This is a genomic window from Archangium lipolyticum, assembly GCF_024623785.1.
Lineage (GTDB): Bacteria > Myxococcota > Myxococcia > Myxococcales > Myxococcaceae > Archangium > Archangium lipolyticum.
On record NZ_JANKBZ010000024.1, the window covers coordinates 115,210 to 170,523 of the forward strand.

Genomic DNA, 55,314 nt, shown 5'->3' on the forward strand with positions numbered 1-55,314 from the left:
CATGCGGATCCTGCGGCTTGAGCCCGGCGACAGTGCCTTCGCCGAACTCGACGCCAACCAGACAGACCAGAGCCCCGTCACACTTAGCGATGGCCCCGTCGAGGGATTCCTGGACCAGGATTTCAAGACCCTTCCCGCGATGACGAGAATTTATGGCCAGATCTGGACCGGTGGACCCAACGTCGTCGTTCGGTACTACGAGGCGCGGCCACCAGGGGGCGACCGCATTCCAATCTGCGCTGTCGCCCGCTCGGATCGTGGAGGCCTGAAAAAGCAACCAGGCTCACGCCCAGGCGTTGCCGTTCTCCAACTCTCGCGTGCCGTGCTCTGGATCGTCGACGACTTCCGCTGAAGACGAGCAGGTCGCGTCGCAAGGGTACACCGTGGCGCGCCCTTTCACCTCATTCTGTAGGAGGAAGGGGCCATGTGGCTGCGAATAGGGGAGCAAGGACGTGGCTTTCCAGTTCGTCAGCACGAGTAATGCCCAGCAATGGCACCGCAATGCTGAGCAAAGCTCCTTCCACCATGAGTTCCTCAAAACGCTTGGTATCACTTGTATCCCAACCCGGACCACCCAATGAGGTTCGGTCGATCCGCCGCACCTGCTCGTCCGGAAGCGCATTCCGACTCCAAAGTTGTGCCAGGGCCAGCCAGTACACGTCATCCGACGTTTCACGCACAACCATCCGTGATCCGATGCAAAGAGGCGTATTGAAGTCAGGATCCTGCGGATTCCATAGGACAACTCCGACCGTCAATATTTCTTTGCGCGTTGGCTCCTGAGGCACAGGGTGATACTGGCGAATGAAATAGTAGGGCAGCCACTCCTGTGGGCTGTCCACCTTGAAAATCTTCTTCGGATAGCTGGCACTCCAATTCGTTGGATAGGGAATATGCTTACGATCGCTCAAAAGAGCATCTGCGGATAACAGCAATCTTGAAACGTTGCGGAACACCTCCTGTACGTAACGGAAGCCCTCCACCATTTGACGGCCTTCATTCATGTGCCTTCACCTTCCTCTTCATCAAAATGCCACGAGGCCGCAGTCCGCGGGGTTGGCCACGCCCATCCGAAAGCCCAGGCTGGCTCCATTTGCGTCCCTCGACCTGGCCATTTCCATATCTCCTGGAAGCGAAAAGGACGCGAGCGTGAGACGTCGACTGGCCAAACAGGCCAAGCCTGCAATTGCACTGACGCCAGTCCCCATTTCGAAACGAGCAGATTCCGAACATCCTCAAGCATAGGAGAAAGAGAGCCTTCGCCCAAAACCTTCGTAAAGGCCCTCCACGACAGCCAGTAAAGCGGAGCGGGCTCGTGCCCTTTCTGACTCAACTCGGCCTGTGTCTCATCGAAGTCCTTCTGCGGAGGAGAGATGCCACGCACGAGATAGACAACAGCGAAGGGCACTGCTCCCGCCAAACAAGCCTTGCGTTTCAGATGCACCCAGTATTTTCCCAACTGGTCCGTTACCAGGGGTCCAGAACCAGCTCGCGAGGACTTACCGCTCCACAGCTTGGCTTCCACCAAGATCCATATTTCCGGCATGCCACGTGTTCTCAACTTCAACACCAGTTCCGGCTCACCCCCAGCGGCCTCAGCAGACACCACCGCCGTTTCATCATCTGAATCACCGAACCGAGGGTCCCAAAAACTGTAATCGACACCTTCGATCTCCTCCTCGACGGGGAGAGCGAGGACACATCCATCCAAGCTACGCGCTTGTCGAAGAAACGGCAACACCAAGTCCTTTGGTGGATGAAATCGGCAAACGTCAAAGACCAAGGATGTCAGCAAATCCTCTATTTCAACCGGAGAACGAGTGAACCAGCGATCCAGCTTGCTACGAAGAAGGGCAGAGAACATGTAATCCAACCCCAATCAAAGCCGAAGATAGAATCCAGAAAGAAAAGCATTGGCCGAGGTGAAATCCACAGCTCTATCTCTCGGAGTCTATGTTTGCGTGTGGTGTCCCCGCCACAGGCAGAGGGTGGAAGGAAACACCGTCCAATCCCAGACGGTGGCAGGCATCGACGAAGCGTTCGGTGCAGATGATCTCGGTCGAGAAATCCTCCAATCGAAACAGATCCAGGTGGCTGGGCAGGGTTGCGGCGTCCAACAGGCGGACCTCGGGCAAGGAAAGACCATCCCGTCCGCAGCGAGGACAGGGAGGCTGGCGATTCGGAGGCAGGCAGTCCGGGTGAAGACGGCCCACGGGGAGAATTTCCAGTTCGAGCAGCTCTGGTGCGGCACGTTGACGGAACCGGAGCTCGGTGCGACAGCCCTTGAGTCCCCGGAGACCTTCTGCCTGAAGCCTCTCCAATGCCTCGCGCTGCACCAACAGCCACCAGGGATAGGGGGATACGAGCGACCCGAAGCGGCCCTGTGCCCTGCCCACGAGCGGACCAAAGGTCCCCCCTGGCGCCAACACGGCACCAGCGGTCAGTAAAGGGCGTATCAGCTCACACAGCCGATCATACTCATCGACGGGCTCGGCCCGGGCCTTCTCGAAATCGGCCAGGGAAGCCACCGGGGTCAGGTCCACCGAGGGATATGCTTTGGAACCATCACTCCAGGTGGCCTTGCAGGTGGAACACATGATCCCCGGGAGCTTCCACCTATGCGCTGCGTCGACCTCACCTGTGTAGCCTGCGGCTCTGTCTTCCTCGATGTTGAAATAGCGCATGCCCACGTTCTCCGCGTGCCTCATTCGCAGTAGTAGGGAACAAGCGGACCATTCACTCCAAACCTCATCATGAGCTCGAACGCGAACCGCCACATATCCTCCGCGGTGGCGGTCTTGTAGTTCTTCCTCATGAACTGCCGCCAGGCCTCATTCCACTGGCCACCCTTGGGCCCACCACTGTGCAGCCAGGTGTGAAAGCTCTCGGGTAGACGAACGGTGAAGGCGTGAATGTCGATGTTCCTGCTCGCGAACCACTCGGCCAGTTCGCGCTCCTGCGGAAAGATATGGTGCTTCTCGTAGGGCTCGCGCGGGGTGACGATGCACGGGATGCGGAGCTCCCTTCGAGCGAACGGGTCGCGGGTGCTCCAGTTGTGCCAAGGGATTTCGAAGACGGGCTCCGCGTTGGCAGGTGCTGCGATGGAGCGGCCCCACCAGCGACTGGGACTGCCCACCACCAGGGGAGGACGCAAGACCCCGGGCCCGCGTGCCAGCACCACGGAGGAAGCTTCCTCTTCCACCAGGTCCACGCAGCGCCAGAGGGAGCAGGACTCCTGAGAGCACAACGGCACGACACAGCTCGGGTCCGCACGAGCCTCGTCCCACGAGGACACCGCCCCCAACGGCGCCTCGTCCTCACGCACGCCAGGCGTCGAAGTGGCACAGGCCACCAGCAGCATGCAAAGGAGCCCGAGCCCACGCCTGGAGGCCAATAAGCGCATACGGTCCATGCTATCGCCCTCGCACCACCCGGGAATGCCGGGCAGTGGGAAGTCGCGTACGGTTCTCCGCGCATCATTCCCCCGAGTCGGCTAGGACTGGGGACATGAGTGAGACGAAGCCTCCCTCGCGCAAGAAGAAGGGCGACCTGGAGGTGCGCGTGCGGCGCATCCACCGTCGCGACCTCAACCGGACCTGGGAGTTCCTCAAGCTCGTCTTCCGGGACGTCAACCGCGAGACGGTCGAGTACCAGCGGCCCCGCTCCAAGCGGCGCTTCCTCGAGGTGTACACCTCGGAGTGGATAGAGCAGCTCCTCTATGAGGTGAACGGGGAGATCGTCGGCTACTCCGAGTGCGCCTTCGAGGCCACCGGCGACGACAACTGGGTCAACCCCCGCTGGTTCGAGAAGCGTGGCATGCGGCCCCTCTTCGTCGAGGAGCTCGCCGTGCACCCGGACTACCAGGGCCGCGGCGTGGGCAGCTTCATCATGGAGCAGCTCCAGCACCTGGCACGCACCCGCGGCTGCACCCACCTGGTGCTCGAGGTCGCCGAGAACAACGAGTCCGCGCTCTCCTGGTACCGCACCCGCAACTTCTACAAGCTGGACGCCGCCATCTTCCTCGCCCAGAAGGTGCCCGGCGAGCCGGACCTGCTCCCCCCTCGCCGCATCAAGCCCCGCCCCGCACATCCGAGCGGCGGCGCCCCCACCACCGGCCTCATGCCCGAGGAGGTCAGCGGTCCCGCGCTCCTTGGCAAGAAGCCCCGGGCCCCGCGCGCGGCCTCGGGAGGCGGCCGGAAGAAGGCGTCCGCGCCCGCCGAGAAGGGACCCGCGCCGGAACCGGAGGAGTAGAGGGAAGGCATGGAGACCGGAACTGTCGCGCCCGTGGTGGAGCCCCGCCCCATGCGGGTGCTGGTGGTGGATGACGAGCGGAACATCCGCACCACGCTGCGCATGTGCCTGGAAGGGCTCGGCTGCGAGGTGCGCGAGGCCCCCACCGCCGAGGCCGCGCTCGCCGCGCTCGCCCAGGCACCGGCCGACCTGGCCTTCGTGGATCTGCGCCTGGGCACCGCCAGCGGGTTGGACCTGCTCCCCCGCCTGCTCGCCGAGTCCCCCACCCTGGATGTCGTCCTCATCACCGCGTACGCCACCTTCGACACCGCCGTGGAGGCGGTGAAGCGCGGAGCACGTGACTACCTGCCCAAGCCCTTCACCCCCGCGCAGATACGGCACCTCGTGGAGAAGGCGCGGGCCCACCGGGAGCTGAGCTCCCAGCTGGGAAACCTGGAGGGACAGCTCGCCCAGTCCGTGCCCGAGGCCACGCTGGAGACGGCCTCGCCCGCCATGCACGCGGCCCTCGCGCTCGTCACCCGGGCGGCGGCCTCGGACGCGGCGGTGCTGCTACGGGGGGAGAGCGGAACGGGCAAGGGGGTGCTCGCGCGGGCGCTGCACTCGATGAGCGCGCGGCGCCGCCGGCCCTTCGTCACCGTCAACTGCCCCACCCTCTCCGAGCAGCTCCTGTCGAGCGAGCTGTTCGGCCACGTGCGCGGGGCCTTCACGGGCGCGGTGAGGGACCAGCCGGGCCGGGTGGAGCAGGCCGAGGGGGGCACGCTCTTCCTCGACGAGGTGGCGGAGATGAGCCCCGCGCTGCAGGCCCAGCTCCTGCGCTTCCTCCAGGAGAAGCAGTTCGAGCGGCTGGGCGAGGGGCGCACGCGCCGGGCGGACGTGCGGGTGGTGGCGGCCACGAACCGGGATTTGGAGAAGGAAGTGGCCGCGGGCGGCTTCCGGGAGGACCTGCTCTACCGGCTCAACGTCATCGAGGTGAAGCTGCCGGCGCTGCGCGAGCGGCGCGAGGACATCCTCCCGCTGGCGAGGCGCTTCGTGGCCTTCTTCGCGCGGACGGCGCAGCGGCCTCCGCCGGAGCTGTCCCCGGCGACGGAGAAGATGCTGCTGGCGTACCCATGGCCGGGCAACGTGCGCGAGCTGCGCAATGCCCTGGAGCGGGCGATCATCGTCTGGCCGGCGGAGGTGCTGGAGCCGCAAGCCTTCCCGGAGCGCATCGCCGCGGCGACGGGCTCGGGGGTGGCGCTGGGCGGGCCGCACACGCTGGAAGAGGTGGAGCGCGAGCACATCCTCCGGGTGATGGCGAGCGTCCCGACGCTGGACGAGGCCGCGCACATCCTCGGCATCGACGCGTCCACGCTGTGGCGCAAGCGCAAGAAGTACGAGTCCGCCCAAGGGTGAGCCAGACAACAAGTAGCGCCCACTCGCTCACTCACGATGGCCGTGGTACCTCCACCCGTGGAAGCGTGAACCAGAAGGTGCTGCCAATTCCGGGCTGGCTCGACAGTCCCATCTCCCCACCGTGCGCCTGGACGATCTCCTGCGCGATGGACAGACCCAACCCCGCTCCTCCCGTAGTTCCCCCAGGCACCCGGTAGAACTTCTCGAAGACACGTTGCTGGTGCTCCGGCGAGATGCCCTCCCCCGTATCCGCCACCTCGAAGCGCACCCGCTCGCCATCGCGCCGCGCCCGCACCACCACCTCGCCTCCGTGCGACGTGTGCCGCACCGCATTGGCCACCAGGTTGGACAGCACCAGCTGCAATCGCTCCGGATCCGCCTCCACCCGCTCCAGCTCCGGCTCGTGCTCCGAGGCCAGTCGCACGCCCCGCTCGTCCGCCGCCCCCCGGTGTGGCGCGAGCGCCAACTCCAACACCTCCTCCGTGGAGACCTCTCGCACCTCCAGCACCAGCCGCCCCGCCTGCAGCCGCGACAAATCCAACAAGTCATCCACAATGCCTTGCAGCCGCTCACAGTCCTCGCGCGCCGCGGACAACAGGTCCGCCTGCTTCTCCGTGATGGGTCCCGCCACCTCCTCCAGGCACAGGTGGATGGCCATGCGCAGCGAGGTGAGTGGTGTGCGGAACTCGTGCGCCACCGTGGCCACCAGGTCGTTCTTCAGCTCATCGAAGCGCCTCAGCCGCGTCACGTCCTGAAGCAGCACCGTGGCCCCCACCACCCCACCGCCCTCGCCGTACACCGGGCTGCCGCGCGGCAGCAGCCACCGGTCTCCCTCCGGCCCCTCCACCCGCACCGCCTCCTCGTAGCCACGAGGCAGGTACGGCCCCTTGCCACCCAGCACGTGCACCCGCACCCGCTCCAGCACCGCGCGTACCTCCGGCGCCACCTGGCCCAGCGCGCCCCCTCCCACCTCCAATGACAGCCGCAGCACCTCCTCCGCCGCGCGGTTGACGTTGAGCACGCTCCCCTCCAGGCCGAACACCGCCACCGGGTCCGGAAGGCTGTCGATGGCGGCCTGGGAAGCCGACTGCGCCTGGAGCAGCTCTCCCAGCGAGCTCCGCCGGTAGCGCTGCAGCGCCTCCGCCATGGCATTGAAGTCCTGGGCCAGTTGGGAGATTTCGTCCCGTCCCTCCACCACCGCCCGGGTCGCCAGGTCCCCCTGCCCCAGCCGCCGCACCGCCTGGGACAGCACGGACACCGGCCGCAGCGCCCGCTGCGTCAGCGACGCCGAGGCCAGCAAGCCGCCCACCAGCGCCACCACCACCGCCGTCACCATGAGCGTATTCACCCGCCGGCTCTGCCTCCTCAGCGCATCGCTCTTGCGCACCATCGCGTCCTGGTTGAGCACCAGGATGTCCTGCGTGGCCTCACGGGCCGCCAGAAAGGCCGGTGCCAGGGACTCGAAGTAGGCTTGGCGCACCCGCTCCGGAGAATCCAGGGCGAGAAAGGCCTCATACCCGGTCCGATAGCGCGTCCAGGTCTCCCGCAGCCGCCGGGTGGCCTCGCCCTCCCCGGACTCGGTGAGGTTGCGCTCCTGTACCTCCAACTCCGCCTCGAGCGGTTGAAGCTGCGCCTCCGCCTGCTCCTGTCCTCGCCGCCGCTCACCCGCGACGATGAAGAGGGCGGCGCCGTCCATTCGCTCCAGGTGCTCGAGGCTGCGCTGCATGGCCAGCACACTGCGGTAGTTGTCCGCGAGGATGTCCTGTCCCGCGCGCCCCAGCCGGCCCAGCGTGTTGACGCCCAGCACTCCCAGCAACAGCAGCGCGAGCGCCAGCGGCGCCTGGGCCAGCAACAGCTTGCCACGCAGGTTCATGGCCGGCGCTCCTCGCGCGGCGCCTCGAAGGACACCACGTGGATGTCGAAACCCTCCCCCTCGCGCAGCAGCCGCACGTCCGACGCGAGCCCCATCACCCGCCTCCACCACGGCTGCCGCGAGCGGCCCACGATGATGTGGCCCACCCCGTGCGAGCGTGCGAAGTCCAGCAGCGCCGTCACCGGATCCTTCCCCTTGAGCCGCACCACCTCCGCGCCCAGCTCCTTCGCCATCTCGATGTTGGTCAGCAGGTGGCGCTGCGCCTCGGCGTCGATGAGGTGCGGGGCCTCGCCGGGCGTCTCCACGTAGACGACGAACCAGTCGGTGTTGAGCCGACCCGCCATGCGAGAACCACGCCGCAGCAGCGTGGCCGCATGCGGAGGGCTGCTGGAGAGCGCCACCATCAACCGGCCCCAGCCTCCGCCCATCTGCTGTGGCTCCGCGCCCGGACGGGCCCGGTTGCCCGTGGCCCGGTCCAGGCTCTCGGCCACCTCGCGCAGCGCCAGCTCGCGCAGCGTGGAGAGGTTCTCCTGTTGGAAGAAGCTCTCCAACGCGTGCTGCACCTTGTCCGGCGCATAGATTCTTCCCGCCTTCAGCCGCTCGTGCAGGTCCTCCACCGCCAGGTCCAGGTTCACCACCTGGTCCGCGCTCTTGAGGAAGCTGTCGGGAATCGTCTCGCGCACGCGGATGCCGGTGGCGCGCTCGACGAGGTCGTTGAGGCTCTCCAGGTGCTGCACGTTGAAGGCGCCGATGACGTTGATGCCCGCGGCGAGCAGCTCCTCCACGTCCTGGTAGCGCTTGCGGTTGCGGCACACGGGCACGTTGGTGTGGGCCAGCTCGTCCACCACCGCCACCTGCGGCTTGCGCGCCAGCACCGCGTCCAGGTCCATCTCCTCCACCGCCACGTCGCGGTAGGTGAAGACCTTGCGCGGCACCACCTCCAGGCCCTCCACCAACGCGGCCGTCTCGGAGCGGCCGTGCGTCTCGACGAAGCCGAGCACCACGTCCACCCCTCGCTTCCGCAGCGCGTGGGACTCCTCGAGCATGCGGTACGTCTTGCCCACGCCGGCGGCGAAGCCGATGTACAGCTTCAGCCGTCCGCGCCGGCCGCGCGCCACCAGCTCGAGGAAGTCCTCGGCACGCCTTCGTGTCACGGTGCCCCCGCCGTCGACGTGGGCCGCGTCGAAGGGAGCTCGCCGAACTGCCGGTCCAGCGCCAGGTTGAGGAGGAGCACGTTCACTCGAGGTTCCCCGAGAATACCCAAGGTGCGGCCCTCGAGGTGCTCCTCCACCACGGAGAGGATGCGCCCGGGTTCCACGCCCCGCGCGCGGGCCACGCGGGGCACCTGCCAGCGCACGGCCTCGGGAGACAGGTGCGGATCCAACCCCGAGCCGGACGCGGTGACCAGCTCGGCGGGCACCGGACCCCATGCCTCCGGGTTCTCCCGGCGCAGGCGCTCGGCCTCGGCCACGGCCCGCTCGCGCAGCTTCTGGGAGGTGGGGCCCAGGTTGCTGCCCGAGGAGGCGGTGGCGTCATGACCCGCGCCAGCCGCGGACGGGCGCGGCTGGAAGTAGCCGGGCTGGGAGAAGCCCTGGCCGATGAGCGCGCTGCCCACGACCTGGCCCTTCTCGCCGGTGACGAGCGAGCCATTGGCCTCCTCCGGGAAGAGGAGCTGGGACAGGCCGGTGACGGCCAGCGGGTAGAGCACACCGGTGAGCACCAGGGTGACGAGCGCGGCGCGCAGGGCGGTGACGAGTGCGGAGAGCATGATGCGTTCCTTTCAGACCAGGCCCACGGCGGTGAGCATCACGTCGATGACCTTGATGCCGGCGAAGGGGACGATGACCCCGCCCACGCCATAGATGAGGAGGCTGCGCCGCAGGAGCGCCGCCGCCCCGAGGGGCCGGTAGCGCACGCCCCGGAGCGCCAGGGGGATGAGGGCGATGATGATGAGGGCGTTGAAGATGACGGCGGAGAGGATGGCGCTGTAGGGCGACGACAGGCCCATGACGTTGAACCGCGCCATCTCCGGGAACACGCCCATGAAGAGCGCGGGGAGGATGGCGAAGTACTTGGCCACGTCGTTGGCGATGGAGAAGGTGGTGAGCGTGCCGCGCGTCATGAGGAGCTGCTTGCCCACCTCCACCACCTCCAGCAGCTTGGTGGGGTTGGAGTCCAGGTCCACCATGTTGCCGGCCTCCTTGGCGGCCTGGGTGCCGGTGTTCATCGCCACGCCCACGTCCGCCTGGGCGAGCGCGGGCGCGTCGTTGGTGCCATCGCCCGTCATGGCCACCAGCTTGCCCTTGGCCTGCTCGGCGCGGATGAGGGCCAGCTTGGCCTCGGGGGTGGCCTCGGCGAGGAAGTCGTCCACGCCAGCCTCACGGGCGATGGCCCCCGCCGTGCGCGGGTTGTCGCCCGTAATCATCACCGTGCGGATGCCCATGGCGCGGAAGCGCTCGAAGCGCTCCTTGATGCCGCCCTTCACTACGTCCTTGAGATGGATGATGCCCAGCGCGCGCGCGCCGTCGGCCACCGCCAGCGGCGTACCGCCCGCGTCACCGATGCGCGCCGCCGTCTCGCGCAGCTCGGGAGGAACAGCGCCCCCCTGCGACTCCACGTGCTTGATGACAGCGTCCACCGCGCCCTTGCGGATGCTGCGGGGCCCGGGGTCCACGAGGTCGCACCCGCTCATGCGCGTCTGCGCCGTGAAGGGCACGAAGGTGGCCTGGTGCGCCTGCAACTCGCGTGGCCGCATCTTGTAGGTGTCCTTCACCAGCACGACGATGGAGCGGCCCTCGGGCGTCTCGTCCGCGAGGCTCGCGAGCTGCGAGGCCTCGGCCAGGTCCTCCATCGGCACGCCCGGCAGGGGCAGCAGCTCCGTGGCCATGCGGTTGCCCAGGGTGATGGTGCCCGTCTTGTCCAGCAGCAGCGTGTCCACGTCGCCCGCCGCTTCCACCGCCCGGCCGCTCATGGCCAGCACGTTCTTGCGCAGCAGCCGGTCCATGCCCGCGATGCCGATGGCCGACAGCAGGCCGCCAATCGTCGTGGGAATCAGGCACACCAGCAGCGCCACCACCGCCGTGCCCGACAGCTTCACCCCCGAGTAGAGCGCCATCGGCACCAGCGTCACGCACGCCAGCAGGAAGACGATGGTGAGCCCCACCAGCAGGATGTGCAGGGCCACCTCGTTGGGCGTCTTCTGGCGCGCGGCCCCCTCCACCAGGCCGATCATCCGGTCCAGGAAGGACTCGCCCGGGTCGGCGGTGATGCGCACCACGATGCGGTCCGACAGCACCTTGGTGCCACCGGTGACGGAGGAGCGGTCGCCGCCGGACTCGCGGATGACGGGGGCGGACTCGCCGGTGATGGCGGACTCGTCCACGCTGGCGATGCCTTCCACCACCTCGCCGTCACCGGGGATGAGGTCGCCCGCCTCGCACACCACGAGGTCGTCCTTGCGCAGGTCGGGCGCCGCCACGCGCTCCTCCCTCCCGTCCACCAGACGCCGCGCGGTGGTGTCCTTGCGCATCTTGCGCAGCGCGCCGGCCTGGGCCTTGCCACGCCCCTCCGCCACCGCCTCGGCGAAGTTGGCGAAGAGCACGGTGAACCACAGCCACAGCGTCACCGCCACGGTGAACCACAGCGGCGTGGGCCTGGGCCCCGGCACGACGAGGTCCTTCACCACCAGCACCGTGGTGAGCACGCTGCCCGCCCACACCACGAACATCACCGGGTTGCGCGCCACCTCCCGGGGGTCCAGCTTGCGCAGGCTGTCCAGGGTGGCCTGCCCGAGGAGCGCCGGCTCGAAGAGCGACGACGGTTTCGACGAAGGGGAAGCCATGGTCAGAACACCTTTCCGGCCTCGCCGAGGGCGTGCTCGACGATGGGGCCGAGGGAGAGCGCGGGGAAGAAGGTGAGCGCGCCGACGATGACGATCACGCTCACCAGCAGGCCGGTGAAGAGGGCCCCCTGGGTGGGGAAGGTGCCCGGGCCAGGAGCCACCACCTTCTTGCCCACCATGGAGCCGGCGATGGCCAGCACGGGGACGATCATCAGGAAGCGTCCGGCGAGCATGGCCACGCCCAGGGAGATGTTCCAGAAGGGCGTGTTGGCGTTGAGGCCGGCGAAGGCACTGCCGTTGTTGCCCGTGCCGCTCGTGTACGCGTAGAGGATTTCGGACAGGCCGTGCGGCCCCGCGTTGTTGAGCGAGGACAGCCCCTGGGGAAGCACCACCGCCACCGCGCTCAGCCCGAGGATGACGAGCGGGAAGATGAGCACGTACAACATGGCGAGCGTCATCTCCCTCGCCTCGATCTTCTTGCCCAGGTACTCGGGCGTGCGGCCCACCATGAGGCCGGCGATGAAGACGGCGAGCACCGCCATGACGAGGATGCCGTAGAGGCCCGCGCCCACGCCGCCGAAGATGACCTCGCCGAGCTGGATGTTGACCAGGGGCACCAGCCCCCCGAGCGCGGTGAAGCTGTCGTGCATGGAATTGACCGCGCCGCACGAGGCCGCCGTGGTGACGGTGGCGAAGAGCGCCGAGGCCGCGACGCCGAAGCGCGTCTCCTTGCCCTCCAGGTTTCCCTCCTGCGCCACCCGGGCGGCGGCCACGGCGGGGTTGGCCTGGGACTCGGCGGCGTAGGCGGCCGTCACTCCCACGAGGAACAGGAGGCTCATGGCCGCGAAGAGGGCCCAGCCCTGCTTCGTGTCCCCCGCCATCTTCCCGTACGTGTACGTGAGGGCGGCGGGAATCGCGAAGATGGAGAGCAGCTGCACCAGGTTGGTGAGCGGCGTGGGGTTCTCGAAGGGGTGGGCGCTGTTGGCGTTGAAGAAACCACCGCCGTTGGTGCCCAGCATCTTGATGGCCTCCTGCGAGGCCACCGGGCCCATGGCCAGCGTCTGCTTCACGCCCTCCAGCGTGGTCAGCTCGCGATAGGGCGCGAGGTTCTGCAACACGCCCTGCGACACCAGGAAGAGCGCGTAGACGACACAGAGGGGCAGCAGCACGTAGAGGAGACCTCGGACGAGGTCCACCCAGAAGTTGCCCAGCGTCTTCTGCCCCTCGGGGCCCGGGCGCCGCGTGAAGCCGCGCGCGAGCGCCAGCGCCACGCCAAGGCCCGCCGCCGCGGAGATGAAGTTGTGCCAGGCCAGCCCCACCATCTGGCTGAGGTAGCTCAGCGTGGACTCGCCCGCGTAGGACTGCCAGTTGGTGTTGGTGGTGAAGCTGGCGGCCGTGTTGAAGGCCAGCTCTGGCCCCACCGCCGGGAAGCCCTGGGGGTTGAGCGGAAGCACGTGCTGCAGCCGCAGGATTCCGTAGGTGAGGAGCATGCTGAACAGGCTGAAGGCGAGCAGCGCCAGCGCGTACTGCCCCCACGTCTGCTCACGCAGCGCCTCCCTGCCGCCGCACGAGCGCAGCAGGAAGCGCTCCACGGGCCCGAGCACCTTCGGCAGGGGCCGCGTGGGCCCCTCGAAGACCTGGAAGAGGTATGCGCCCAGCGGCTTCGTCAGCGCGAGCACCAGCGCGAAGAAGAGGAGGATCTGCGACCAACCGATGAGTGTCATGGCAGACCCCTAGAAGCGCTCCGGACGGAGCAGGGCATGGACGAGGTAGACGAGGAGCAGCACCGCGAGCACGGCGCCGGAGACGTATTCGAAGGTCATGGGACGGAGGCCTCCCCGGCGGGCAGGGAGCCCTCGGGACTGGAGGACTCGACCCACCCCGATGGAGTGCTCGATGGGAAGGACGGCGGGCAGGGAAGCTCGAAAGGGGACATGGACACCTCGTCCCCTTCGCTAGAGCAGCCGCTGTACCAGGAACCGGTCCTGCTACTCCTCGTGATTCCGGGGGGTTACGCCTCCGGGAGCCCCCTCCGGATTGCAATCCGCACGATGACCCCCCGGGAGCCCTTGCCTCATGAAAGGCACTCGCGGGGAACGGTGCTCAGGGACTGCCGGCGTGCGAAGAGGCGTCGTGGCGGGCCTGGGCGGACAGATAGGCGTCCTCGGCTCGCACCAGGAGCGTGCGGATGGTGGCCGCGTCGGGCGCCTCCATCAACGCCTGCCGCAGGCGGCCATCCCGCAGCAGCGCCGCGACGCGCGCGAGCACCCCCAGGTGCGTACCCGGCGCGTTCGTCGGTGACGCGAGCGTCACGAAGAGCCGCACCGGCTTCCCATCCCGGGCGCCGAAGTCCACGCCCTCACGGTCCACGGCGATACAGGCGATGGTCTGCCGGAGCCGTTCGAACCGGCAGTGCGGGATGGCCACCCCCTCGCCAATGGCGGTACTGGAGATGCGCTCCCGGGAAGCAAGCTGCTCCTCGAGCTGCTCGCGCGGAGCCCGCGTCCTCGCCGCGAGCATTCCAGCCAGTTCGTGCAACACGCCCGCCTTGTCCGTGACCCGCAGGTCCGAACGGATGCAGCCTTCCGCCAGGAAATCGGTGAAGCGCATCTCACACCTCCCAGGAGCACGCGCCAATGGAGTCTTCCGGTGCTCGAGCCGACTCGGGCGACAGGTGCCGCGCCGGGCGCTCTCCCGCACATGCTCGGAATGGTGGGACGCATCGGCAACCCCCACCGTTCCCCGTGAACGTCCCGCCTCGCGTTGCGTTGTCCGGTGGAGCACCCGCATGGCCGCCCGCTCCCCGTCTCCGGCCCGTCCGGGCAAGGGGCCAGCCCTCACCCTCCGGGTGGCGGCTCCCCACCGTAGAAGCGCTTCAGCTCCTCGAAGAGCTCCGGCGTCTTGTCCCTCATCTGCCGCGGCTTCTCGAAGAAGGACTCGGTGGCCACGGCGAAGAACTCGGCCTCGTTGAGGCCGCCGTAGTCGTCCAGCACCTGACGCTCCAGGCGCCGGCCCTCGCGCAGCTTCAGGAAGTGCTCCCCCATCACCGAGGCCCACGCCCGGTAGTGGGAGTACCGGCGCAGCTGCGGCGTCCCATCGAAGGCCCCGTCCTCCCGGTCCAGCACGTGGGCGAACTCGTGCACGGCCGTGGAGTGGCCGTCATGCGGATCCCCCAGGCCCGCCAGCACCGCCCGCCACGACAGGATGACGGTGCCCCAGTTCTTCGCCTCGCCCAGCACCCCGCCCGTCCGGTCCGGAATCCGGAAGGTGTCCGGGTAGACGATGATCTCCCGCAGCCGGTCGTAATAGGAGAGGTCCAGGTACAGCACCAGGCGCACCGCCGTGGCCGACACCACCGCGCGCACCTCATCGGTGATGGAGAAGCCGCCCGCCCCGATGAACTCCTTCTCCCAGGCGAAGACCTTGAGCAGCTCCAGGAAGCGCGGGCGCGACTCCGGCGCGAGGTTCCTCCAGAAGGGCACGCGCCGCTCCAGGAAGTCGAGCCACTCGGGTGGGAAGGGGCGGCGCAGCAGGCGGCGCCGCCGGAGGGTGCGGAAGAGGCCAAGCATGGAGGGGCTCGGGGAGTTTCAGCGCACCAGCGCCAGCCGGGGCGCCGACACCCCGGGCGAGGGCGCCACGGGCCTCGACTCGGGCCGCTCGAGCAGCTCGCCGAGCTCCTCCACCACCCGGGCGAAGAGCTGATGATCCTGGATGCGCAACACCTGGCGCTCGCCCTCGGAGGTGCGCACCGTCAGCCAGTAGGTGTCCGCGGCCACCACCAGCCACACGATGGAGGCGAAGACGAGCGCCGTGGCCACCAGCAACGCGGCCGTCACCCGGAACGAGCCCGGTTGCAGCAGCAGCATCGGCACCATCAGCGCCGCTCCCGCGCCAATGAGCAGCGGCACCCGGAAGCCGGGGGCCTCGTGGCGCGTGCCGAAGCCACGCAGCTCCTCGAGCCGCCAGGAGCAGCCCCCCACCTCCAGCCGCTCGTTCGTCAGCCGGAGGCCGTCCGCCGCCACCAGGACCCGCTCACCCGAGGGGGTACACGGCTCCGGCGGTAGGGAAGGAACCAACCTCAGCACGGACCTGGGGCGCGGCTTCGCCACCGGCCAGGACTCACGCTCCATCATCGTGCCTCCCGCGTTCACCCTGCATACCCGCGACATCCGATCGCGCGCGGGGTGCTCGGCCCACCACGCTGCGCAGCAGCCCCTTCAACAGCTCCAGCGGCGTGCCCAGCGCGTAACAGCCACTGGCGCCCAGGCTGAGCGCCAGGCGCCGCAACCGCTCGTCCTCGAAGGGCAACATCACGAAGACAGGAGCGGCCCCCGCCTCATTCCCAGCCACCTTCAACACCTTGGACACGCTGTCCTCGCGGTGCACGAGCGCGAGCACCACGTCCGGCCGCACCGCGTCACCGGCGGCACACAGGGCGATGCCCATGTCGCCCAGCACGTCGCTCAACAGCGACCGCAGCGACTCATCCGCGTCTGGCGCGAGGATGACGCAGCACGGCAAGGGGTGGCGCATGGCGGCTCCTCATCCCCATGCACCAGCAAGCCACATGCCCGTGGCACTTCCCTCGGAGAGGGCTCCAACGCACCGCGGCGAACGTGGCACCGTGCAAGACCGCCCTGGCGGATTGCCACATCACGGCGAGGAGGGATGCGCCATGCGACCAGCCTGTCCCCAGGCGATCTGCAGAACGCCCCCCCGAGAGCGCCAACTCCACGACGCGAGTGAACCTGGGGCCTAGCGGATGGTCGCGTCCCGCGACGTGCTCAGGCCGCCACCGGACACCCCCACCGTCGCCGCCCCGGGCTGGGAAGCCCGGATGAAGAAGCTCGCCTCCGCCTGCGGGTTCGACAGGCTCAGGGAGCCGAGGCTCTCGGTGCAACCCGCGTCCTTGTAGAAGGTGACGCCCGAGGCCTCCTGGCCCGAGGCCGCCACGGTGAACGTCTCCGTCTCCGCCAGGGGCACGAGGTTGCCGTCCGCGTCCTGGCTCTGCACGGTGACCTTCCCGGAGCAGGCCCCTGCCGCGAGCTCCTGCGCCCAGGAGAGGAACACGAGCTTCGACGCCGGCTTCGTGGTGTACACGTCGATGGAGTACAGGTGCCGGGACGGATCCGGTTTGTAGCCCTCACCGGAGTAGAGGTTCGAGGTGATGATGTTGCCCGTGCCCGAGTCCGAGATGGCGGCCTGGTAGTACGGGTTGAGCACCGCGCCCCCGTGACTGACGTCGTTCCCAGCCACCCGGATGAGCGTCTTCGTCGTGGGCGGGTCGTAGTTCGAGCCCTCGTACTGGGAGAGGGAGATGCCGACGTCGTTGTCGGTGAGGCTGTTGCCCTCGATGGAGAGGCCGGTGACCAGCGCCTGGCGGTAGGAGCTGCCGCCACTGACCAGGATGCCCGCGCCGGTGGTGTTCCCCGTGTCCCCGACATAGGCATTCCCGGAGATGATGTTCCCCTCCAACCGCCCCCTGGCTCCATTGCTCACCTGGATGCCATTGCGTGCGATGTGCGCCACCGGCCCGCGGCCGTCCACGGTGTTGCGCGCGACGTTCACCTCCACGGCGCCAGTCACCAGGATGCCGAGCTTCTGGTAGCCCGAGACGCGGTTGCGCAGCACGTCCACCTTGAAGGGACCCCGGCTCGCGTCATCGTTGCGCACCTCGATGCCAACGCCCTCCTGACAGCCGCTCGAGTCCAGGCCCCTGTTCACGTCCCGCACCTCGCTGTCGACCACCTCGCCCATGGCCCCCGCGAGCTGGATGCCCCGGAGCCGCTCCGCCGCGTTGGTGGCGCAGGGGTTCGTCAGCCCGCGGGTGGTGACGGTCACGCCCCGGACTCGCGCCGTCCCACCCCGGTTGCGGATGACGGCGCCCGAGAAGCGGCCTCCCGTGGGATTCACCGCCGTGACGGTGTGGCCCTGGCCATCGAACGTGTAGCCGTCTGGCACGAACAGCGGGAAGTCCGTGGAGCAGTCGGCCGCCAGCGCGACCCGCTCGGCCTCCAGCGAGAAGGCGCACGGGGGCTGCGTGCAGATGGGACCCGTCCAGGTGACCGGGAAGGTTCGCGAGGTGCTCTGCCCCCGGGCGTCGGTGACCGTCAACGTCACCGTGGGCGTCACGTCGGCGGGCAGACAGGACAGGGCCGTCCAGACGACCTCGCTGCCATCGGCTCCCTCCACCGGCGTGCCCACGGCGCCCGCATTCGTGGTCCACGAGAAGGACAGCGGCCCACGGCTCCCGCTGGTGAGGGTGACACCCAGACGCAGGATGTCCGCGGGCCCCACCGATGTAGGCGTCTGGGACACCTGCTCAACGGAGGGAGGCGGCCCGCCCAGATCATAGGTGACTGGAAGGTCTCGCTCCTCGCGGCAACCCGCTACCAGCGCGAGTCCCCCGACGAGCAGCCACAGGCGTTTCACATCCGCTCGGCTCATATACAGCGACCCCCATTGCAGGCCCGGAACAAGTCAGCGTGACGATAACGACAGGCCTTCCCACCGCAAGCAAGGCCCCCTTCCTACCAGGGTCGAGTGACCAGCTCTGGACGCCCTGAGAGGATGCGGTTCCATGGACACCTCCTCCCGAGGCCGGTGGTTCACCTTCCCGCGTGTCATCTGGCTCTCGCTGCTGGCCGCGCTGGTGCTCACGCTGCCCACCATCACGGTAGGCCACATCAGCGACGACTACATCCACCTGCTCATCCTCGAAGGTTGGCCCGCGATGGGGACGCCCTCGAACCTGTTCCACTTCGCCGGTGGGGACGTCGAGAAGCTCAGGCGCATGGTGGACGAGGGGCCCTACCCCTGGTGGACGCTCCCCGAGCTCGAGCTCACCTTCTGGCGTCCGCTGTCGAGCGCGCTCGCCAGAGGCGACTACCAGCTCTTCGGCCGCAACCCCGTGGGCGGGCACCTGCACTCGCTGGCCTGGTACCTGGGAATGGTGGCCCTCTTCGGCGTGCTGCTGCGGCGCTTCCTGCCCACCGCGCTCGGGGCGCTCGCGTTGTTCCTCTTCGCCATCGACGGCGCGCACTTCCTGGTGGCGGGGTGGATCGCCAACCGCAACGCGCTGGTGGCCGCCGTGCCCGCGCTCTTCGGCCTGTGGATGCACCTGGAGTGGCGGGAGACGCGCCGGCCCTGGGCCCTGCCCCTGTCCCTGGCCGGGCTCGCCGTGGGACTGACAGGCGGAGAGACCGCGCTCGGGCTCTTCGCGTACGTGCTGGCCTATGAGCTCCTCGGCGCCAGGGGCGGCGTGAAGGAACGGGTGCGCGCCATCGCCCCGGCGGCGCTGCTCGGACTGGCCTACCTCGTGATGTACAAGCTGCGCGGCTTCGGCGCCTACGGCTCGGGCTCCTACGTGGACCCGGTGAGCGAGCCCGGGCGCTTCCTCCTCGCCGCCCTGGTGCGGGTGCCAGTGCTGCTCTCCGGGCTGGTGATGGAGGTGCCCGCGGACCTCTGGCTGGCGGCGGGCCTGCGCCCCGTGCTGGTGGGCGTGGGACTGCTCGGGCTCGGGCTGCTCGCCCTGCTGGTGCGCGCCGCGTGGCCCTCCTTCTCCGAGGATGAGCGCCGTCACTGCCGCTGGCTCTTCCTCGGCGCCGCGCTGTCCCTGCTGCCCGTGGTCGCCACCTTCCCGTCCAACCGCCTCCTGCTCGTCCCGAGCCTCGGTGGCTCGGTGGCGGTGGCCCTGGTGCTCGTGTCCGCGTGGCGCTCGCGGGCGCGCGGCTGGCGTCCCCGGGGCCTCGCGGCAGGGGCCGGCGTGCTCGCGCTCATGCACCTGGTGGTGGCGCCGCTGCTCTGGCCGGCGATGACCCTCGTCATCCGGCAGCTGGGCGCCCAGGTGGAGCCCATGCTCCAGCCGCTGCACCACGGGCACGGGCTGGACTGGAAGCGGCTCCCCCAGCAGCGGGTGGTCGTCCTCCCCATGCCCAACCCCACCGTCGGCCTCTACGTGCCCATGCTCATGGCCCTGCGCGGCATGCCGAAGCCGCTCTCCTGGTGGCAGCTCTCCCTGTCACCCGAGCCCCACGTGCTCACCCGCACGGGGCCGGCGTCGCTCGAGCTGTCGCTCACCCAGGGCCATTTCCTCACCAGCGAGTTCGAGGTGGTGTTCCGCGGCCCGAGCCACCCGCTCCCCCAAGGGGCCCGGGTGGAGCTGAAGGGCATGACGGTGACGGTGCTGGACGCGGACGCGGAGGGCCCCACGCGGATCGGCTTCGAGTTCGACACGCCGCTGGAGGACCCCTCCTTCGTCTTCCTGGGATGGAAGGACGGCGCGCTACAGCCCGTCCCCCCACCGCCCGTGGGAGGGCGCCTCACCTTCTGAGCACCCGGGGCTCAGGGCTGGAACTCGTTGGGCGTCCCGAGGCGCTCGCCGGGGTTGTCGATGTCCCCCTCGCCCAGGTCGCGCCGCACGCCCATGTCGCGGTGCTCTGGCAGACCGCTCTGCTCGCCGGACTGCTCGCTCGCGCCCTCGCGCTGCCCGCCCTGGGTCTGCTCCGAGCCCTGCCCCACCTTCTTGCTCTCGGATTCCTTCCGTGGATCCGCCATGGCTGACTCCTTCCTGCCGGGGCTCCTGTGTTGGAGCCGGGTCATCACAGGCAAAGGTCGGCTCCAGGGGAGGGATGGACAACCCGGGCGCCCCACCGCTCCCCCACCCGCCCGCTCCTCGCGCGTCCCGCGTCGTGGGGGGATGGCCCGCGCGGCGCGGAGGGTTGGAACAAGTCTGGCCCTCGTGATGGCCAGCAGGGAACGAGCATGAGCGCCAAGCTGAAACGACAGATCGAACAGGCCGCCGAGTGGCTCGCGGCCAGCCAGCACGCGGTGGCCTTCACCGGCGCGGGCATCAGCACCGACTCGGGCCTGCCCGACTTCCGCGGTCCCGACGGCGTCTGGACGCGCCGCGACGCCGGCCTGCCTCCGCCCAGATGGGGCAAGCCCGCCTCGCAGATCCGCCCCAACGTCGCGCACCACTCGCTCGTCGAGCTGGAGCGGATGGGAAAGATCCACTTCCTCATCTCGCAGAACGTGGACAACCTGCACCTGGAGTCCGGCTTCCCGGCGGACAAGCTCGCGGAGCTGCACGGCAACGGCAAGCTGATGCGCTGCCTGGGCTGCGACAGCCGCTTCAGCCTCGGCCAGGTGGGCTGGGACCGGCGGGTCTGGGGCGAGGGCTACCGCACGCAGCCTCCCATGAAGGGCCAGCCGCGCTGCCCCATGTGCAAGGGCCGCATCATCTCCTCGGTGGTGAACTTCGGGGACCCCCTGCCCGCGAAGGAGATCGAAAGGTCCTTCGCGGAGTCCGAGCAGTCCGACGTGTTCTTCGCGATCGGCTCGTCGCTGGTGGTGTCGCCGGCCAACGAGATGCCGCGCGTCGCGCTGGAGATGGGCGCCCGGCTCATCCTCCTCAACCGGGGCGAGACGCCCTTCGACGAGCTGGCCCACCTGCGCATCGAAGCGGGCATCGGCGAGGTGCTGCCCCCGGTCGTCGAGCGGGTGAAGCAACTGCTGGGCGAGGACACCCAGGCCTCCGGGAACGGCCGCCACTGAGGCGCCGGGCCGAGGCGGTCTGGCCCCGGCCCGGAGAAGCGCCCCGCTAGCGGCAGATGCCCCAGAGCATCTGCACACCGGTCCCGGTGAGGACGGCCACGTCCTTGAAACCGTCCTTGTCGAAGTCCGATGCGGTGAGCCCCTGGAGCCAACCGCCCTGCGGCTGCGGGTACAGACTTACCGGCGGCCACGCCAGGGAGCCGTCCGAGCGGCCCAGGTACAGACCCAACCTGTTGTCCCCGCCAAAGGCCACCAGCACGTCCTGAACGCCATCGCGGTTGATGTCCGCGAGGGTCATCCAGTTCGCCCCGTTTCCTACAGCAGGGCCGGGCCGCGTTTTGTTGTGGAAGGTGCCATCTCCCCTGCCGAGAAGCGCGCTCACCTCGCCGCCGAAGCCCCCTTCGGTGGTGACCACCAGGTCCGGGATGAGGTCGAGGTTGAGGTCCGTCACCTCGAGAGCGTGTGCAGGATAGTCTCCAACGGGGACGAAGAGCTGGTCCTGGAAGGTGCCATCGCCCTTGTTCAACAGCACGCCCACGGACTTGCAGACGTTCTCCGACCCGCAGTTGGCCGAGTGGGTGACGGCGATGTCCAGCTTGCCATCCCGGTTGAAGTCCGCGACCGCCGCCGACTTCGGACCCGTGGGCGCCGCGTATTCGGCTTTCGCCCCGAGTGTGGCGTCGCCATTCACCCCGTACACGGAGACCTTGTCGTAGGCGTTGTGGACGAGGGCGATGCCCTGGCCTGTCGCGGAGAAGGGTCCCACCACCATGTCGGTGATGTCCTGCCTGGCCGGGAAGGAGCCCATCCGCTGGAAGCCGCCCGCCCCATCGCCCCTGTACACCCAGAGGGAGGAGTCGCCATTGTTGGCGACGGCGAGGTCCAGCCGCTGATCCGCGTCGAGATCCGCGAGCGCCAGGGCCGAGGGAGTCTTGCCGGTCGTCATCACCGTGGGCGTCTGGAAGAAGCCATTCTGACGGTTGAGCAGGAGGGACACCGAGTCCGTCGTCCCGCTCGAGGTGACGAGGTCATCGTAGCCATCGCGGTTGATGTCACCGGGCGCGATGTTCTTCGGCCCGCTGCTGCTGGACAGGCGGTACGTCACCGGAGCCAGGAAGCCGCAGTTGCCCGCGCAGATGATGCCTCCATCCGAGCAGGCCCCCGCGCACGAGGTGGAACCCGCCTCACACGTGGGCTTGCCGTCGAGGAGTCCCCCATCGCTGAGCACCACGCCCCCATCCTTGAGCGGAGTGCCCCCATCCTTCTGATCGGCCTTCCCCGGCGGAAGGGGGTTGGAGGGGCCCACGTAGTCGTCGGGGAGCCTTCCGCCTTCCTCCTCGCAGCCACTGGCCAGCACGAGCACGGCGCTCAGCGCACAGAGAAGGCGAATGGAGGATCTGGCGGATGACCCTCGGGGAACAGCGGTTCTTACAGGGGACATGGTGCTTGCACCTCCGAGAGAAGGGAGGCGCGCAGTGTACCCACCGCACCGGGAGCTACGAGCCGTTTCCACTCCGCTCGCGCTCGCGGCGGTGGATGGTGGAGACGTCGATGCCGAGGATTTCCGCTGCCTTCGTCTTGTTGCCACCGCATTGCGCCACCACGTAGGCGATGTACTCCCCTTCGAGCTGCCGCAACGGCACGAGCCGGGCCTGGGCCCGTGACAGCGGATGGGTATCCGCCGTCACACCGGGCGCGTGGAGTTGGAGCGTGGGCAGGTCCACCAGCTCCTGCACCGTCACCACGGCGAGGCGCTCGACGAGGTTCTCCAGCTCGCGGACGTTGCCGGGCCACGGCGCGGTGGCGAGCGCGGCGAGGGCCTCGGGGGTGAAGCCGGTGAGGCGCGCGCGGGGGTTGCGCTTGCGCGACTGGGCGACGAAGTGCTCCACCAGGAGGGGGATGTCCTCGCGGCGCTCGCGCAGGGACGGCACGTGCAGCGGCACCACGTTGAGCCGGTAGAAGAGATCCTGCCGGAAGCGGCCCTCGCGCACGCGCGCCTCGAGCTCCTGGTGCGTGGCCGCCACCACGCGCACGTCCACCTTGCGCGAGGCATCCGCGCCCACCGCGCGCACCTCGCCATCCTCCAGAACGCGCAGGAGCTTGGCCTGGAGCTCGGGCGCCATGTCGCCAATCTCGTCGAGGAAGAGCGTGCCGCCGTCCGCCTCCAGGAAGAGGCCGCGCCGGGGCGTGGTGGCGCCGGTGAAGCTGCCCTTCACGTGGCCGAAGAGCTCGCTCTCCAGCAGCGCGTTGGGGATGGCCGTGCAGTTCACCGCCACGAAGGGGCCGGCCTTGCGAGGGCCCTCGAAGTGCAGCGCCCTGGCCACCAGCTCCTTGCCCGAGCCGCTCTCGCCGCGCACCAGCACCGGCGCGGGCGAGTGCGCCACGCGCTCGACGAGCTCGTACAACGTGCGCATGGGAGCGCTGCGGCCCACCAGGGCCGCGTAGGCCGAGCGGTCTCCCACGGCCTGGCGCAGCGCCCGGTTCTCCTCGCGCAGCCGCCGCTCGGCGATGGCGCGCTGCACGTACAGCAGCACCTCGTCCAACCGGAAGGGCTTGGTGAAGTAGTGCGTGGCCCCGCGCCGCATGGCCTCCACGGCGTTCTCCACCCCGCCGAAGGCCGTCATGATGAGCACCGGCAGCAGGGGGTCCACCTTGCGCACCGCGGCCAGCACGTCGAAGCCGTCCACCTGCTCCATGCGCAGGTCGCACACCACGGCGTCCAGGACGCGCCCGCTCACCACGGAGAGGGCCTCCTGGCCGCTGGTGGCCACGTCCACCGTGTAGCCCGCGTCCGTGAGGTGGTCGGCCAGCAGCCGCGCCATCTCCACGTGGTCATCCACCACCAGCACTCGTCCCTCAGACGGCATGTCGCTCCTCGCTCGGCGCGGGCGTGGCGGGCCACCACAGCGTCACGCACGTGCCCTGGCCGGGCTCGCTCTCCAGCTCGATGCGGCCCCCGTGGTTGCGGACGATCTGAGCCACCATCGTCAGCCCCAGCCCCGTGCCCTGGCCGCGCTTCTTCGTGGTGAAGAACGGGTCGAAGACGCGGTTGAGGCTCTCCGGAGGAATGCCGCACCCGTCGTCCCGCACCGTCACCCGCACTCCGCTCCAGACCCCCGCCTCTCCCGGCGCCTCCAGGTGGGCGGCGATGCGCACCGTGCCCCCGGGCTCGCACGCATCGCACGCGTTGAGGGCCAGGTTGAGCACCACCTGCTGCAGCTGGTCCGGGTCCGCCGACAGGGCGGGCAGGCCCTCGGGCACCTCCACCTCCACCTTCACCTTGCGCCGCTCGGCCTCGCCGTGCAGCAGCTCCTGCGCGCCCCGCAATAGCGGCCCGAGCGCCACGCCCTTCACCGCCACCGGCTGCACCCGCGAGAAGTCCAGCAGCTGGCGGATGGTGCGGCTCACCCTGTCTATCTGCTCGATGATGACCTGCATGCCCGCGGCCTGCGGGTGCTGCGCGCCCAGCTTGCCCTGCACGTACTCGGCGCGGCCGCGCACCACGCCCAGCGGCGTGCCAATCTCGTGGGCAATCCCGGCGGCGAGGATGCCCACCGTGGCCAGCTTCTCCGCGCGCAGCAGCTGCGACTCGAGCGCGTGGAGGTTGCTCAGGTCCTCCACCACGAGCAGCACGCGCACCTCGGGGTCGTGCCGCTCCAGGGGCACGGCGTGGATGCGGTACTGGCCCGCCTCGCCGAAGAGGGGAAGCGGCTCGCCGTGGAGGCTGAGGACGCGCTCGGCGGAGCACGCGCCCTCCACCAGCGCGGCGAGCCGATCCACCATGGCGGCGGGTGCGTTGGGGAAGGCCTCGGGGAGCGAGGCGCCCACGGCGGTGGGAGGCAGCCGCTCGCGCAGGGCCTGGTTGACGGCGGTGATGCGCCCGGTGTCGGACAGGGCGAGGACGCCGGTGGGGATGTTGTCGAGAATCTTCTGCGTCTTCTCGTGCAGGTGGGCGAGCCGGTCCGCGTGACGGCGGCTCTCCTGGAGGGCGACGGCGCGGCGCGAGGCGATGATGACGTAGGCGCCGAAGACGACGAGGAAGAAGGCCACCAGCGAGGCACCGAGCGCCACCCGGAGGATGACGCCGCGCTCGTGGGCGCGCAGCTCGGCGGTGGTGGTGAGCGTGGCCACGGCCCAGTGGGCGCCGCCGCGCATGCGGATGGGGACGTAGGCCGCGATGGCATCCGCCGCGCCCAGACCCAGCAGGGCCGCTTCGCCCTCGGGGATGCGGATGGTGCCGCGCTCACCCGCCTCCATGTGCCGCACGAGCGACGCGAAGGCGGGGATGCTGCCCGCCTCCGTCGCCAGCCGCTTGTGCCACTCGGTGAGGTTGGCATCACTCACCGAGGTGGGCACGCCGCGCGCGCCGATGAGCAGCAGCCGCGCCTCGGGCTCCGTGGCGATGAGCCGCAGGGGAGCGAAGAAGGGCTCGGTGTCCACCAGCACGGCGACGACGCCGCCGGGCCCGTCCTCGGAGGGCGCGTAGGCGGTGGCGAAGACGCGGAACCAACCTCCGGGCGCGGCGGCCACGGGGGGCGAGGTGTAGATGTCCCCGGGCGTCCGGGTGAGGGCCTCGCGGGCCGTCTCCGTGAGGACGGTGCCCACGGCCCCTCGCGTGACGGCCGGGCCGGCGCGCCGGTCCATGATGGCGAAGCGCTGCGCTCCCGTGGAGTCGAGCACGATGATGGCCTTGTACTGCCCCACCACTTCCAGGAGGGCGAGCAGCTCACGGCGGTGCTCGGTGACGGAGCCAGGCCGGGAGAGGAGCTCGCCGGCGAAGCGGAGGTCATCGGCCGCGTCGTCGAGCGCATCGGCCACCTCGCGTGCGGCGGCCTCCACCTGGGCCTTGCGGTCCGCGGCGAACTGGTCCACCAGGGCCGCGCGGTCTCGGCGGATGAGGTAGACGACGCCCACCACCACGCTCGCGAGCGCGATGCACAACAGGAGCACGGAGGCGACGGCCTGGCGGTTCATGGGGGTCCGGCGGGACAGTGTAGCCCGTGCCCTCGAACCCGGTTGGGCGGGTTTCACCTTCCCATACTCCCCGGTCGTCCGGGGGGCAGGCGCGCGTTGCCGAGCAACTGGTCTGACTGTCCGACCACCCCCCTGAGGACTACGTCGCCACGGGATGGCAGGACACCCCAAGGGGCAGACCCAGCGAGGAGAGGGCCACCAGTTCCTCGGGGCTGAGCTCGAAGTTGCACTGCTTCTCGTAGGCCACGACCAGGTAGAGCGACATCTCGTTGGCGCCCACCGCGCGAAACTCCGGGAGCCGCTCCTTCAACGTCCGCAGCGGCTCTAGGGCGGAGACACCCGGCTCCAGGTCGTCGTCGAGCAGCACCAGCATCGCGCTCCCGTACGGCAGGGGCTTGCCCTCGTACCGTCCCGAAGGCGCCACCTCGCCGGGCTCGTTCTTGTCCAGCAGGACGAGCCCCGTGCGTGCCTCGGCGAGCGACGGGGAGAAGTCATCCCCCTGGAGGAGGCAGTACAGGAACCGTCGGGTCGAGAGCCGCTGGCTCATGGGAAGCATCTCACCCCACGTCCACCACGAGCGCCAGCGGCGTGCCCCTCCGCACGAGGAGGAGCGGAACGACCTCCGTCACCGGAAGGCTCGGAGCCGCCGCCAGCAGCTCCCACGAGTCCCGCCGCATGACGGGGTACACCTGGGGAGGCACGGGGAGGACCTGACGCGGAGAGGCGTGTCCTCGCGAGGCACGGGCACGAGGAGCACCCGAGCGCGCCGGGCGCCGCCGGCGAGGAGGCCTGGAGGCCCGCTCCACGGCCGCCGCGCACTCGGGGCCGAGCAGCGCGTCCAGGGAGAGGCACAGCACCTGGCTGAGCTGCCGCAGGGTGGGGAGCCCGGGAGACAGGGTGCCACGCTCGAGCCGGCCATAGGTGGAGGAGCCCAGGCCGAGCCGCCGAGCCATCTCCTCCTGGGTGAGCGCCGCGCTCTCGCGGGCGGTGCGAAGGGTCTCCCGGATGGCCCGGGCCAACCGTGCGCGGACCTTGGGAGGAAGGTGACTTGGCATGGTGGTCCCAACCCTAGCGACCCTGGACGTCAAGTCAACCCACATCCTATTTTACCGGTCACTTTTTCGACGCCCGCCGTTGTAAGTAGGGTCTACGCCTCCAGCGCCAGGCAGGCGTTCGTGTAGAGCATCGTGTAGTGCGCGTGCAGACGCCCCCGGTCATACGCGGAGCGCTCATCCCCGGAGCCGCGCAGGTGCTTGATCTCCTCCAGCGCGCAGTCCCGGATCTTCCCCAGCGCGCGCTCCAGACTGTCCTTGGAGACATTCCTCAGCACGCGCTGATCGATCTCCAGGGCGATCAACCGGCCGCCCTTGTCCCGATCGATGACTCGCACCCCGTCATTGCTGTGGAAGAGCGCCTGTGCGGAGAGCCCGTCGAGCAGGAGGAACCCCGTCGGATTCGGGAGCTCCCCGATGGGCGGGTGGCTGTCCTCCATGAGCAACAGGAGGCCGTCCTCGGACAGGATGTCCGCCAGCTTGTGGAACAGGCGCCGCCATTCCTGGATGGGAATCTCGTGGAGGACGTTGCACATCAGCACGACGTCCATCTTCTGGCTCGGCCCCACCTGGATGGCCTCGAAGCGCTCGAAGTAGTGACTCGTCTCCGTCCCCGGATGGAGCCTGGAGAGCGCCGCGCGGCAGGCCCGCTCATCCTCGGGCGCGCAGTAATGCTGGTCGTTGAAGACGAAGTACTCGATGGGCCGCTCCGTGCTCCCGCTCTGGCGGAAGGCCTCCGCGAGCTCCAGGGCCAGCCGCCCCTTGCCAGCGCCATGGTCGAGCACCCTCAGCGACCTGCCAGCCGCCTTGCGGGACTTCATCAACCGCAGGAACTGCTTCTGCTGGGGATCTCCCTCCCGCGCCTCCGCGACCCCCGGCGGCAACAAGCACTGCGCGGCGAAGGAGTAGAAGAGCCTCTGCTCCGTTTCGCCAATGAAGGTGTACAGCCGCTCACGCCCCTGCTTCCCCCCGAGGAGCCGGTCGATGAGCGCATCGAGCTTCCTGCCCGCGTACTCGATGCGTCCCTCGTCGACGAAGTAGATGGAATCCAGGCCGCAATGGGCGAGCAGCGGCACGGAGTGGGTGGCCAGGAAGATCTGCCCGTGCTCACCCAGGACGTCCCTGCGCAGGGACTCGATGGCCCGGATGCACACATCCGGGTGCAGGTGGTTCTCCGGCTCGTCGATGAGCAGGATGGAGCCTTCCAGCCACTGATGCTGCCGGTGGAGGAGGATCGCCCAGGTGATCAGGACCATCTCCCCATCCGACAGCTCCCCGGGGTCGAAGCGGCGCCCACGGACCTCGGCGAACACCCGGGACGTGGAGCTCAACCCGGGCTGGATCTCGATGCCGAGAAGGCTCTTCAGGAGGCGATTGAACGCCAGGGCATCCTGCCTCTGCGCCTCCACTTCGGGAGTGCCCTTCAAGGAAGGGTGATCGGCGTTGTAGAGCGCTCGCGCGACCTCGTCGAAGTAGGCGTGCATGCTCTCGGAAGCGGTCTGGATGCCCCCCTTCTTGTTGGCTTCCACGACCCTGTCCACGACACCTGGCGACATCTGGTCCGGATGCCCCGGTGAGCTCAGCGAATAGCGGAGCCACACCACTTGAGAAGGATCCTGGGTGAAGCGGAGGTGGTTGAACTCCTGCTTCTGCCGCCACAGCGTCGTGGTGGCTTTCTCCACGTGAGAACTGTCGGCGCTCGCCTTGTTCTCCGGGACCCTCCACCAGTCCTCGAGCTGCTCCTTGGTCTCCAGCTCCAGGACCTCGTCCAGACGCGGAAACACCCATCTCAATGTCGCCCGCCCCTTGACGGCGGTCAGGTAGCGCTCGACCTCCTGCTCCAGGAGCTTCAAGTACCGCGTCTTGCCAGCCCCGTTCGGCCCAGCCAGGACGACGAGTTGGGACAGACCCCGAAGGGGCTCATTCGGCGGTCGGAGCCCCAGGGAGCTCGCGCGGCCGGCGGGGATGAGGATCTGGTTGATCACCCCGCCATTACTGGCGTCTCACACCTGGGCGTCAACCCCGTCCCGGACGACGGGGGGGCCGGCTCCGGCTCACCCCGCGCGCTTGCCCGCCAGGGAGGGCCGTCCCTCCGCCTCGGCCTTGCGGTCCGCCAGCAGCGCCGCCAGGGCGTCGTCGCGCGTCTTGTAGACGTTCACCGCCGCGCCGTTGATGGTGCCGCTGGTGCTGACGAACATCTTCGTCATCTCGTCGCCGCCATAGCGGAAGGAGCGCAGGGTGTAGCGCGCCAGCACCTCCGAGCGCTCGCGCCCGAAGACCCGGCCCGCCGTGTACTTCACCACCAACCCGTCCAGGTTGATGAGCAGGTCCACCTTGGACGGATAGCGCGACAGGTAACTCTCCACCTCGGTGCGCCAGCGCGCCACGTCCAGCGCGTTGTTGAGGATGCAGTCCTCGAAGGTCGCCGTGACGACGTCGTTCCGCTCGTCGTAGTCGAAGGACATCTTCCAAGCCATGGTGATGCCTCCGTACTACCGCCCCAGGCCAGCCAGGAAGGACGTGAGAAGTGCGGCCGTCTCCACGGGCCGTTCCACCGCCGGGTAGTGCCCCGGGCCCGGCAGGTACGCCAGGCGCGCGCCCTTGATGGGGTTGGCCACCTTCTCACGCAGGAAGGCCGGCGGCAGGAACGGGTCATCCGTGGCCACCACCAGCGTGGGCGCGGTGATGGAGGCCAGCTTCGCCTCGAAGCCACCGCCCGTCCACGCGTCGAAGCTGCCCTCGATGGAGCCCTTCGCCACCGCGCCCGCGTCCTTCAGCAGCCGCTCCAGCGCCGCCTCCGGGAGCTGCTTGCACGCCAGCCCGAGGATGGTCTTCTGCTTCTCCCGGTCATTCGCCGAGGTGCGGAACAATCCCACCGCCTCCGGCGGCAACTGCATGCCCGAGGCCGGCACCGTGCACAGCAGCACCAGGCCCTCCACGCGCGAGGGCTCCTGGGAGGCGATCCACTGGGCGAGCTGCCCGCCCATGCTGTGGCCCACCACGGTGAAGCGCTTGAGCCCCGCGTCGTCGGCCACGGCCAGCACGTCGCGCACGTGCTGCTCGAGCGTATAGCCTCCAGCGGGCGCCCCGGACTTCCCCGAGCCGCGCAGGTCCGGAATCACCAGCCGCAGGCCCGTGGTGTCCAGCTTCCCCACCATGTCATCGAACACCACGCCCGACATCATCCACCCGTGCACGAGCAACACGTTGCGTGGACCATCTCCGATGACGCGGTAGTGGATGGGCGTCTGATCGCTGGAAGCAACAGTCGGCATGTGAAGGTCTCCTCAAGGGGGCATTCCGCGTGGGGGAGTCGCGGCGAGGAACAGCGGAAGAGGGGATCCTAAACGAAGTACCCCTCTGCGCTGTAGTGCGTCATCGGAAGAAACTGTCGCTCCGGACACAGGGAGCCCCCTCGACACGATGCGGCACGAACGAGCCGTGTGATGGCGGGGAGAGCCGGATTGACTGTCGGGTCAAAGAGGTGCTGGAAGGAAAGACAGACGGGCAGGCGCGGGCCCGCCGTGTCGACCGTCCCCTGACCTACCGCGCTGGGAGTCCCTCCATGAAGCGTCCAACCGGAAGCCGCCACCCGTGGCGTTCCCTGCTCGCGGCGAGCCTGCTCGCCACTCCGATCCTCTCCTGCGGCCCGGCCCAGGAGGCCGAGGTCCTTCCCCTCGAGGGCGGTCAGGAGGAGGTGGGTGATACGCAGCAGGGCGCCATCTCCTGGACGCTCGGTGCCCAGTACGACGCGACGAAGAGCAACATCACCTTCAACGTCTACTCCTCGCGCGCCACCCGCATCGAGGTCTACATCTACAGCACGGCCTATGGCGCTCAGGAGAAGGTGAAGTACGTCCTGACGAAGAACGCGACCACCAACGTGTGGACGAAGACGGTGCCCGTCTCCACGCTCCAGACGACCTACGGCATCACCGGCACGGTGTACTACGGCTACCGCGCCTGGGGTCCCAACTGGACGTACAACAGCAGCTGGACCAAGGGCTCCGACCTGGGCTTCGTCGCCGACGTCGACGCGCAGGGCAACCGCTTCAACCCGAACAAGCTGCTGATCGACCCCTACGCGCTGGAGATCAGCCACGACCCGACCAACGCCAGCAACACGGACGGCACCATCTACGCCTCCGGCCCTACCTACCGGAAGGTGGACAGCGGAGCCAAGGCGCCCAAGGGCATCGTCCTGGCGCCGGATACCACCAGCTACGGCACCAAGCCCACGCGCGCCCTCAAGGATGACGTCATCTACGAGGTGCACGTGCGCGGCCTCACCAAGGGCGACTCGAGCATCGCCGCCGCCTACCAGGGCACCTACAAGGGCGCGGGCCTGAAGGCCGCGTCGCTGGCGGCCCTGGGCGTCACCGCGGTGGAGTTCCTCCCGGTGCAGGAAACGGACAACGACGACAACGACGTCGTCGCCAACACCACCCAGGACGACAACTACTGGGGGTACATGACCCTCAACTTCTTCTCGCCGGACCGCCGCTACTCCTCCGACAAGTCGCCGGGCGGCCCCACGCGCGAGTTCAAGGAGATGGTCAAGGCCTTCCACGACAACGGCATCAAGGTCTTCATCGACGTGGTCTACAACCACACCGGTGAGGGCGGCGCGTGGAGCTCCACGGACAAGAACACGTACAACGTCTTCACCTTCCGTGGCCTGGACAACCCCACGTACTACAGCCTGACCAGCGACATGCAGAACAGCTGGGACAACACGGGCGTGGGCGGCAACTTCAACACCTTCAACCCCACGGCGCAGAACGTCATCCTCCACTCGCTGAAGTACTGGAAGGACGAGCTGGGGGTGGACGGGTTCCGCTTCGACCTGGCCTCGGTGCTGGGCAACACGTGCCAGCACGGCTGCTTCAACTACGACAAGACGAACCCCGGGACGGCGCTCAACGCGGTCTGGAACAACCTGTCGCCGCGTCCGGCCACTGGCGGCACCGGCGCGGACCTCATCGCCGAGCCGTGGGCCATTGGTGGCAACAGCTACCAGGTGGGCAACTTCCCCAGCGGCTGGTCCGAGTGGAACGGGTACTACCGCGACACCTTCCGCAGGGACCAGAACGAGATGGGCGTGTCGGCGGTGACGCCGGGTACCCTGGCCACGCGCTTCGCGGGCTCCTCGGACCTGTACGGGGATGATGGCCGCAAGCCGTTCAACTCCATCAACTTCATGGTGGCCCACGACGGCTTCACCCTGAAGGACCTCTACAGCTGCAACAGCAAGAACAACCTCCAGCCGTGGCCGTACGGCCCGTCGGATGGTGGCGAGGACCACAACGTCAGCTGGGACCAGGGAGGATTGGCCGCGGACCAGCGCAGGGCGGCGCGCAACGGCTTCGCCTTCCTGATGCTGAGCGCCGGCACGCCGATGTTCAACGGCGGCGACGAGTTCCTCCGCACCCAGTACTGCAACAACAACGCGTACAACCTGGACTCGAGCGCCAACTGGCTCAACTACGCGCTGACCACGGACCAGACGAACTTCAAGACGTTCGCCCAGCGGCTCATCGCCTTCCGCAAGGCGCATCCGGCGCTGCGTCCGGCCAACTTCTTCAGCGGCGTGGACAACAACGGCAACGTGATGGAGCAGATGCGCTGGTTCCAGCCGAGCGGCGCCGTGGCCGACACCGCGTACATGGGCAACAGCGAGAACCACGCGCTCGCCTTCCGCATCGACGGCACCGAGCTCGGTGACTCGGCCGCTGCCATCTACGTGGCATACAACGGCTGGAGCGGCGCGGTGGACTTCAAGCTGCCCTGGCCCTTCACCGGCAAGCAGTGGTACCGCGTGACGGACACCTGCAACTGGGCCGAGGGCGCCAACCAGGTGGCCACCCCCGGCACCGAGGTGCTCATCGGCGGCGAGAACACCAACTACACCGTGTGCGGCCGCGGCCTCATCGTGCTGATCGCGAAGTAGCGCACCGAGACACGGAGCCGTTCATCGCGGGGCGCGGTGCCAGTGAGGGCCGCGCCCCGTGGTGTTTCATCACCGCCCCGAGGGAGCGGGGACGGCCACCTGGGAGGCAGGGGCCTCCTCGTCCCCGTCGTCCTCGCCCGCGGCCTCCGCCGTGGCATCCGGGGACACCGCGGCTTCGGTGACCACGGTGGGCAGCGGGGCGCTCGCGGAGCGCAGGAGCGCGAGGGCCGGCTGCTCGCGGCGCAGCGCCACGTACCCCTTCACCGCCACCTTGAGGCCCACATCCCGCTTCGCCCGCTCGGACAGGAACCACTTGTGCTCCAGCACCTGGCAGTAGATTTCAGCCTCGTCGATCGCCGGCCCGAGCTCCCGCTCCAGCTGGCTCATCGTCGGCCGGAAGCGGTCATCCATCCAGCGGAACGCCGCCACGCTCAGCGGCACGCTCCGGTTCAGCTCGCGCGTCAGCGTGGCCTTCACCTCGCGAATCTCGTTGAGGATGAGCGCCGCCTGCCGCTCCTCGGCCACCAGGCCCGTCAGGTTGTGCAGCTGGTGCCGGTGGTACTCGCGGTCCGTCACGATGGTCCGCATCCGCAGCTGGCTCCCGTCGCCGCTGGCCACCAGGTCCACCTCGCTCACCGAGAAGCCCAGCTCGTTGAGCGCGCGGATGCGCTCGTGGATGCGGTAGCTCTCGCTCGGCGCGATGGAGATCTCCTTGTGCGTCTCCGCCCAGAGCCGCTCGTAGCGCTGGCGGATGCTGCGGGCCGTCTCGTACACGTCGAGCGTCCGGGGCAGCTCCACCATCGCCGCCAGGTCCGCGAGCCCCCCGGTGACGTTCTCCTCCATGATCATCAGGTCCAGGTTGCGCTGGCCGTCCGAGAGCTTCGCGTGCAGCTCCGAGGTCTCCGCGTCCACCGCGTAGGCCTGGAGCTCGCCCGCGTCGCGGCGGAAGAGCACGTTGGACAGGGAGCAGTCACCCCAATAGAAGCCGCCCAGGTGCAGGCGCACCAGCAGGCTGGCCATCGCGTCCAGCAACCGCTCGCGGTAGCGCTCCAGGCCCTTGTTCATGAAGAGCACGCGGTAGGGCAGCGACGAGGGCAGGTACTGGGTGAGCAGCACGCCCGTCTCTTCCTTGGGCTCGCCCGGCATGCGCATCCGCGCGAACCCCACCGCCGTCACCGCCGGCAGCCGCCGGTCCTCCAGCCCTCGCAGCACGTCGTACTCACGCTGCCCCACGGGCACGGGCAGCTCCTTGAGCGCGTAGATGTCCGTGCCGTAGCTGACGAAGACGACGGTGTGCCGGGAGAGGCCGCGGGGGACCTCCACCAGGCGCGAGCACACCTTGGGGTTCCAATCCCCCAGTGGCAGGTGCCACGGCAGGTCCAGGAAGTCCGGGTGGCCCTGGCGGAGGTGCAGCGCGGTGAGCCCATGAGACGAGGTCATGGACCGCCATCCTACTCCGTGTGGACCCTTCCGATTGAACACGTGCACTCCCCGGACACATCATTAGAATCCGCGTCCCATGGAAAACATTCAGGGATGGACGGCCCTCGTCACCGGGGCCGGTTCGGGCATTGGCGAGGCGTGTGCGCTCGCGCTCTCCCAGGCGGGAGCGAAGCTGGTGCTGGCGGGGCGCCGGGGCGAGCGGCTCGAGAAGCTGGCGGCGAAGCTCCAGACGCCCGCCCACCCGCTGGTGCTGGACGTGCGCTCGCGCAAGGACGTCGAGTCCTCGCTCGCCGCCCTGCCCGCCGGGTTCGGCGAGGTGGACATCCTCGTCAACAACGCGGGCCTGGCCCTGGGGCAGGACCCCGCCCATCAGATGTCGCTGGATGACTGGGAAGCGATGGTGGACACCAACTGCAAGGGCCTGCTCTACGTGACGCACACGCTGCTGCCCGGGATGGTGAAGCGCAACCGCGGGCACATCGTGAACCTCGGCTCCGTGGCCGCCACCTACCCCTACCCCGGCGGCAACGTCTACGGCGCGACCAAGGCCTTCGTGCACCAGTTCTCGCAGAACCTGAAGGCCGACCTCGCGGGCACGCGCGTGCGCGTCACCGACGTGCAGCCCGGCATGGTGGAGACCGACTTCTCCCTCGTCCGCTTCAGGGGAGACGAGGAGCGGGCGCGCAAGGTCTACCAGGGCATGGAGGCGCTCACGTCGGAGGACATCGCGGACATCGTCGCGTGGTGTGTCACCCGCCCCGCCCGCGTGAACATCAACGTCGTCGAGGTCATGCCCGCCGACCAGGGCTTCGGCCCCTTCAACATCAAGCGGCGCTAGAGCGTGGAGCGCCATCCTCCCCAGGGTCAGCGGACGGTCCACTGCGAGGATGCACTCGCGTGGCTGGAGGCGCGGGGCGTGCTCGAGGGGTGCTCGCTCATCACCTCGATGCCGGACATGTCCGAGTTCCCCTCGCTCACCCTGGCCGGGTGGAAGGAGTGGTTCGTCCGCACCGCCTCGCTCGTCCTCTCGCGCTGCCCCGACGACGGCGTCACCATCTTCTACCAGACCGACGTCAAGAAGGACGGGACGTGGGTCGACAAGGGTTACCTCGTCCAGAAGGCCGCGGAGCAGTCCGGCCACTCGCTGCTGTGGCACAAGGTGGTGTGCCGCGCGCCGCCGGGCAACATCACCTTCGGGCGGCCCGCGTACTCGCACATGCTGTGCTTCTCGCGAGGCCTGCGCCTGGACCTCTCGAAGTCCACGGCCGATGTGCTCCCCCAGGCCGGCGAGGTGACGTGGACCCGGGGCATGGGCGTGCAGGCGTGTCTCGTCGCCTGCCGCTTCGTGCTGGAGAACACGTCCACCCGCACCATCGTGGACCCGTTCTGCGGCCACGGCTCCGTGCTCGCCGTCGCCAACTCGCTGGGACTGGATGCCGTGGGCGTCGAGCTCAGCCGCAAGCGGGCGAAGAAGGCCCGGGCGCTCAGGTTTCCGTTCGGCGACGAAGGCCCCTCGGACGAGGAGGGCCCGGACGCGGAGTCTTGAGGGGGCCGCTCAAATCAACGGCCCTTCCACGACCCCCTCCAGCCGCGGCCGTTCCTCCATGCCGAGGAACTCGTACAGCGCCGTCATCACCGCGTGCGGCTGGTCCCACATGACGTAGTGCCTCGCGTTCGCCACCCGGACCAGCCTCGCGCCCGGTATCTCCCACGCCAGCCGCTCGCCCCACTTCACCGGCTGATAGACGTCGTCCACGCCCCAGATCACCCGCGTGGGCACCGCCATGTGACCCAGCCTCGGCACCAGTTCCATCGTCAGGTTCGTGTTCAGCGCCGCCGCGTCGCGCACCAGGGAGACCTTCCCCACCTCCGTCTCGTACGGTGCCAGCAGCCCCTCCAGCACGCCCTGCGGCGGGACCGTCGCGAACCCCGTCCGCTTCAGCGCCATCCTCAACACCCGCTGCACCGCGCGCGCTGACAGCCGCCTCGCCACGCTCGGGTGCCCCAGCTGCATCATCCACTCGGTGGGCCACGAGTCGAAGCAGATGCTGTTCATCAGGCAGAGCCTCGACACCCGCCGGGGGAACCGGACCGCCAGGTGCTGCGCCACGCCTCCGCCGATGTCGTGCCCCACGAGGATGGCGTCCGTCACCCCCAGCCGGTCCATCCACGCATCCAGCGCCTCCGCCTGCCGCGCGATGGAGCGATCGAAGTCGTCCCGCCGGTCCGAGAACCCGTACCCCAGCAGGTCCGGAATCAGCACCCGGTGCGTCATCGACAGCGCCGGCAGCAACCCGCTCCACAGGAAGCCCCACGTGGGAATCCCGTGCAGCAGCACCAGCGGCGCGCCCCGCCCCTCGTCCACGTAGCTGATGAAGCGCGAGCCCAGCTCCACCACCCGCTGTCTCGCCTGGTATTCGCGCCAGTTCATCGCAGCTCCCCCGCCACCACGAAGTCCGGCACCAGCCGCGCCTCGGCCGGGAAGGGCAGCCGCCGCTCCACGTCCCTCACGTCACACACCAGCGTCGCCATCGCGAGCACCAGCACGGGCAGCCTCCACTCGAACTGGGCCGTCATCCGATGGATGACCTCCGCGTCCTCGTGCAGCACCTCCAGGCGCTCCCTGGACAGCGCCACCTCGTACGGCAGGCTCCGCGCCAGCCGCCGCGACAGGGCCAGCAGCGCGTCACTGGCGCGGGCCCACTCCTCGCCCTTCATCCTCGGCTTCAGCCGCGCCCATGCCGCCTCCAGATACTCCGGCCACAGCCCCAGCCCCCGGAAATCCCCCGGCAGCGAGGGCGGCCCCACCGTCTCCTGGATGTCCTTGAAGAGGCCGCGCAGCCGCGCGTCTTCCACCGGCTCCGGCACCCACTCCATCGCCATCATCCGCGCCGGAGCGCCCCGCTCGATGCGCTCCGCGCTCCCCAGCGGCTGCAACGTGCCCACGGGCTCGTCCCGCAGCGCCAGCTGCACCGCCGAGGTGAACACCAACATCTTCGGATCGAGGTAGTGGTACAGCTCCAGCGCCCCGCGCAGGTGGTAGCGCTGGCTCTCGCCCAGCGTCACCGCGTCCCAGGCGCCCAGCGGACCCTGGCGCTCCGCCGCGTCCACCGCCCACGCGCGCACCTCGTCCGCCGCCGACTCGAAGGCCCGCGTCTCCGCGTTCGGCCCCATCGCCTCCCACATGCCGACCAGGAAGCGTTCGAAGCGCGCCCACGTGCGCACCGTCACGTCCAACCCCGTCACCCGCAGCGTCCGCCGCATCTCGTGCAGCACCCGCTCCACGTCCCCGTGGGCCTCGCGCTCGCTCACCTGCTTCGGTCCGGCCATGGACGCACCTCCTCCGGTCGGAAGATGGGGCGCGCATCCATGGGAGGCAGCGGCGGGCGGAGGGAGGACCGGTGCCCCGGCCCTCCCCTGGAAGCACGTCCTGCCGGGCTACTTCGAGCGCTTCGGAGGAACGTTGGCGGACAGCGCCGGGAACACCTTGCGCCACTCCGGGACCTCGTCCTCGGCGGGCGCGCTGCTCGGCGCGGTCCGGGTGTTCTTGGCCGGCGGGGGCGTGGCCGCGGCGGGACGCGCCGCCTCCTGGGCCCTCACCGCCGGAAAGGAACCGGAAGTGGCCTTGCCACGCTTCCGTCCCCCACCCACCCCGAGCAGGGGTCCGATCGCATCGGCGATCCGGCTCAGCTCCTCCATGCTCTGCCGCACTTCCTTGAGACGAGCGACGCCCACCTTCAGCCTTCGATCGAGCTCAACGGGCAATGCCGGTCCCTCCACGTTCTTCATGACACAATCCTTCTCTCGAGAGCGCTGTCCACCCCTCCCGCCGCCAAAGACATACGGGCATGAGGCGAGAGGGAAATACTTGAAGCCACCTTAGCACTTCGGCCCGGCGGTGAAGGGTTTCCTCGAGAACGCGTCCCTGCCCTCGGGTACACCCCTCCTGACGGGTGCGCCACGGAAGCCGGAATCCCGCCCCGGCCCCGTTTGACTTCACATGACCCGCCGGGTTCTCCTTCACATGCACGCACGGTGAGCGAAACGCTTCCGCGCACACGGACACCCGCGTTCCAAAGCCCTGGAGCGCGGATGGGGGGATACAGCGATGCAACCGCAGGAAGGCCTCTTCCATTCGCCTGGCGCGTACAGTGGCATCGCCGTTCTCCGGCTCAGCCGGAACATGGCCCTACCACACTTGCGCGAGGTGGTCTCGTCCATCCACGCCGAGCTGAGCGCGGCCAGCGGCCTGCACGTGGTGCTCGGCCTGGAGTCCTCGCTGCTGCGCGAGGCCCCTCCGGCCCCACCCGCGCTGCTGCCTCGCCAGGGCCCCACGGCCCGCTTCCCTTCCACCCAGGCCCACGTGCTCGTCCAGGTGAGCGCGGAGGAGCGCGAGCGCCTGCTGTGGTCCCTGCGGCGTGTCCTCGCGCTCTCCCAGGCGGTGCTCTCCCTCGAGGAGGAGGTGCTCGGCGGCCGCATCGGCGAGGGGCGCGACGCCTTCGGCTTCCGCGACGGCCTGCTGCGCCCCACCCCCGAGCAGGTGCGCGCCACCGCGCTCATCCCCTCGGGTGCCATGGCGGGTGCCTCGTGGCTCCTCTACCTGCGCTTCCAGCAGGACCTGGACCTCTTCAGCCACCTCAAGCCGCAGGCCCAGGAGCGCGTGGTGGGCCGCACCCATGACGGAGAGCTCGTCGTGGATCCGCCCGCCGAGGCCCACATCCTCCGGGCCCGCGCGGCGGGCGCCGGGGAGAACCAGCTCCTCATCCGCCGCGGCTTTCCCTTCCGGCACGCGGGCGAGGAGGGGCTCGTCTTCATGGCCGCCGCGGCGGACCCGGACGCCTACCGGCGCTCGCTCGACGCCCTGCTGGGCGCGGGGGGACAGACACCGGACGCGATGCTCCGCTACGCCACCGCCGTGAGCGGAGGCGTGTACCTCGCGCCTCCGCTCAACTGGTTCCACTCCGCCGCGCCAGGGGGGGGCGTCCCATGAGGGTGCTCGTCCTGGACCTGGATACCCGGGTCTCGCGCGCGCTGGAGCGCACCCTGCGGGTGCTCGGGCACGAGGTGCGCTGCCCCACCTCCGCCGCCGAGGCCCGCGCCGCCCTCCAGGCGGACCCGGCCGTGGACATCATCCTCGCCGCGCAGCACCTGGAGCCCGGCGAGCGCGGCACCGAGTTCCTGCGCTGGGCGGAGACACACGTCCCCCAGGCGCGCCGCGTGCTCATCTCCGGCACGCACTGCCCTCCCGACTTCGTCGAGCAGCCTGGCTTGCAGTGGTTCCAGGCCAAGCCCTTCGGCCGCCGGGAGCTGGAGGCACTGCTGCGCGCTCCACGTCCAACCCAAGAAAGTCCGTAACACGCCTCCACCTCCCGCTTCATGCAGACAACAGTCCGGCCATCCAGCCGGCGGAAGGGACGCAACAATGAGTTACAACGACATCCGTGGTCCTCGCGTGGTGGGATTGAACGTGGCCTCCTCGCTCGGGGAGTACCTGATGCGCATCCAGGAGCTGGGCGCCGTGGAGGGAGCCGACGGCGCCCTGGAGATCAGCCCCGAGGTGATGCCGGTGCTGGAGGCCATCCACCAGGTGCTGGCCGGCGGCACGGTGGAGGTGAAGGTGGTGCACCGGGGCAATCCGGACATCGTCAACGAGCTGAACCGCCGCGTGGACCAGGTGGGCAAGGAAGCCAATACCATCAACAAGGCGGCGGGCTTCTATCTGACAGCGACCCTATGACCCTTCCCACGCGCTGGCGCCGCATCGTCCAAGAGTCCTTCAAGCGCTGGGTACGCTCGCAGGACACCCAGGAGGTGCTGGCCGCCTCGACGCCGCAGGCGTGGCTGAGCTCCGCGGTGGTCATCCCGGCGGTGCTGGCGCTGGCGACGTGGGCGCCCGGGGCGAAGCCCTTCTTCGACCTGCCCTTCGGCAAGGCCCTGGCGTGCCTGCTGCCCGCGCTGGTGCTGGGCCTCGGCTTCGGGATGATGCACCGGGGCCGCCAGCACATCGAGGACAGGGGCTGGCCGTACGTGCTGCTGGGGACGGCCGCCCTGCATTTCTTCCTGGCGGCGTTGATGGCGCTGGCGGCGATGCCGGGAGCCATGGTGTTCGCGGCGGTGCTGCTCTTCACCACCGGCTACCACGGCAGGCTGCACCGCGTGGCGCCCTCGCAGCCCTTCCTCGCGCTGGGCTCGGTGGCGGCGCTGGGGCTGGCGTCGCTGATGGCCCGCGACGAGCCCCACGTGGCCCTCTTCGCCGTCATGGGGCCGCTGGCGGTCATCCTGGAGCTGTACTCGGGCACCTTCGCCCTCAAGCACGACCAGGCCCGCGCCGAGGCCGAGCAGCTGCGCGCCGCCGTGCAGGCCCACATCCTGGAGCAGCAGGAGCGGGACGTGGGCCGGCTGTCGCAGGCGATGGTGCAGATCCTCGGCTACAACCACGACATCAACAACGCGCTGATGAGCGCGAGCGCCGCGGCGGACATCCTCTCCGTCATGGGCGTGCAGAGGAACGCGCTGCCGCGTGCCGAGTTCGAGGAGCTGGTGCGCGAGCTCAACGAGGGCCTCACGCGCATCCGCGAGATGGTGCTGGAGATACGGCAGAAGGGCCGGCGCTCGGTGAGCAGTGATCCGGAGAACGTGCACATCATTCCAGTGCTGGAGTCGGTGCGCACGAGCGTGGGCTGGCGCTTCCCGGACGTGCACATCCAGGTGAAGGTGGAGGAGCAGGCCTCGCACGCGCTGGTGCGCGGGGGCATCACCACGCTGAGGCGGGTGGTGGAGAACCTGGTGCTCAACGCGTGCGAGGGGGATGGCGCGCGAGGCGCGGGGAAGGTGGACATCCTCGCGCGTTCCGAGCCGTACAGCGGGCGGCTGGAGCTGGTCATCGCCGATGATGGCCCGGGCTTCCCGCCGGAGAGACTGAAGATCCCCATCGAGGGGCTGTCCACCACCAAGCCGAACGGCACGGGGCTGGGGCTCTACACCTCCGAGTGCCTCATCCGAGCGAGCGGGGGCACGCTGGAGCGCAACAACCGCCCCGGTGGGGGGGCGCAGTTGCGAATCCTCCTGCCGCGCGAGCTGAGATGAGCGCAGGCGCGGTCTTCCGGGAGGCCCTGCGCGAGCTGCGCCGGTACGGGCTGCCGGAAGAGGCCGAGCGGGACGTGCTGGTGGCGATGGAGGCGGGACGGCCCGGGCCGCTGGCGCTGCTGTACGCGGCGGGAGCCGAGGCGGGGCTGGGACGCGAGGTGTTGCTGCGGCGCTCGGCGGGCCTGTTCTTCTGCGCATGCGCGGCCAACCTGGCGGACGACCTGGCGGACGGCGAGTGCACGTACCTGGCGGAGCCCTGGCGGGTGGGACCCGGGGTGCAGTTCGCGTTGCAGTCGCTGTGCTTCGCCACGCTGGCCTGGACGGAGCTCCCCGCGCCGGTGCTGGCGGAGGTGGCGGATGCGATGGTGATGGCGGCGGGGCTGCAGGTGCTCGAGGTGCACACCGCCACGTGGACGGCACCGCGCTACGAGCAGGTGGCCGAGGGAATCGCGGGGAAGCAGTGGGCGCTGTACTTGAAGGTGCTGTGGGAGGGCACGGCGCTGGCGGAGCGCGCGGTGGAGGTGGGGCGGAGCCTGGGCGTGGCGGCGCACGTGGCCGAGGACATCCGCTCGGGGGACACGCGCTTCCACGGCATGCCCGAGGAGGATCAGCACGAGGTGCTGGCCTGGGCGCGGAGGGCGGTGGACACCGTGCGCGGAGCGGCCCTGAGCAGCCTGGACGCGGTGCTGCGCACTGTGGAGCCCATCCTCAACAAGCCCCACTGATTCGTACCGCGCCAACTCTCCCTCTCCCCCTGGGAGAGGGAGGAGAGGGGCAGGAGAATTTCCGCCCCGGAGACTGAGCAGGCGGGCAGGCGTACTCCCACGGGCATCCCCATCTTCATCCTCTCAGAGCAGCGGAGGAGCAGATGGAGATCGTCGAGGAACCGAAGCCCGAGCGAGCCGACCCCCTGACCTCGGGCCTGGCCGTGGCGCAGGGCGCCTTCTATCTCGCCACGGGCGTGTGGCCCATCGTCCACCTGCGCAGCTTCGAGGCCGTGACGGGACCCAAGCTCGAGGGCTGGCTGGTGAAGACGGTGGGAGCGCTCATCGCGGTCGTCGGGGGCACGCTGCTGGCCGCGGGACTGCGCCGCCGCGTGAGCCCCGAGCTCAAACTGTTGGCCACGGGCAGCGCCGCGTCGCTCGCGGCGGTGGACGTCATCTACTCGCCCCAGCGCATCTCACCCGTGTACCTGCTGGATGCGGTCGCCGAGGGTGTGCTCATCGCCGGCTGGTGCGTGGCCGGGGCGCGAACCTGGAAGCGCCAGGGCGTCCAGCCTCCTCCACCCCAGTACACCTCTCCAGAGGACGCGGCCGGCTTCCCCACGTAGCACGGGCCCTCACGGCGTGATGAACCAGACCAGCGCCTCGCGGACGATGTCGGACGGAACGGTGTGGGGCCCGTCGAACTCGCGGTAGCGCACCGTGTAGCCCGCGTCCTTCACCCGCGAGGCGATGCTCCGTCCGCAATCCGCGACGGGCAACACCGGGTCCTCCGACCCGTGGGAGATGAACAGCTCCGGCCTGCCGCGCAGCATCGCCGGTTCCGCGAAGCCCGGCGAGAACGCCACCACGTGGCTGAACAGGTCTCCATTGGTGAGCCCCAGGGACAGCGCGAACGACGCCCCGTCCGAGAAGCCCGCGAGGACGAGGTGCCTTGGGTCCACCGCGTAGCGCTCGAAGACGTACACCAGCGCCCGGTCGATGAAGGTGACGTCTGGCCCATACCCCCCATCGAGCAGGACGATGTCCCACGTGTGGACGCGGGACTCCGGCGCGAGCAGGAGGAGACCCGCCCCGTCCGCCAGCTCCAGCCATGGCTCCAGGGCCTCGCGCGCGGTGCCCTTCGAGCCGTGCAGCATCACCAGCAACGGCGCGGGCCGGTCCGCCCGGTACCCCTCGGGCACGTAGAGGAGCCCGTCCCGCTCACCGCCAAACCCCAACGGCCGCAGGCCCCGCTCCGGAGCCTCCACCGTGGGAGCACCCGGACGCGAGAGCAGCCTTCCCACCTCGTACTTCTCGCTCGAGCTCGTGGCCGGCGGAGCTCCGTCCGCCGACTCCTTCATGAGCACGTGCTCGCACGCCAGGAAAAGCACCGCCGCGAAACCTCCTCCACCCAGGACGAGCACGAGCCTCCGGAGTGCCCAGATGATGCGGGTGGGTACCTTCATGTCATCACCGCCAGAACGGACCGCAATCCCCGGTGGAGCAGACCAGCACCCGGTGGGTGATGTCTACAGGCGCACCACGAACGCGACCCCGCCCCCCCGGCCCGAGGGGTCCACCAACGGCAGCAGCCGCGCCTGATGGCGAATGTTCATCACCAGGAGGGATGTATCGAAGAGGAGCAGGAAGGCCCCCTGCAGAAGCAACGCGTGCCCCCAGCCCTCGAGGCGCTCGGAGCCCACGCGCAGGCCCCGCTCCCGGAGGTACAGGCCGAGCAATCCCGACGCCACGTCCAGCGTGATGCCCACCAGCAGGCCGCGCTCCAGCAACCCGCCCCGGAAGAGGCTCTGCCGCAGGTCCAACCGCTCCGGGTCCTGCGCGGCCAGCAGGGCGAAGCTGCCGAGGGCCGCCCCCAGCACGGGCACGTTGAAGAGGGCATTCATCTGGTGGAAGCCGCGCCAGACCGGGTCCTCCGCCGTGAAGTACACGACGGTGCCCACCGCGAGGTTGAGCACCGTCCAACCGGTGAGCAGCCACACCGCCGTCCGGTTCATCTCGATGCGCTCCGCGTTCAAATCCCGGAGGAAGCGCTCGCGCTCGGGGCTCCCTCCGGGTACCCGGAAGGCGGAGTCCTCGGAGGCCACCGGAGCCTCCGGGGCGGCCCTGGCGGGTACGGCCATGGAACACAGGAGCACCACCAGGAAGGCCAGCAGGGGACGCAATCGGAACGAGCGCATGGGCGCGCGTCACGGTGCATCCAGCACCCGGCTCCGCCCATTGGCTCGCGGTGCCGGGCGTCGTCCCGCCGACATGTGCGCGACTCGCGGGCACAGGTGGGTTGTCGGCGCACCGCGCGATGCGGAGCTTGCCCGCCCGACGGCTTCCAGGAGGAAGGCAAAATGGCGGCTCGAAAGCAGGCAGGGAGACAGGCCACGAAGCGCGCGGGCAAGAGCTCGCGCCAGATTGGCTACGCGGTGGTGGGGCTGGGACACTTCGCGCAGGACGCGATCCTCCCCGCCTTCAAGAACGCGAAGAAGAACTCGCGGCTGGTGGCGCTCGTGTCCGGCGACCCCCAGAAGCACCGCGCGCTGGGCAAGCGCCACGGGGTCCCCGTCTACACCTATGACCAGTACGAGGAGTGCCTCGCGCTGCCCGAGGTGGACGCGGTCTACATCGCGCTGCCCAACGCGCAGCATGCCGAGTACGCGGTGCGCGCGGCGCGGGCCGGGGCCCATGTGCTGTGCGAGAAGCCCCTGGCGCTCGACGAGAACCAGTGCCTGGAGATGATCCGCGCCGCCGAGGAGAGCGACGTCAAGCTGATGACGGCCTACCGGCTGCACTTCGAGTCCACCAACCTCGAGGCCGTGGAGGCGGTGCGCAAGGGGAAGATTGGCGAGCCGCGCCTCTTCAGCTCGTCGTTCAGCTTCCAGATCCAGGGGCCCAACATCCGTATCGACCGCGAGGCGGGTGGAGGGGTGGTGTGGGACATCGGCGTCTACTGCATCAACGCGGCGCGCTACCTCTTCCGCGCGGAGCCGCAGGAGGTGTTCGCCTTCAAGGCGAAGGGCAAGGATGAGCGCTTCGCGGAGACGGAGGAGGGCCTGTCGGCGGTACTCCGCTTCCCGGAGGATCGGCTGGCCTCGTTCAACCTGAGCTTCGGCGCCGCGCCCACGGCCACCTACCAGCTCGTGGGCACCCAGGGCAGCATCCGCCTGGACAACGCCTACGAGTACAAGGGGAAGATGACCTTCGAGCTGGAGGTGAAGGGCAAGAAGAAGAAGCGCACCCTGCCCCAGCGCGACCAGATCGGCCCGGAGCTCTCCTACTTCAGCGACTGCATCCTGAAGGACCGGCAGGTGGAGCCCGATGGCTGGGAGGGGCTGGCGGACGTGCGCATCGTCCGCGCGCTCTACACGTCGGCGGAGACGGGCCGGCCCGTGCGGCTGGAGCCCTTCGAGAAGCGGCTGCGTCCCACGGCGGAGCAGGAGCAGCGCCGCCCGCCCGTGGAGCCTCCCGAGCCCATCAACGCCGCGCCGCCCAGCGGCGGGTGAGCGCGGTCCACGACGGCGCTCCTTCTGCAGTCAGGGCGGATCCTTGGAATCCGAGGGAGTGGACTGAGCACTTCCTCCCGCGCGCGGCATGGTGCATCTTCCCGCCCCCCGCCGCGCGCCGCGGCCCCGTCCAGGAGCCCCCGCATGTTTCGTGCACTCACCCTGGTGAGTCTCCTGCTCTTCTGCCGACCCGTTCAGGCACAGGAGGGTTCCCCTCCCCCCGTGGATGCCGAGACGCTCGCCCGGAAACTCGGCGAGACGACATGGGGCATGGAGGACCTGTTCGCCGGCAAGGTGGAGGAGATGACCATCACGCTGCGCGTCGAGGAGCTGGACGGGGACGGCAACGTGAAGCACTCGCAGGAGCGGGTGGACCGTGTCCGGGTGAGGGACGGCCAGCAGCACCGTGAAATCCTCCAGGCCCGCAAGGATGGCCAGGACACCACCGAGGCCATGCGCAAGGACCTGGAGGAGCGCCAGCGCAAGGGCCAGGGCCGCGCGGAGTTCAACTCCGTCAACCTCCCCTTCGCCTCCTCCTACCTGGCGCAGCACCGCTTCTCGCTGGCGGGCCCGGACCCGAAGGACCCCAGCCGGCTGCGCCTGCGCTTCGAGCCCCGCGCCGACAAGGCCCCCTACGTCCACAAGGGCGAGGCGCTCGTGGACCCGTCCACCGGCCAGCTCGTCCGCCTGAACTACAGCCCCACGGAGCTGCCGAACATGGCCCACCGCGTCGACGTCCGCATGGACTTCCGCACCTGGCCCGGCGTGGGGCAGGTGCTCGACACCCTCCACGTGGACGCCGAGGGCGGCCTGCTCTTCTACAAGAAGCACCTGCGCATCACCGCGCGCTACTCCAACCTGGTGCCCGCCAGCGGCCCCACGAAGACCTCCGCCACCTCGCCCTGAGACCCCGCCCGCGCGTCCAGCCATACGCGCTGTCCGGGACGTCCGCGCACCCAGTGGGAGAGGGAGCCGTTCATCGCATGTCTGGCTGATAGGACCGGAAAGCCAGACAGATGCGGATTGCACGTGTCAGACCGAGCGCGTAGACACATGCGAGCCCGATGGACGGGCCCACAGCGGAGAAACATTTGATGAAGCTTCTTGGACGCATCGCGGGGATGTTCTGCATGGCGGCGCTGGCCGGCTGCGGCGTGGAGGATTCGGCCACGGAGAACGTGGCGGAGCTCGGGAGCCAGACGTCGGCGATCATCTGTCCGCAGCTGTCGCCTCCGGGGCCGGGCTTCTGCGAGGACGGCACCATCAAGGCGGTCTACGACGGCAAGTGCATCGTCGGCTACGAGTGCATCCGGACGGCGGCCGCCATCGTGGCCCCCAGCTGCCCCATCCTGGTGCCCCCGGCCGACAACTTCTGCCCCAACGGCACCATCAAGCCGGTCTACGACAGCAACAAGTGCATCGTGAGCTTCCGCTGCGTGCAGTGAGCTGAGCCCCGCGCGTACCCGCCCATCACGTTGATGGGCGGGCCGTCGTGGCCGCTCAGAAATGGCAGGTCCAGTCCGTGCCGCAGTAGCCCCGCACGCCGTTGCACTCGCACTGCGAATCGTCATCGCAGAACTGCGCATGGCAGAGCGGGCCACCGCCGCCGCCTCCTCCACCTCCCGAGGTCGAGTACTGGCACACGTAATCGACGCAGGCCGCGGAGGGGGCAGAGGGACAGGCGTTCACACAGTCCTGATCGGTCTCACAGAAAGACGCATGGCAGAGATACGACGCCCGTGCGGAGTCCGCCTCATTCGTTCTGGAGCTGGAGAAGGAGGCGTCCCCGCTGGCGGAGCAGATCGGCTCGCTGGCCGAGGCCGCGCCCAGGGGGAGGAGGAGCATCAACGCACCACGGAGCAGACTGCGCTTGAGGACGGACATCGAACGGCTCTCCTTTCGGCACCGTTGACGCCGCGAGGTCATGCGCGGCCGCCACGGGCGAAAGGCAACCCTAGCAAAGCCTTCACTGCCCGTGCGGGCTCCCTTCCGAGGCGCTCAGTGCGGTGTGCCGCGCTCGTCGCGCTCCGGCAGCCCGAGCTCCCGTGCCGCCTCCCGCATCATGCGCTGCTTCACCTCATCGGGTGCGCTGTCTTCACCGTGGTGCGGGGGAGCGCCCACGTCCTCGGCCAGACCACTTCCGCGCCAGCTCTCGGCGGGGGCGCCGCTGCCCACATCCATCCCGAGCGACGGAGTCACGGCACCGGAACGAAGCGCGGGAGCGCCGTGCTTCACGGCGGCATAGAGGTCCACGAGGGTGACCCCGACGACCGAGGCGGTGATGGCCGCCTGCCAGGCCCTGTTCGCGCGAGGGAGCCGGAAGGACACCGCCAGGAGCGCGAGGTCCAACGCATCCCCCGCGACGCGCGCCCAGACCCATTCGCGCCGATGCGGTTGGAGGAGCAGCCCCACGCCGCAGGCGAGCTCGCGAAGCCCGAACCCCCGCACCAGCCCGGAGCGCCCGCGTGCCCCCAGGACGCGGCAGATGCGCTCCGGGAACGTCAGCTCCGTCACCCCAATACCCAGGCTCGCCCACCCGAGAGCCCACGACAGCCGTTCACTCTTCATCCAGGACGCCCTCCTTCCGCCAAGGTGAGGACTCCGGTGGAGCCGGAACAAGCCTCGCGGGGTCCGAGCCCGCGTCCAGCCGCGCGGCAGCCAGCCAGGCGGGCACCTGCTGGGGCCCGAGGTGGGCGCCCGGGGCATGCCTGCCCCACGGTGGGAGGTGGGCCTTGCGCGTCATCCAGGCCGCGTTACTCCAACAGCGCCCGAGCGAGGAGTCTGGGAAAGGAGGTTCCCTCGTGCCAACCATCATCACGCGCCATGTTTCGACGTTTCCCCTGGTCCGCACTTCGGCCTTCTGGCCCTGGCGGGACTTCGTGCCCGCCCATGACGGATGGAGCAGCCTCGCGGGCTTCCTGCGGGACTTCGAGGTCGAGGACGCCGCGGGCGAGCTCCGTGTGAGCCTCGCGCTGCCAGGGTATGAGGCTCAGGACATCGAGGTCCGAGCCGAGGGCCAGGTGCTCACCGTCCACGCCCTGCGCCGGCGCACGCACGCGTACGGCGGGAGTGTGGAGCAGGTGAACCGCTGCCTCACGCTGCCCGCGGGTGTGGACACCACGAAGGCCGAGGCGACACTGCGCCATGGCATCCTCACGGTGGTGCTCCCGAAGGCGGAGGCCGCCCGGCGCCGGGCCATACCCGTGCGGGCCTGGTGGGACGGGACTCCGCGGCCCGTGCGCACGCTGGACCTGGGCACCCTCTCCACTCGGAAGGAGGAGCGCCCCGGCTTCTGGCGGCGGCTCAAGGAGTGGCTCGTGGGGCGGGGGCGCTCCGGGTCAAACCGGGCTCCTGTAGTTCGCCCCGGCGTTCGATGATCTGCCGCGCGATCCGAAGCCCGGCGATGACGGCCCCTTCGGAGTGGCTGTTCTCCGTCGTGTCGCCTCCGATGTAGAGGCGGCCCTGGGGACGGCGCAGCTCGTTCGCGAGCTCATCGAAGCGGGAGCGCCCGAGATCCAAGGGCCAGTAGGCCACCGCCTGCGGGTACACGAAGATCTCCGCGGAGCGGATGTGCTGACGGACGCCCGGGAAGAGATTGTCGAGGGCTTCAGCGCTCTTCTCGCGCATCTCGTCGACCGGCAGGTTCATGACATCGCGCGCGAACCGGGCGTGCAGGAGCAGGGTGAGGACGTGGTCCCGAGGCTCCTGCTGGTTCTCCTGGAGCTCCGTCACGTCGTAGATGCTGCCGGCTGGTGAGTCCGAGAGCAGCGTCAAGACGTTCTCGCCGTTCACCTCCCACAACGAGGAGGCCTGGGGGGCGACGCGGAAGTGCACCTTGACGTAGCTCCCCATCCTCGTCGTCTGGATGGCCTGCCACTTCTCGCGGCTGAGCGGAGGCAAGAACTGGATCCTCCCCAGGTGGTGGACCGGCACGGTGACCACCACCATCCGCCCGGTGATGTCGATGAACCGGCGGTCATCCTGGAGGACCCGCAACCTCACGCCCGAGTCCGACTGCTCGATGGCGGTGACGCGGGCCTGGGTCATGAGCTGGCCGGAACGCAGGCGGGCGGCGAGCGCCTCGGTGAAGCGCGTGTTGCCGCCGAGGACGTGGTAGTTCTTCTCGCCGAACCCCTGCGGTGAATCCAGGAAGAGACGCATCTCGTCGAGGCCGTCGAGCGCGGAGATCTTGTCCCACTCGATGGCGATCTCGGGCTCCAGCGTGACGCGGATCCACTCGCTGACCTTGTGCGGAAGTCCCTCGCGGGCGATGAACTCCGCGAAGTTGATGTGCATGAGCGCGGCCAGCTCCTGCGGCAGCGGCGTTCCCGCTTCATGGCTGGCGTGGAGCTGGGAGTAGAGGCTCCAGGCCTTGTCGTTCCACCGGAGGAACGCCGCGCGCTCCTCTTCGTTGAAGATGCCCGCGAGGTACGTATCGCGCGCCCCCTCCCCCTGGTAGGGAAGAATCTGCCCATCGAGCCGCACGGACGAGTGTGCGACGTCCTCGCTCAATTGGAGGTCGAGCTCCCGCAGCAGCGTCACCGCGGGGCTGCGCTCGAAGAACTCCTCCATGTGAGCCTCGGCGGTGGCGCCGTCGGAGAAGGAGATCGTCTGGACGCGGCCGCCCAGGCGCGGAGCGGCCTCGACGAGCAGCGAGCCGATCCCCGCCTTGTTCAACTCATGGGCCACGGTCAGCCCCGTCAGACCCGCGCCGACGATGACGACGGGAGCGTCCCGTGTCGGCGTCGGGGGGACTTCGTGGTTCTTGCCCGAACACGACTGGATGGCGAGAACCACCACCAACAACAGGCACGAGAGCCCAACCCTTCTCTTCGTCATGTCGCGCCCCCGTCGAGACTTCGCATCGGAAATCATAGACGGAATGAGCGCCGCCGGGTCGCGTCGAACGCCCTGAACGGGTACTCGTGAACAATGATGAGTGATGGGCTCATGACGAGCCGTCGAGCGCGTCGGAGATCGTGCGGACGAGTGCGTCCACATCCTCCTGGGGATCGACGAGGAAGCAGCGCATGCGCTCACCGCCACCCACCACCACACAGACGCGGCCCTTGGGGCACAGCTTCAGACAACTGCTGCGGACGACGCGCACGCCCCGGCCCAGCTCCTCCTTCAGCGTGCTCCGCAACTCCTCCGCCCCCGCGCGCTTCATGCACTTGCGGCAGACGAACACCAGCCCTTCCCACTTCGGCTGGACTTCCCTGGGCTGTGCCACGTCGTTGGGTCTCCTCGCCTGGTTCCCGGCAAGCGGCTGTAACGACCAGGGAGGAAGCACACAAGCCGGGTCCGCTTCGTCCCCCGGGCAGCAGGCAGCCGAGGACCACGTCCCAGCGGCGAGGCCCAAAGAACCTCGGAAGTAAAGGTGATGCCTACCACGACCCCGGCACAGGAGGGTGCAATCCCCTCCCGTGTCGCATCCGCGAGGGGCGCACTCCTTCTCTCTGGATCAAGACCTCCGTTCGCCCACGGGCGAGCGGCAGAGGAAAGGACGGAGTTCCATGGGAAGATCGCTCAGTCGAGTGTCGATGCGCGGGTTGCTTCTGGGAGCGCTCATCGTGGGTCCAATTGCACTCGCCGCACCGGCGCATGCGCTTTGTGTGCAGCCGAAGGAAGAGGGTCATTGGGTGAATACGGACCCCAACACGCGTGGCATCGCCCGTATCCAGCTGCGATTCGTGTGTCAGGACCAGGTCCTCAATGGCCAGCCGTATCCACCGGGGCCGCCCTGGTATGTCCACGTCTGGGGGAGATGCCATCCCAACAATTGCGACTGGAAGGAGGTCGGCGCGAAGCGCCTCGGAAATGGATCCATCTACGCCGTCTATGATCATGGCTACGCGAAGAAATACGTCACCGCCAGGCTGTCGCCCGGCACCCCCGAATACCTCTGGGTGTACAGGTGGACGGACTTCAAGGATCCAGCACGAGCCGACTTTGGCGCATACGATTGGTTCCGGCGCGAGTAGGGAGCGACAACCCCTTGGGCAGGTTCAGGACGAGTGCCCCACCAGATAGACCTTCTCGACACCGAACCGCTCGCGCAGCATCTTCACGAAATCGACGGTGTCCGAGATGAGCTGCTCCACCGTCAAACAGCTTGAGCCCCTTCCTCAGCAGGCACACCTCCGGACCACGGAGCCCCCTACTGGGCCATGTTCTCCAGGACATCGGAGAGGGTGCTGGCGTGCAGGGCCCGTTCGAACCAGCGGTCGAGCGTGTCCAGGTCCGTGCAGGTGAGGATGCGTTGCCGGGCCTCGTCGTCGACGTGCACGCCCCGAGCGGCGAGAATGCGGACAATACTCTGCGCCTGTGCTTCCACCCGCCCCCGTTGGCGGCCCTGCTCGATGAGCTCCTCGCCATAGCTGCGCATCAGTTCCTCCGCGCGTTGCCTACCCAGAACCGAATGTAGCACCTGCTCCGTTGCTCCACGCACCGACCTGTCCCCGACCAGGAGGAGATAGCGCACGACCATGACCAGTTCCTCCTGTCCGTTGGGGCTTGCCAACACCTGGGCCATGAGCGCCGTCCAATCCGGCAATCTCCCAGCCAGTTCCCCGGTGCGCCCGTAGCGCAGCACGAGCAGGACCAGCCGGGCCAGGGGTGGACCGGGACGCGCCATCAAGGCCTCCGCGCGCTCGGCTGTCAGATCATCGAGCAGGTATTCGAAACGCGGCACCAGCGCCCGCCACCGTGCCCCTTCCTCCTCTCCTTCCGGCAGGTCGAAGAGGTCCTCCACCCGGCGCGGTGCCGTCCAGGCCCCCTCCGGCCCGTGATACATGACCAGGGGGAGGATGACGGGGAGCACGGCGCTCTCCGGGTGCTGCTGGCGCCAGTGCTCCACCAGGCGCACCACGTAGCGCAACATTCTCAGCGCCATCCACCCGTCCACCGTCGACTGGTGCTCCAGCAGCACGTAGAAGAGCAGCGGCTGGCCCGTGCGCAGACGCGCCGAGAAGAGCAGGTCGCTTTCGGTCTCCCTCAGCTCCGGATCCACGACGGAGCCGGACTCCCGCCGCAGGGACGCCCAGTCCACCTCGGAGACGACATGCGCGGGGAGAACGGCACGGAGCTCGGCCGCGGCCCGCTCTGGGTGGCTGAAGGTGTAGCGGGCGAGGAGGTCATGGGGTCCGGACATGACACGTGGCCCCAAGCACGTGGCGAGCCAATCCTCCCGCCGGCCTGGCTCTCCTCAGACACCGCCCCCGCGCTCACGGTTGAAGGGATTGCGGCCGTCATGCGAGTGCCTCCTCTCTCCCCCTTCTACATCCGCTCCAAACCCGTCCCACAGTCCACCGACTGGACCCCACGCATCGACCTCGACAGCACGCGCCCGGCGATGAACCTCAGCCAGGGGACTTCGCACCGATGACTTTGGGTATTGGGTCAGCGTTGCCCACTTCACAGGTCAGGTCTAGATTGTTGATCCGGGCATGAGCGGGTCGAAGCGCAGGGCCACCTACGAAGACCTGGAGACCGTCCCTCCCAACTGCGTGGGGGAGATCGTCGATGGCGAGTTGTACGTGAGCCCTCGCCCGGCCTCGCCCCATGGTCGAGCCGCATCTCGACTTGGGATGCTGTTGGGAGGACCCTTCGACCTGGGCGAAGGAGGACCCGGTGGCTGGCTCATCGTGGACGAGCCCGAGTTGCACCTCGGAGATGACGCCCTGGTGCCAGACCTGGCGGGCTGGCGCAGGGAGCGCATGCCAGAGATGCCGCACACGGCGGCCTTCACCCTGGCCCCCGATTGGGTGTGCGAGGTGCTCTCGCCCTCCACGGCGGTGCTGGACCGGGAAAAGAAGATGAAGGCCTATGCACGCGAAGGCGTGAGCCACCTGTGGTTGGTGGATCCCCTCCAGCGGTCATTGGAGATCTACCGGCTGGAGGGTCGGCGCTGGACCCGGCAGGGCCACTGGAGCGGAGGAGTCACCGTGCACGCCGAGCCCTTCACGGTGCTCCCGTTGAAGCTCGCCACGCTCTGGGAGCGGTGACCCTGAACACCTGCGCGGCCCACATTGACCCGGGCTGCTCCGCACCGATCATCCAGATTCGCTGGCGCCCCCTCCACCCCAGAGCCAGGGCTGAAGCACCCGCCCACCCGGACTCCGCCGTCAAGCTCCCATCCGCCCCTCCGCGGCACTTCCCGTCGTTTCACCCGCGCCCTCCGACTGTTCACCTGTGGTAGATCGTCGACCCGATGGCCACGAGCGACGAGCTGACCACAGCGGACCTGGAGCGGTTGTCACGGGCCGAGGCGCCCGACCTGGCGGAGGCCGTGCTGGCCTTCCTCGAGCAGCCCGACAAGGTTCCCGACAAGCTGCCCCAGGGCGCCCTCACCTTCGACGGGCTCCGCTCCCTCCTCTCCCAGGCCCAGTCCCGCCGCAGCGCCGAGGCCCGCCACTCCGGCGCTCGCGACGCCTGGCAGCGCTTCCTCGCCCAGAAGGACGTCCCCCTCCCCTCCCGCTTCGCCCTCGCGGACCTCCTCGTCGCCCTCTACGAGCGCAACACCAGCGCCTCCCGCGCCGCCCTCTTCCAGCTCGCTCGCAAGGCCGAGCTCCGCTTCGGCCTCTGGGGCGGCCTCAAGCGCATCTACAAGCTCGCCGAGCAGAACCACGACGCCGAGATGTTCGGCGTCCTCGCCTGGCGCTTCGACACCGAGCGCTCCGAGCGCTACCGCTCCCGCGACGTCTCCAAGGGCACCCTCACCTACCTCCAGCGCCGCGCCTGGCGCTACCTGCGCCAGCTCGGCCACTCCGTCCCCGAGCTCTACCCCCAGTTCGCCGTCGAGGTCCTCCGCCACTACGAGCCCGATACCTCCTGGCGCGCGTGCTGGGTCGCCCACCACATCTGGGCCCATGAGACGCACGGCTACTCCGCCGATACCTTCTCCATCGAGCCCCCCAGCGACATGGTGAAGAAGCGCGCCTTCACCGACGCGTGGAAGCGCTCGCCCGACACGCTCATGCGGCTGCTCGACACCTGCCAGTCCGACCCCGCCGCCCGCTTCGCCATCCAGGCTCTGCGCAAGGACTTCCCCAACACCCTCCGCGACAACGTCACCCCCGCCTGGCTCGACCGGCTCGCCCGCCGTCCCCTCGCCAGCGCCCACGAGTTCCTCGTCGACACCCTCCAGGGCTCCCCCGAGTTCCACCAGGGCAAGCTGCGCGCCCTCGGGCTCCACGAGGCCGTGCTCGCCCTGCTCGTCTCCGAGAGCAACAAGGCCCGCGCCTACGCCATCGAGTACGCCCGCGCCCACGCCCAGGACCTCCCCGCCGAGCGTCTCGCCGAGCTGCTCGACCAGGATCCCTCCGACGTGAAGGCCTTCGCCGCCGCCGTGCTCGAGAAGCGCAACCCGCGCGAGCTCGGCCCCGATTTCCTCGGCCGGCTCCTCGTCCACAAGCAGACCGCGAAGTTCGCCTCCAAGGCCCTCGAGCAGAGCTTCGACCGCGCCGAGCTCACCCAGAAGTTCCTCTTCGACCTGCTCTTCGGCCAGCAGGAGCAGCTCGAGTGGGCCTCGAAGTACCTCAAGTCCAAGTACGGCAAGGGCGAGCTGCCCCCCGCCTTCTGGAAGGCCCTCCTCGATGACTCGCGCCTGGAGGACTACGGCAGCGACGTGGAGGAGCTCGCGCTCGAATCCCTCGGGGCCTTCAAGCCCGCCGACATCGG

General features: G+C 69.1%; 56 protein-coding genes (1 of these 56 only partly in view). 21 read left to right on the top strand and 35 right to left on the bottom strand.

Features of this window, described 5'->3' with window-relative positions:
• Position 1: 1 nt before the first annotated feature.
• Positions 2 to 352: a hypothetical protein gene (locus NR810_RS36730; RefSeq protein ID WP_257459394.1), complete on the top strand. Its 351-nt coding sequence runs from the start codon at positions 2 to 4 to the stop codon at positions 350 to 352.
• Between the two features lie 49 nt (positions 353 to 401).
• Here NR810_RS36730 and NR810_RS36735 read toward each other — a convergent pair whose 3' ends face one another.
• The 4 genes from NR810_RS36735 to sitA6 all read right to left on the bottom strand — a co-directional run bounded on the left by NR810_RS36735 (position 402) and on the right by sitA6 (position 3,403).
• Positions 402 to 1,004, bottom strand: a complete 603-nt coding sequence (locus NR810_RS36735; protein WP_257459395.1) for a hypothetical protein — start codon at positions 1,002 to 1,004, stop codon at positions 402 to 404.
• Entirely contained in the window at positions 1,001 to 1,873 is an 873-nt protein-coding gene (locus tag NR810_RS36740) for a hypothetical protein (RefSeq protein ID WP_257459397.1), read from the bottom strand. The genes NR810_RS36735 and NR810_RS36740 overlap by 4 nt, the downstream gene beginning before the upstream one ends.
• Before the next feature lie 64 nt (positions 1,874 to 1,937).
• Positions 1,938 to 2,684 carry a SitI6 family double-CXXCG motif immunity protein gene (gene sitI6 / locus NR810_RS36745; protein WP_257459398.1) on the bottom strand — a complete coding sequence of 249 codons (747 nt, stop codon included), beginning with the start codon at positions 2,682 to 2,684 and terminating at the stop codon, positions 1,938 to 1,940.
• Positions 2,685 to 2,704: 20 nt separating this feature from the next.
• Complete coding sequence (gene sitA6 / locus NR810_RS36750; RefSeq protein ID WP_257459495.1) at positions 2,705 to 3,403, bottom strand: SitA6 family polymorphic toxin lipoprotein; 699 nt, start codon at positions 3,401 to 3,403, stop codon at positions 2,705 to 2,707.
• A 104-nt stretch (positions 3,404 to 3,507) separates the two neighbouring features.
• On the opposite strand from sitA6, the gene NR810_RS36755 reads away from it, so the two are divergent.
• Positions 3,508 to 4,251, top strand: coding sequence for a GNAT family N-acetyltransferase (locus tag NR810_RS36755; RefSeq protein ID WP_257459400.1), 744 nt, complete (start codon positions 3,508 to 3,510; stop codon positions 4,249 to 4,251).
• Positions 4,252 to 4,302: 51 nt separating this feature from the next.
• A complete protein-coding gene (locus NR810_RS36760) occupies positions 4,303 to 5,643 on the top strand; it encodes a sigma-54-dependent transcriptional regulator (RefSeq protein ID WP_456062040.1) in 1,341 nt (446 codons plus the stop codon).
• Between the two features lie 31 nt (positions 5,644 to 5,674).
• Here NR810_RS36760 and NR810_RS36765 read toward each other — a convergent pair whose 3' ends face one another.
• The 11 genes from NR810_RS36765 to NR810_RS36815 form a co-directional block, all read right to left on the bottom strand.
• Complete coding sequence (locus NR810_RS36765) at positions 5,675 to 7,516, bottom strand: HAMP domain-containing sensor histidine kinase (RefSeq protein ID WP_257459403.1); 1,842 nt, start codon at positions 7,514 to 7,516, stop codon at positions 5,675 to 5,677.
• A complete protein-coding gene (locus NR810_RS36770) occupies positions 7,513 to 8,670 on the bottom strand; it encodes a sensor protein KdpD (protein ID WP_257459404.1) in 1,158 nt (385 codons plus the stop codon). Before NR810_RS36770 ends, NR810_RS36765 begins: the two co-directional genes overlap by 4 nt.
• Positions 8,667 to 9,284: a potassium-transporting ATPase subunit KdpC gene (gene kdpC, locus NR810_RS36775; RefSeq protein ID WP_257459406.1), complete on the bottom strand. Its 618-nt coding sequence runs from the start codon at positions 9,282 to 9,284 to the stop codon at positions 8,667 to 8,669. The genes NR810_RS36770 and kdpC overlap by 4 nt, the downstream gene beginning before the upstream one ends.
• Before the next feature lie 12 nt (positions 9,285 to 9,296).
• Positions 9,297 to 11,357: a potassium-transporting ATPase subunit KdpB gene (kdpB, locus tag NR810_RS36780; RefSeq protein WP_257459407.1), complete on the bottom strand. Its 2,061-nt coding sequence runs from the start codon at positions 11,355 to 11,357 to the stop codon at positions 9,297 to 9,299.
• A 2-nt stretch (positions 11,358 to 11,359) separates the two neighbouring features.
• Positions 11,360 to 13,081: a potassium-transporting ATPase subunit KdpA gene (kdpA, locus tag NR810_RS36785; RefSeq protein WP_257459410.1), complete on the bottom strand. Its 1,722-nt coding sequence runs from the start codon at positions 13,079 to 13,081 to the stop codon at positions 11,360 to 11,362.
• Positions 13,082 to 13,090: 9 nt separating this feature from the next.
• Positions 13,091 to 13,180, bottom strand: a complete 90-nt coding sequence (kdpF, locus tag NR810_RS36790) for a K(+)-transporting ATPase subunit F (protein ID WP_204223362.1) — start codon at positions 13,178 to 13,180, stop codon at positions 13,091 to 13,093.
• Positions 13,181 to 13,460: 280 nt separating this feature from the next.
• Entirely contained in the window at positions 13,461 to 13,967 is a 507-nt protein-coding gene (locus tag NR810_RS36795; protein WP_257459413.1) for a PTS sugar transporter subunit IIA, read from the bottom strand.
• Between the two features lie 227 nt (positions 13,968 to 14,194).
• Positions 14,195 to 14,926 (bottom strand): M90 family metallopeptidase, encoded by a 732-nt coding sequence (locus NR810_RS36800; protein ID WP_257459416.1) that lies wholly within the window; start codon positions 14,924 to 14,926, stop codon positions 14,195 to 14,197.
• Between the two features lie 18 nt (positions 14,927 to 14,944).
• Complete coding sequence (locus tag NR810_RS36805; RefSeq protein WP_257459417.1) at positions 14,945 to 15,490, bottom strand: DUF6232 family protein; 546 nt, start codon at positions 15,488 to 15,490, stop codon at positions 14,945 to 14,947.
• Positions 15,477 to 15,890: a DNA-binding response regulator gene (locus NR810_RS36810; RefSeq protein WP_257459418.1), complete on the bottom strand. Its 414-nt coding sequence runs from the start codon at positions 15,888 to 15,890 to the stop codon at positions 15,477 to 15,479. The genes NR810_RS36805 and NR810_RS36810 overlap by 14 nt, the downstream gene beginning before the upstream one ends.
• A 222-nt stretch (positions 15,891 to 16,112) precedes the next feature.
• Positions 16,113 to 17,789, bottom strand: coding sequence for a right-handed parallel beta-helix repeat-containing protein (locus tag NR810_RS36815; protein ID WP_257459420.1), 1,677 nt, complete (start codon positions 17,787 to 17,789; stop codon positions 16,113 to 16,115).
• A 148-nt stretch (positions 17,790 to 17,937) separates the two neighbouring features.
• Here NR810_RS36815 and NR810_RS36820 point away from each other — a divergent pair, with 148 nt between their 5' ends.
• Entirely contained in the window at positions 17,938 to 19,689 is a 1,752-nt protein-coding gene (locus tag NR810_RS36820) for a hypothetical protein (protein WP_257459421.1), read from the top strand.
• 11 nt (positions 19,690 to 19,700) lie between these two features.
• On the opposite strand, the gene NR810_RS36825 is transcribed toward NR810_RS36820, so the two are convergent.
• Positions 19,701 to 19,913: a hypothetical protein gene (locus tag NR810_RS36825; protein ID WP_257459424.1), complete on the bottom strand. Its 213-nt coding sequence runs from the start codon at positions 19,911 to 19,913 to the stop codon at positions 19,701 to 19,703.
• Between the two features lie 207 nt (positions 19,914 to 20,120).
• Between NR810_RS36825 and NR810_RS36830 the strand changes: the two genes are divergently transcribed.
• Positions 20,121 to 20,912, top strand: coding sequence for an SIR2 family NAD-dependent protein deacylase (locus NR810_RS36830; RefSeq protein WP_257459425.1), 792 nt, complete (start codon positions 20,121 to 20,123; stop codon positions 20,910 to 20,912).
• 46 nt (positions 20,913 to 20,958) lie between these two features.
• Here the strand turns inward: NR810_RS36830 and NR810_RS36835 are convergent, their stop codons facing one another.
• The 8 genes from NR810_RS36835 to NR810_RS36870 form a co-directional block, all read right to left on the bottom strand.
• A complete protein-coding gene (locus NR810_RS36835) occupies positions 20,959 to 22,275 on the bottom strand; it encodes an FG-GAP repeat domain-containing protein (RefSeq protein ID WP_257459426.1) in 1,317 nt (438 codons plus the stop codon).
• A 133-nt stretch (positions 22,276 to 22,408) separates the two neighbouring features.
• Complete coding sequence (locus NR810_RS36840; protein ID WP_257459427.1) at positions 22,409 to 23,779, bottom strand: sigma-54-dependent transcriptional regulator; 1,371 nt, start codon at positions 23,777 to 23,779, stop codon at positions 22,409 to 22,411.
• On the bottom strand, positions 23,769 to 25,886 hold the full coding sequence (locus NR810_RS36845) for a two-component system sensor histidine kinase NtrB (protein WP_257459428.1): 2,118 nt from the start codon (positions 25,884 to 25,886) through the stop codon (positions 23,769 to 23,771). Before NR810_RS36845 ends, NR810_RS36840 begins: the two co-directional genes overlap by 11 nt.
• A 139-nt stretch (positions 25,887 to 26,025) precedes the next feature.
• Positions 26,026 to 26,433, bottom strand: a complete 408-nt coding sequence (locus NR810_RS36850) for a hypothetical protein (RefSeq protein ID WP_257459430.1) — start codon at positions 26,431 to 26,433, stop codon at positions 26,026 to 26,028.
• A 10-nt stretch (positions 26,434 to 26,443) separates the two neighbouring features.
• Entirely contained in the window at positions 26,444 to 26,941 is a 498-nt protein-coding gene (locus tag NR810_RS36855) for a helix-turn-helix domain-containing protein (RefSeq protein WP_257459432.1), read from the bottom strand.
• 92 nt (positions 26,942 to 27,033) lie between these two features.
• Positions 27,034 to 28,923 carry an AAA family ATPase gene (locus tag NR810_RS36860; protein ID WP_257459433.1) on the bottom strand — a complete coding sequence of 630 codons (1,890 nt, stop codon included), beginning with the start codon at positions 28,921 to 28,923 and terminating at the stop codon, positions 27,034 to 27,036.
• Between the two features lie 69 nt (positions 28,924 to 28,992).
• Positions 28,993 to 29,415 (bottom strand): hypothetical protein, encoded by a 423-nt coding sequence (locus tag NR810_RS36865; protein ID WP_257459435.1) that lies wholly within the window; start codon positions 29,413 to 29,415, stop codon positions 28,993 to 28,995.
• A gap of 15 nt (positions 29,416 to 29,430) precedes the next feature.
• Positions 29,431 to 30,213, bottom strand: a complete 783-nt coding sequence (locus NR810_RS36870; protein WP_257459437.1) for an alpha/beta fold hydrolase — start codon at positions 30,211 to 30,213, stop codon at positions 29,431 to 29,433.
• Positions 30,214 to 30,503: 290 nt separating this feature from the next.
• On the opposite strand from NR810_RS36870, the gene NR810_RS36875 reads away from it, so the two are divergent.
• Complete coding sequence (locus tag NR810_RS36875) at positions 30,504 to 32,888, top strand: glycogen debranching protein (protein ID WP_257459438.1); 2,385 nt, start codon at positions 30,504 to 30,506, stop codon at positions 32,886 to 32,888.
• A 69-nt stretch (positions 32,889 to 32,957) separates the two neighbouring features.
• On the opposite strand, the gene NR810_RS36880 is transcribed toward NR810_RS36875, so the two are convergent.
• Positions 32,958 to 34,328: a DUF4032 domain-containing protein gene (locus NR810_RS36880; protein WP_257459439.1), complete on the bottom strand. Its 1,371-nt coding sequence runs from the start codon at positions 34,326 to 34,328 to the stop codon at positions 32,958 to 32,960.
• A 79-nt stretch (positions 34,329 to 34,407) separates the two neighbouring features.
• Between NR810_RS36880 and NR810_RS36885 the strand changes: the two genes are divergently transcribed.
• Both NR810_RS36885 and NR810_RS36890 read left to right on the top strand, forming a co-directional pair.
• The gene (locus tag NR810_RS36885) at positions 34,408 to 35,169 is read left to right on the top strand and encodes an SDR family oxidoreductase (RefSeq protein ID WP_257459440.1); all 762 of its coding nucleotides are present in this window, start codon (positions 34,408 to 34,410) and stop codon (positions 35,167 to 35,169) included.
• Positions 35,170 to 35,172: 3 nt separating this feature from the next.
• Positions 35,173 to 35,877: a site-specific DNA-methyltransferase gene (locus NR810_RS36890; RefSeq protein WP_257459443.1), complete on the top strand. Its 705-nt coding sequence runs from the start codon at positions 35,173 to 35,175 to the stop codon at positions 35,875 to 35,877.
• A gap of 9 nt (positions 35,878 to 35,886) precedes the next feature.
• Here NR810_RS36890 and NR810_RS36895 read toward each other — a convergent pair whose 3' ends face one another.
• The 3 genes from NR810_RS36895 to NR810_RS36905 all read right to left on the bottom strand — a co-directional run bounded on the left by NR810_RS36895 (position 35,887) and on the right by NR810_RS36905 (position 38,120).
• Positions 35,887 to 36,762, bottom strand: coding sequence for an alpha/beta fold hydrolase (locus tag NR810_RS36895; RefSeq protein ID WP_257459444.1), 876 nt, complete (start codon positions 36,760 to 36,762; stop codon positions 35,887 to 35,889).
• A complete protein-coding gene (locus NR810_RS36900; RefSeq protein WP_257459445.1) occupies positions 36,759 to 37,661 on the bottom strand; it encodes a halocarboxylic acid dehydrogenase DehI family protein in 903 nt (300 codons plus the stop codon). The genes NR810_RS36895 and NR810_RS36900 overlap by 4 nt, the downstream gene beginning before the upstream one ends.
• A gap of 108 nt (positions 37,662 to 37,769) precedes the next feature.
• Positions 37,770 to 38,120 (bottom strand): hypothetical protein, encoded by a 351-nt coding sequence (locus NR810_RS36905; protein WP_257459447.1) that lies wholly within the window; start codon positions 38,118 to 38,120, stop codon positions 37,770 to 37,772.
• Positions 38,121 to 38,514: 394 nt separating this feature from the next.
• On the opposite strand from NR810_RS36905, the gene NR810_RS36910 reads away from it, so the two are divergent.
• From NR810_RS36910 to NR810_RS36935, 6 genes are all read left to right on the top strand, one after another.
• Positions 38,515 to 39,321, top strand: a complete 807-nt coding sequence (locus NR810_RS36910) for a Dyp-type peroxidase (RefSeq protein ID WP_257459448.1) — start codon at positions 38,515 to 38,517, stop codon at positions 39,319 to 39,321.
• On the top strand, positions 39,318 to 39,686 hold the full coding sequence (locus tag NR810_RS36915; RefSeq protein WP_257459450.1) for a response regulator: 369 nt from the start codon (positions 39,318 to 39,320) through the stop codon (positions 39,684 to 39,686). The genes NR810_RS36910 and NR810_RS36915 overlap by 4 nt, the downstream gene beginning before the upstream one ends.
• Before the next feature lie 67 nt (positions 39,687 to 39,753).
• Positions 39,754 to 40,068 (top strand): hypothetical protein, encoded by a 315-nt coding sequence (locus NR810_RS36920; protein ID WP_257459452.1) that lies wholly within the window; start codon positions 39,754 to 39,756, stop codon positions 40,066 to 40,068.
• A complete protein-coding gene (locus NR810_RS36925; RefSeq protein WP_257459453.1) occupies positions 40,065 to 41,417 on the top strand; it encodes a sensor histidine kinase in 1,353 nt (450 codons plus the stop codon). Before NR810_RS36920 ends, NR810_RS36925 begins: the two co-directional genes overlap by 4 nt.
• The gene (locus tag NR810_RS36930) at positions 41,414 to 42,142 is read left to right on the top strand and encodes a hypothetical protein (RefSeq protein WP_257459454.1); all 729 of its coding nucleotides are present in this window, start codon (positions 41,414 to 41,416) and stop codon (positions 42,140 to 42,142) included. Before NR810_RS36925 ends, NR810_RS36930 begins: the two co-directional genes overlap by 4 nt.
• Positions 42,143 to 42,285: 143 nt before the next feature.
• Positions 42,286 to 42,747, top strand: coding sequence for a hypothetical protein (locus NR810_RS36935; protein WP_257459455.1), 462 nt, complete (start codon positions 42,286 to 42,288; stop codon positions 42,745 to 42,747).
• A 9-nt stretch (positions 42,748 to 42,756) separates the two neighbouring features.
• Here NR810_RS36935 and NR810_RS36940 read toward each other — a convergent pair whose 3' ends face one another.
• On the bottom strand, positions 42,757 to 43,587 hold the full coding sequence (locus tag NR810_RS36940; protein WP_257459457.1) for an alpha/beta hydrolase: 831 nt from the start codon (positions 43,585 to 43,587) through the stop codon (positions 42,757 to 42,759).
• A gap of 63 nt (positions 43,588 to 43,650) precedes the next feature.
• Positions 43,651 to 44,319, bottom strand: coding sequence for a DUF6992 family protein (locus tag NR810_RS36945; protein WP_257459458.1), 669 nt, complete (start codon positions 44,317 to 44,319; stop codon positions 43,651 to 43,653).
• 162 nt (positions 44,320 to 44,481) lie between these two features.
• Between NR810_RS36945 and NR810_RS36950 the strand changes: the two genes are divergently transcribed.
• The 3 genes from NR810_RS36950 to NR810_RS36960 all read left to right on the top strand — a co-directional run bounded on the left by NR810_RS36950 (position 44,482) and on the right by NR810_RS36960 (position 47,078).
• Positions 44,482 to 45,633 carry a Gfo/Idh/MocA family protein gene (locus NR810_RS36950; protein WP_257459460.1) on the top strand — a complete coding sequence of 384 codons (1,152 nt, stop codon included), beginning with the start codon at positions 44,482 to 44,484 and terminating at the stop codon, positions 45,631 to 45,633.
• Between the two features lie 144 nt (positions 45,634 to 45,777).
• A complete protein-coding gene (locus NR810_RS36955; RefSeq protein WP_257459461.1) occupies positions 45,778 to 46,539 on the top strand; it encodes a hypothetical protein in 762 nt (253 codons plus the stop codon).
• Positions 46,540 to 46,727: 188 nt separating this feature from the next.
• Positions 46,728 to 47,078: a hypothetical protein gene (locus NR810_RS36960; protein ID WP_257459462.1), complete on the top strand. Its 351-nt coding sequence runs from the start codon at positions 46,728 to 46,730 to the stop codon at positions 47,076 to 47,078.
• 55 nt (positions 47,079 to 47,133) lie between these two features.
• Here the strand turns inward: NR810_RS36960 and NR810_RS36965 are convergent, their stop codons facing one another.
• Both NR810_RS36965 and NR810_RS36970 read right to left on the bottom strand, forming a co-directional pair.
• Positions 47,134 to 47,517: a hypothetical protein gene (locus NR810_RS36965; protein WP_257459463.1), complete on the bottom strand. Its 384-nt coding sequence runs from the start codon at positions 47,515 to 47,517 to the stop codon at positions 47,134 to 47,136.
• 114 nt (positions 47,518 to 47,631) lie between these two features.
• Positions 47,632 to 48,201 carry a hypothetical protein gene (locus NR810_RS36970; RefSeq protein WP_257459465.1) on the bottom strand — a complete coding sequence of 190 codons (570 nt, stop codon included), beginning with the start codon at positions 48,199 to 48,201 and terminating at the stop codon, positions 47,632 to 47,634.
• Between the two features lie 233 nt (positions 48,202 to 48,434).
• On the opposite strand from NR810_RS36970, the gene NR810_RS36975 reads away from it, so the two are divergent.
• On the top strand, positions 48,435 to 49,010 hold the full coding sequence (locus NR810_RS36975) for an Hsp20/alpha crystallin family protein (RefSeq protein WP_257459467.1): 576 nt from the start codon (positions 48,435 to 48,437) through the stop codon (positions 49,008 to 49,010).
• On the opposite strand, the gene NR810_RS36980 is transcribed toward NR810_RS36975, so the two are convergent.
• Positions 48,937 to 50,472 carry a flavin monoamine oxidase family protein gene (locus NR810_RS36980; protein WP_257459468.1) on the bottom strand — a complete coding sequence of 512 codons (1,536 nt, stop codon included), beginning with the start codon at positions 50,470 to 50,472 and terminating at the stop codon, positions 48,937 to 48,939. The two genes, NR810_RS36975 and NR810_RS36980, sit on opposite strands and share 74 nt — an antisense overlap.
• A 109-nt stretch (positions 50,473 to 50,581) precedes the next feature.
• Positions 50,582 to 50,866: a thioredoxin domain-containing protein gene (locus tag NR810_RS36985; protein ID WP_257459469.1), complete on the bottom strand. Its 285-nt coding sequence runs from the start codon at positions 50,864 to 50,866 to the stop codon at positions 50,582 to 50,584.
• 409 nt (positions 50,867 to 51,275) lie between these two features.
• Between NR810_RS36985 and NR810_RS36990 the strand changes: the two genes are divergently transcribed.
• Entirely contained in the window at positions 51,276 to 51,617 is a 342-nt protein-coding gene (locus tag NR810_RS36990) for a hypothetical protein (RefSeq protein WP_257459470.1), read from the top strand.
• Positions 51,618 to 51,793: 176 nt separating this feature from the next.
• Here the strand turns inward: NR810_RS36990 and NR810_RS36995 are convergent, their stop codons facing one another.
• The gene (locus NR810_RS36995; RefSeq protein WP_257459471.1) at positions 51,794 to 52,786 is read right to left on the bottom strand and encodes an Rpn family recombination-promoting nuclease/putative transposase; all 993 of its coding nucleotides are present in this window, start codon (positions 52,784 to 52,786) and stop codon (positions 51,794 to 51,796) included.
• Positions 52,787 to 53,081: 295 nt separating this feature from the next.
• Here NR810_RS36995 and NR810_RS37000 point away from each other — a divergent pair, with 295 nt between their 5' ends.
• Both NR810_RS37000 and NR810_RS37005 read left to right on the top strand, forming a co-directional pair.
• Positions 53,082 to 53,639, top strand: coding sequence for a Uma2 family endonuclease (locus NR810_RS37000; RefSeq protein ID WP_257459472.1), 558 nt, complete (start codon positions 53,082 to 53,084; stop codon positions 53,637 to 53,639).
• Between the two features lie 206 nt (positions 53,640 to 53,845).
• Positions 53,846 to 55,314: the 5' portion of a hypothetical protein gene (locus tag NR810_RS37005; RefSeq protein ID WP_257459473.1), read on the top strand. It continues 1,255 nt past the right edge of the window; 1,469 of the gene's 2,724 nt are visible here — the first part of the coding sequence; the start codon lies at positions 53,846 to 53,848; the stop codon falls past the right edge of the window.

Coding starts and splice junctions, on each gene's coding strand:
- NR810_RS36730 (WP_257459394.1), top strand. CDS start 2: ATGCGGATCCTGCGGCTTGAGCCCGGCGACAGTGCCTTCGCCGAACTC.
- NR810_RS36735 (WP_257459395.1), bottom strand. CDS start 1,004: ATGAATGAAGGCCGTCAAATGGTGGAGGGCTTCCGTTACGTACAGGAG.
- sitI6 (WP_257459398.1), bottom strand. CDS start 2,684: ATGCGCTATTTCAACATCGAGGAAGACAGAGCCGCAGGCTACACAGGT.
- sitA6 (WP_257459495.1), bottom strand. CDS start 3,403: ATGCGCTTATTGGCCTCCAGGCGTGGGCTCGGGCTCCTTTGCATGCTG.
- NR810_RS36755 (WP_257459400.1), top strand. CDS start 3,508: ATGAGTGAGACGAAGCCTCCCTCGCGCAAGAAGAAGGGCGACCTGGAG.
- NR810_RS36760 (WP_456062040.1), top strand. CDS start 4,303: ATGCGGGTGCTGGTGGTGGATGACGAGCGGAACATCCGCACCACGCTG.
- NR810_RS36765 (WP_257459403.1), bottom strand. CDS start 7,516: ATGAACCTGCGTGGCAAGCTGTTGCTGGCCCAGGCGCCGCTGGCGCTC.
- kdpC (WP_257459406.1), bottom strand. CDS start 9,284: ATGCTCTCCGCACTCGTCACCGCCCTGCGCGCCGCGCTCGTCACCCTG.
- kdpB (WP_257459407.1), bottom strand. CDS start 11,357: ATGGCTTCCCCTTCGTCGAAACCGTCGTCGCTCTTCGAGCCGGCGCTC.
- kdpA (WP_257459410.1), bottom strand. CDS start 13,081: ATGACACTCATCGGTTGGTCGCAGATCCTCCTCTTCTTCGCGCTGGTG.
- kdpF (WP_204223362.1), bottom strand. CDS start 13,180: ATGACCTTCGAATACGTCTCCGGCGCCGTGCTCGCGGTGCTGCTCCTC.
- NR810_RS36795 (WP_257459413.1), bottom strand. CDS start 13,967: ATGCGCTTCACCGATTTCCTGGCGGAAGGCTGCATCCGTTCGGACCTG.
- NR810_RS36800 (WP_257459416.1), bottom strand. CDS start 14,926: ATGCTTGGCCTCTTCCGCACCCTCCGGCGGCGCCGCCTGCTGCGCCGC.
- NR810_RS36805 (WP_257459417.1), bottom strand. CDS start 15,490: ATGATGGAGCGTGAGTCCTGGCCGGTGGCGAAGCCGCGCCCCAGGTCC.
- NR810_RS36810 (WP_257459418.1), bottom strand. CDS start 15,890: ATGCGCCACCCCTTGCCGTGCTGCGTCATCCTCGCGCCAGACGCGGAT.
- NR810_RS36820 (WP_257459421.1), top strand. CDS start 17,938: ATGGACACCTCCTCCCGAGGCCGGTGGTTCACCTTCCCGCGTGTCATC.
- NR810_RS36825 (WP_257459424.1), bottom strand. CDS start 19,913: ATGGCGGATCCACGGAAGGAATCCGAGAGCAAGAAGGTGGGGCAGGGC.
- NR810_RS36830 (WP_257459425.1), top strand. CDS start 20,121: ATGAGCGCCAAGCTGAAACGACAGATCGAACAGGCCGCCGAGTGGCTC.
- NR810_RS36840 (WP_257459427.1), bottom strand. CDS start 23,779: ATGCCGTCTGAGGGACGAGTGCTGGTGGTGGATGACCACGTGGAGATG.
- NR810_RS36845 (WP_257459428.1), bottom strand. CDS start 25,886: ATGAACCGCCAGGCCGTCGCCTCCGTGCTCCTGTTGTGCATCGCGCTC.
- NR810_RS36850 (WP_257459430.1), bottom strand. CDS start 26,433: ATGAGCCAGCGGCTCTCGACCCGACGGTTCCTGTACTGCCTCCTCCAG.
- NR810_RS36855 (WP_257459432.1), bottom strand. CDS start 26,941: ATGCCAAGTCACCTTCCTCCCAAGGTCCGCGCACGGTTGGCCCGGGCC.
- NR810_RS36865 (WP_257459435.1), bottom strand. CDS start 29,415: ATGGCTTGGAAGATGTCCTTCGACTACGACGAGCGGAACGACGTCGTC.
- NR810_RS36870 (WP_257459437.1), bottom strand. CDS start 30,213: ATGCCGACTGTTGCTTCCAGCGATCAGACGCCCATCCACTACCGCGTC.
- NR810_RS36875 (WP_257459438.1), top strand. CDS start 30,504: ATGAAGCGTCCAACCGGAAGCCGCCACCCGTGGCGTTCCCTGCTCGCG.
- NR810_RS36880 (WP_257459439.1), bottom strand. CDS start 34,328: ATGACCTCGTCTCATGGGCTCACCGCGCTGCACCTCCGCCAGGGCCAC.
- NR810_RS36885 (WP_257459440.1), top strand. CDS start 34,408: ATGGAAAACATTCAGGGATGGACGGCCCTCGTCACCGGGGCCGGTTCG.
- NR810_RS36895 (WP_257459444.1), bottom strand. CDS start 36,762: ATGAACTGGCGCGAATACCAGGCGAGACAGCGGGTGGTGGAGCTGGGC.
- NR810_RS36900 (WP_257459445.1), bottom strand. CDS start 37,661: ATGGCCGGACCGAAGCAGGTGAGCGAGCGCGAGGCCCACGGGGACGTG.
- NR810_RS36905 (WP_257459447.1), bottom strand. CDS start 38,120: ATGAAGAACGTGGAGGGACCGGCATTGCCCGTTGAGCTCGATCGAAGG.
- NR810_RS36910 (WP_257459448.1), top strand. CDS start 38,515: ATGGCCCTACCACACTTGCGCGAGGTGGTCTCGTCCATCCACGCCGAG.
- NR810_RS36915 (WP_257459450.1), top strand. CDS start 39,318: ATGAGGGTGCTCGTCCTGGACCTGGATACCCGGGTCTCGCGCGCGCTG.
- NR810_RS36920 (WP_257459452.1), top strand. CDS start 39,754: ATGAGTTACAACGACATCCGTGGTCCTCGCGTGGTGGGATTGAACGTG.
- NR810_RS36925 (WP_257459453.1), top strand. CDS start 40,065: ATGACCCTTCCCACGCGCTGGCGCCGCATCGTCCAAGAGTCCTTCAAG.
- NR810_RS36930 (WP_257459454.1), top strand. CDS start 41,414: ATGAGCGCAGGCGCGGTCTTCCGGGAGGCCCTGCGCGAGCTGCGCCGG.
- NR810_RS36935 (WP_257459455.1), top strand. CDS start 42,286: ATGGAGATCGTCGAGGAACCGAAGCCCGAGCGAGCCGACCCCCTGACC.
- NR810_RS36940 (WP_257459457.1), bottom strand. CDS start 43,587: ATGAAGGTACCCACCCGCATCATCTGGGCACTCCGGAGGCTCGTGCTC.
- NR810_RS36945 (WP_257459458.1), bottom strand. CDS start 44,319: ATGCGCTCGTTCCGATTGCGTCCCCTGCTGGCCTTCCTGGTGGTGCTC.
- NR810_RS36950 (WP_257459460.1), top strand. CDS start 44,482: ATGGCGGCTCGAAAGCAGGCAGGGAGACAGGCCACGAAGCGCGCGGGC.
- NR810_RS36955 (WP_257459461.1), top strand. CDS start 45,778: ATGTTTCGTGCACTCACCCTGGTGAGTCTCCTGCTCTTCTGCCGACCC.
- NR810_RS36960 (WP_257459462.1), top strand. CDS start 46,728: ATGAAGCTTCTTGGACGCATCGCGGGGATGTTCTGCATGGCGGCGCTG.
- NR810_RS36965 (WP_257459463.1), bottom strand. CDS start 47,517: ATGTCCGTCCTCAAGCGCAGTCTGCTCCGTGGTGCGTTGATGCTCCTC.
- NR810_RS36970 (WP_257459465.1), bottom strand. CDS start 48,201: ATGAAGAGTGAACGGCTGTCGTGGGCTCTCGGGTGGGCGAGCCTGGGT.
- NR810_RS36980 (WP_257459468.1), bottom strand. CDS start 50,472: ATGACGAAGAGAAGGGTTGGGCTCTCGTGCCTGTTGTTGGTGGTGGTT.
- NR810_RS36995 (WP_257459471.1), bottom strand. CDS start 52,786: ATGTCCGGACCCCATGACCTCCTCGCCCGCTACACCTTCAGCCACCCA.
- NR810_RS37000 (WP_257459472.1), top strand. CDS start 53,082: ATGAGCGGGTCGAAGCGCAGGGCCACCTACGAAGACCTGGAGACCGTC.